The sequence below is a fragment of the Borrelia persica No12 genome (assembly GCF_000500045.1).
In the GTDB taxonomy this organism is placed as follows: Bacteria; Spirochaetota; Spirochaetia; order Borreliales; family Borreliaceae; genus Borrelia; species Borrelia persica.
In genome coordinates this window covers 57,672-115,342 of the sequence record NZ_AYOT01000225.1, presented here as the reverse complement: position 1 = coordinate 115,342, position 57,671 = coordinate 57,672, and the positions used below count along the sequence as shown (strand labels likewise).

The 57,671-nt window shown below is 28.7% G+C and carries 54 protein-coding genes (2 of these 54 cut by a window edge); 9 read left to right on the top strand and 45 right to left on the bottom strand.

Features of this window, described 5'->3' with window-relative positions; genetic code table 11:
• The 3 genes in view from U881_RS0109320 to murI are tightly spaced (each overlapping or abutting the next) and all read right to left on the bottom strand, a layout consistent with a single transcriptional unit that may run on beyond the window.
• Positions 1-688, bottom strand: the start of a protein-coding gene (locus U881_RS0109320; protein ID WP_038364252.1) for an endonuclease MutS2. Its footprint begins 1,643 nt before the window's first position; 688 of the gene's 2,331 nt are visible here — the first part of the coding sequence; the start codon lies at positions 686-688; its stop codon lies beyond the left edge, outside the window.
• Positions 654-1,601, bottom strand: a complete 948-nt coding sequence (rsgA, locus tag U881_RS0109315) for a ribosome small subunit-dependent GTPase A (RefSeq protein WP_024654156.1) — start codon at positions 1,599-1,601, stop codon at positions 654-656. The genes U881_RS0109320 and rsgA overlap by 35 nt, the downstream gene beginning before the upstream one ends.
• The gene (gene murI / locus U881_RS0109310; protein ID WP_024654155.1) at positions 1,598-2,362 is read right to left on the bottom strand and encodes a glutamate racemase; all 765 of its coding nucleotides are present in this window, start codon (positions 2,360-2,362) and stop codon (positions 1,598-1,600) included. The genes rsgA and murI overlap by 4 nt, the downstream gene beginning before the upstream one ends.
• Positions 2,363-2,487: 125 nt before the next feature.
• Here murI and asnS point away from each other — a divergent pair, with 125 nt between their 5' ends.
• Together asnS and U881_RS0109300 are read left to right on the top strand one after the other, a co-directional pair.
• Positions 2,488-3,873 carry an asparagine--tRNA ligase gene (gene asnS, locus U881_RS0109305; protein ID WP_024654154.1) on the top strand — a complete coding sequence of 462 codons (1,386 nt, stop codon included), beginning with the start codon at positions 2,488-2,490 and terminating at the stop codon, positions 3,871-3,873.
• A 23-nt stretch (positions 3,874-3,896) separates the two neighbouring features.
• Entirely contained in the window at positions 3,897-4,496 is a 600-nt protein-coding gene (locus U881_RS0109300; protein WP_024654153.1) for a hypothetical protein, read from the top strand.
• Here the strand turns inward: U881_RS0109300 and U881_RS0109295 are convergent.
• The 7 genes from U881_RS0109295 to U881_RS0109265 form a co-directional block, all read right to left on the bottom strand.
• Positions 4,493-5,083 carry a phosphoribosyltransferase gene (locus U881_RS0109295; protein ID WP_024654152.1) on the bottom strand — a complete coding sequence of 197 codons (591 nt, stop codon included), beginning with the start codon at positions 5,081-5,083 and terminating at the stop codon, positions 4,493-4,495. The genes U881_RS0109300 and U881_RS0109295 overlap by 4 nt on opposite strands.
• A 355-nt stretch (positions 5,084-5,438) precedes the next feature.
• Entirely contained in the window at positions 5,439-6,884 is a 1,446-nt protein-coding gene (locus tag U881_RS0109290) for a trypsin-like peptidase domain-containing protein (protein ID WP_024654151.1), read from the bottom strand.
• Between the two features lie 55 nt (positions 6,885-6,939).
• Entirely contained in the window at positions 6,940-7,692 is a 753-nt protein-coding gene (gene map / locus U881_RS0109285) for a type I methionyl aminopeptidase (protein WP_024654150.1), read from the bottom strand.
• Positions 7,693-7,696: 4 nt separating this feature from the next.
• Positions 7,697-9,352 (bottom strand): tetratricopeptide repeat protein, encoded by a 1,656-nt coding sequence (locus U881_RS0109280; protein ID WP_024654149.1) that lies wholly within the window; start codon positions 9,350-9,352, stop codon positions 7,697-7,699.
• Position 9,353: 1 nt separating this feature from the next.
• Entirely contained in the window at positions 9,354-9,773 is a 420-nt protein-coding gene (gene nusB / locus U881_RS0109275; protein ID WP_024654148.1) for a transcription antitermination factor NusB, read from the bottom strand.
• Positions 9,774-9,797: 24 nt separating this feature from the next.
• Entirely contained in the window at positions 9,798-10,808 is a 1,011-nt protein-coding gene (locus tag U881_RS0109270; protein WP_024654147.1) for a peptidylprolyl isomerase, read from the bottom strand.
• Between the two features lie 97 nt (positions 10,809-10,905).
• Positions 10,906-12,099, bottom strand: coding sequence for a thiolase family protein (locus U881_RS0109265; protein WP_024654146.1), 1,194 nt, complete (start codon positions 12,097-12,099; stop codon positions 10,906-10,908).
• Between the two features lie 198 nt (positions 12,100-12,297).
• Here U881_RS0109265 and U881_RS0109260 point away from each other — a divergent pair, with 198 nt between their 5' ends.
• Positions 12,298-13,653 (top strand): hypothetical protein, encoded by a 1,356-nt coding sequence (locus U881_RS0109260; RefSeq protein WP_024654145.1) that lies wholly within the window; start codon positions 12,298-12,300, stop codon positions 13,651-13,653.
• A gap of 76 nt (positions 13,654-13,729) precedes the next feature.
• On the opposite strand, the gene dnaB is transcribed toward U881_RS0109260, so the two are convergent.
• The 6 genes from dnaB to U881_RS0109225 form a co-directional block, all read right to left on the bottom strand.
• The gene (dnaB, locus tag U881_RS0109255; protein WP_024654144.1) at positions 13,730-15,136 is read right to left on the bottom strand and encodes a replicative DNA helicase; all 1,407 of its coding nucleotides are present in this window, start codon (positions 15,134-15,136) and stop codon (positions 13,730-13,732) included.
• Positions 15,137-15,152: 16 nt separating this feature from the next.
• Positions 15,153-15,647, bottom strand: a complete 495-nt coding sequence (gene rplI / locus U881_RS0109250; RefSeq protein WP_024654143.1) for a 50S ribosomal protein L9 — start codon at positions 15,645-15,647, stop codon at positions 15,153-15,155.
• Positions 15,648-15,660: 13 nt separating this feature from the next.
• On the bottom strand, positions 15,661-15,951 hold the full coding sequence (gene rpsR / locus U881_RS0109245) for a 30S ribosomal protein S18 (RefSeq protein ID WP_024654142.1): 291 nt from the start codon (positions 15,949-15,951) through the stop codon (positions 15,661-15,663).
• A 12-nt stretch (positions 15,952-15,963) separates the two neighbouring features.
• Positions 15,964-16,422 (bottom strand): single-stranded DNA-binding protein, encoded by a 459-nt coding sequence (gene ssb / locus U881_RS0109240; protein WP_024654141.1) that lies wholly within the window; start codon positions 16,420-16,422, stop codon positions 15,964-15,966.
• Between the two features lie 10 nt (positions 16,423-16,432).
• Entirely contained in the window at positions 16,433-16,843 is a 411-nt protein-coding gene (gene rpsF, locus U881_RS0109235; protein WP_024654140.1) for a 30S ribosomal protein S6, read from the bottom strand.
• A 578-nt stretch (positions 16,844-17,421) separates the two neighbouring features.
• The gene (locus tag U881_RS0109225; RefSeq protein WP_024654138.1) at positions 17,422-19,116 is read right to left on the bottom strand and encodes a PTS transporter subunit EIIC; all 1,695 of its coding nucleotides are present in this window, start codon (positions 19,114-19,116) and stop codon (positions 17,422-17,424) included.
• 225 nt (positions 19,117-19,341) lie between these two features.
• On the opposite strand from U881_RS0109225, the gene trhA reads away from it, so the two are divergent.
• Positions 19,342-20,028 carry a PAQR family membrane homeostasis protein TrhA gene (gene trhA, locus U881_RS0109220; protein ID WP_024654137.1) on the top strand — a complete coding sequence of 229 codons (687 nt, stop codon included), beginning with the start codon at positions 19,342-19,344 and terminating at the stop codon, positions 20,026-20,028.
• A 36-nt stretch (positions 20,029-20,064) separates the two neighbouring features.
• Here the strand turns inward: trhA and rseP are convergent, their stop codons facing one another.
• From rseP to U881_RS0109135, 17 genes are all read right to left on the bottom strand, one after another.
• A complete protein-coding gene (gene rseP / locus U881_RS0109215; protein ID WP_024654136.1) occupies positions 20,065-21,345 on the bottom strand; it encodes an RIP metalloprotease RseP in 1,281 nt (426 codons plus the stop codon).
• 16 nt (positions 21,346-21,361) lie between these two features.
• A complete protein-coding gene (locus U881_RS0109210) occupies positions 21,362-22,267 on the bottom strand; it encodes a phosphatidate cytidylyltransferase (protein ID WP_235048172.1) in 906 nt (301 codons plus the stop codon).
• Positions 22,215-22,907: a polyprenyl diphosphate synthase gene (gene uppS, locus U881_RS0109205; RefSeq protein ID WP_024654134.1), complete on the bottom strand. Its 693-nt coding sequence runs from the start codon at positions 22,905-22,907 to the stop codon at positions 22,215-22,217. The genes U881_RS0109210 and uppS overlap by 53 nt, the downstream gene beginning before the upstream one ends.
• A gap of 4 nt (positions 22,908-22,911) precedes the next feature.
• Positions 22,912-23,466, bottom strand: a complete 555-nt coding sequence (frr, locus tag U881_RS0109200) for a ribosome recycling factor (RefSeq protein WP_024654133.1) — start codon at positions 23,464-23,466, stop codon at positions 22,912-22,914.
• Positions 23,467-23,501: 35 nt separating this feature from the next.
• A complete protein-coding gene (gene tsf / locus U881_RS0109195) occupies positions 23,502-24,338 on the bottom strand; it encodes a translation elongation factor Ts (RefSeq protein ID WP_024654132.1) in 837 nt (278 codons plus the stop codon).
• 21 nt (positions 24,339-24,359) lie between these two features.
• Entirely contained in the window at positions 24,360-25,124 is a 765-nt protein-coding gene (rpsB, locus tag U881_RS0109190; protein WP_024654131.1) for a 30S ribosomal protein S2, read from the bottom strand.
• Positions 25,125-25,160: 36 nt separating this feature from the next.
• Positions 25,161-25,760: a Maf family protein gene (locus U881_RS0109185; RefSeq protein WP_024654130.1), complete on the bottom strand. Its 600-nt coding sequence runs from the start codon at positions 25,758-25,760 to the stop codon at positions 25,161-25,163.
• Positions 25,750-26,028 carry a hypothetical protein gene (locus tag U881_RS0109180; RefSeq protein ID WP_024654129.1) on the bottom strand — a complete coding sequence of 93 codons (279 nt, stop codon included), beginning with the start codon at positions 26,026-26,028 and terminating at the stop codon, positions 25,750-25,752. Before U881_RS0109180 ends, U881_RS0109185 begins: the two co-directional genes overlap by 11 nt.
• Before the next feature lie 13 nt (positions 26,029-26,041).
• Positions 26,042-26,770, bottom strand: coding sequence for a hypothetical protein (locus U881_RS0109175; protein WP_200861723.1), 729 nt, complete (start codon positions 26,768-26,770; stop codon positions 26,042-26,044).
• A 64-nt stretch (positions 26,771-26,834) separates the two neighbouring features.
• A complete protein-coding gene (locus U881_RS0109170) occupies positions 26,835-27,437 on the bottom strand; it encodes a tetratricopeptide repeat protein (RefSeq protein ID WP_024654127.1) in 603 nt (200 codons plus the stop codon).
• Entirely contained in the window at positions 27,430-29,091 is a 1,662-nt protein-coding gene (locus U881_RS0109165; RefSeq protein ID WP_024654126.1) for a 30S ribosomal protein S1, read from the bottom strand. The genes U881_RS0109170 and U881_RS0109165 overlap by 8 nt, the downstream gene beginning before the upstream one ends.
• A 13-nt stretch (positions 29,092-29,104) precedes the next feature.
• Positions 29,105-29,761 (bottom strand): (d)CMP kinase, encoded by a 657-nt coding sequence (cmk, locus tag U881_RS0109160; RefSeq protein ID WP_024654125.1) that lies wholly within the window; start codon positions 29,759-29,761, stop codon positions 29,105-29,107.
• Entirely contained in the window at positions 29,758-30,495 is a 738-nt protein-coding gene (locus U881_RS0109155; protein WP_407637314.1) for a pseudouridine synthase, read from the bottom strand. The genes cmk and U881_RS0109155 overlap by 4 nt, the downstream gene beginning before the upstream one ends.
• Entirely contained in the window at positions 30,476-31,240 is a 765-nt protein-coding gene (locus U881_RS0109150; RefSeq protein ID WP_024654123.1) for a hypothetical protein, read from the bottom strand. The genes U881_RS0109155 and U881_RS0109150 overlap by 20 nt, the downstream gene beginning before the upstream one ends.
• A 6-nt stretch (positions 31,241-31,246) precedes the next feature.
• Entirely contained in the window at positions 31,247-32,338 is a 1,092-nt protein-coding gene (gene recA / locus U881_RS0109145; protein WP_024654122.1) for a recombinase RecA, read from the bottom strand.
• Between the two features lie 10 nt (positions 32,339-32,348).
• Positions 32,349-35,051: a transcription elongation factor GreA gene (greA, locus tag U881_RS0109140; protein WP_024654121.1), complete on the bottom strand. Its 2,703-nt coding sequence runs from the start codon at positions 35,049-35,051 to the stop codon at positions 32,349-32,351.
• Between the two features lie 35 nt (positions 35,052-35,086).
• A complete protein-coding gene (locus tag U881_RS0109135) occupies positions 35,087-36,031 on the bottom strand; it encodes a tetratricopeptide repeat protein (protein WP_024654120.1) in 945 nt (314 codons plus the stop codon).
• A gap of 179 nt (positions 36,032-36,210) precedes the next feature.
• Here U881_RS0109135 and U881_RS0109130 point away from each other — a divergent pair, with 179 nt between their 5' ends.
• A complete protein-coding gene (locus tag U881_RS0109130) occupies positions 36,211-37,356 on the top strand; it encodes a tetratricopeptide repeat protein (RefSeq protein WP_038364222.1) in 1,146 nt (381 codons plus the stop codon).
• Positions 37,357-37,397: 41 nt separating this feature from the next.
• On the opposite strand, the gene hisS is transcribed toward U881_RS0109130, so the two are convergent.
• On the bottom strand, positions 37,398-38,768 hold the full coding sequence (gene hisS, locus U881_RS0109125) for a histidine--tRNA ligase (RefSeq protein ID WP_024654118.1): 1,371 nt from the start codon (positions 38,766-38,768) through the stop codon (positions 37,398-37,400).
• A 143-nt stretch (positions 38,769-38,911) separates the two neighbouring features.
• On the opposite strand from hisS, the gene U881_RS0109120 reads away from it, so the two are divergent.
• Entirely contained in the window at positions 38,912-40,789 is a 1,878-nt protein-coding gene (locus U881_RS0109120; RefSeq protein WP_024654117.1) for a penicillin-binding protein, read from the top strand.
• A 1-nt stretch (position 40,790) separates the two neighbouring features.
• Here the strand turns inward: U881_RS0109120 and U881_RS0109115 are convergent, their stop codons facing one another.
• The 5 genes from U881_RS0109115 to U881_RS0109095 all read right to left on the bottom strand — a co-directional run bounded on the left by U881_RS0109115 (position 40,791) and on the right by U881_RS0109095 (position 48,811).
• Positions 40,791-42,683 (bottom strand): AMP-binding protein, encoded by a 1,893-nt coding sequence (locus U881_RS0109115; protein WP_024654116.1) that lies wholly within the window; start codon positions 42,681-42,683, stop codon positions 40,791-40,793.
• Positions 42,684-42,897: 214 nt separating this feature from the next.
• A complete protein-coding gene (locus U881_RS0109110) occupies positions 42,898-43,203 on the bottom strand; it encodes a PG0541 family transporter-associated protein (protein WP_024654115.1) in 306 nt (101 codons plus the stop codon).
• An 8-nt stretch (positions 43,204-43,211) separates the two neighbouring features.
• A complete protein-coding gene (locus U881_RS0109105) occupies positions 43,212-46,481 on the bottom strand; it encodes an efflux RND transporter permease subunit (RefSeq protein WP_024654114.1) in 3,270 nt (1,089 codons plus the stop codon).
• Positions 46,482-46,496: 15 nt separating this feature from the next.
• Complete coding sequence (locus tag U881_RS0109100; protein WP_038364219.1) at positions 46,497-47,438, bottom strand: efflux RND transporter periplasmic adaptor subunit; 942 nt, start codon at positions 47,436-47,438, stop codon at positions 46,497-46,499.
• A 47-nt stretch (positions 47,439-47,485) separates the two neighbouring features.
• Positions 47,486-48,811, bottom strand: a complete 1,326-nt coding sequence (locus U881_RS0109095; RefSeq protein ID WP_235048171.1) for a TolC family protein — start codon at positions 48,809-48,811, stop codon at positions 47,486-47,488.
• Between the two features lie 25 nt (positions 48,812-48,836).
• On the opposite strand from U881_RS0109095, the gene yidD reads away from it, so the two are divergent.
• Complete coding sequence (gene yidD, locus U881_RS12040) at positions 48,837-49,139, top strand: membrane protein insertion efficiency factor YidD (RefSeq protein WP_084538473.1); 303 nt, start codon at positions 48,837-48,839, stop codon at positions 49,137-49,139.
• On the opposite strand, the gene U881_RS0109085 is transcribed toward yidD, so the two are convergent.
• The 5 genes from U881_RS0109085 to fliD form a co-directional block, all read right to left on the bottom strand.
• Positions 49,128-50,024 (bottom strand): glycine betaine ABC transporter substrate-binding protein, encoded by an 897-nt coding sequence (locus U881_RS0109085; protein ID WP_024654111.1) that lies wholly within the window; start codon positions 50,022-50,024, stop codon positions 49,128-49,130. The two genes, yidD and U881_RS0109085, sit on opposite strands and share 12 nt — an antisense overlap.
• Before the next feature lie 38 nt (positions 50,025-50,062).
• Complete coding sequence (locus U881_RS0109080; protein ID WP_024654110.1) at positions 50,063-50,962, bottom strand: ABC transporter permease; 900 nt, start codon at positions 50,960-50,962, stop codon at positions 50,063-50,065.
• A gap of 6 nt (positions 50,963-50,968) precedes the next feature.
• Entirely contained in the window at positions 50,969-52,087 is a 1,119-nt protein-coding gene (locus U881_RS0109075) for an ATP-binding cassette domain-containing protein (protein WP_024654109.1), read from the bottom strand.
• A gap of 119 nt (positions 52,088-52,206) precedes the next feature.
• The gene (locus U881_RS0109070) at positions 52,207-53,187 is read right to left on the bottom strand and encodes a flagellin N-terminal helical domain-containing protein (RefSeq protein ID WP_024654108.1); all 981 of its coding nucleotides are present in this window, start codon (positions 53,185-53,187) and stop codon (positions 52,207-52,209) included.
• 125 nt (positions 53,188-53,312) lie between these two features.
• Positions 53,313-55,313 carry a flagellar filament capping protein FliD gene (fliD, locus tag U881_RS0109065; protein ID WP_024654107.1) on the bottom strand — a complete coding sequence of 667 codons (2,001 nt, stop codon included), beginning with the start codon at positions 55,311-55,313 and terminating at the stop codon, positions 53,313-53,315.
• Between the two features lie 177 nt (positions 55,314-55,490).
• On the opposite strand from fliD, the gene nagA reads away from it, so the two are divergent.
• Together nagA and nagB are read left to right on the top strand one after the other, a co-directional pair.
• Complete coding sequence (gene nagA, locus U881_RS0109060; protein WP_024654106.1) at positions 55,491-56,696, top strand: N-acetylglucosamine-6-phosphate deacetylase; 1,206 nt, start codon at positions 55,491-55,493, stop codon at positions 56,694-56,696.
• Between the two features lie 32 nt (positions 56,697-56,728).
• Entirely contained in the window at positions 56,729-57,532 is an 804-nt protein-coding gene (gene nagB, locus U881_RS0109055) for a glucosamine-6-phosphate deaminase (protein WP_024654105.1), read from the top strand.
• A gap of 132 nt (positions 57,533-57,664) precedes the next feature.
• On the opposite strand, the gene U881_RS0109050 is transcribed toward nagB, so the two are convergent.
• A protein-coding gene (locus U881_RS0109050) for a superoxide dismutase (protein WP_024654104.1) crosses the window boundary here: on the bottom strand, positions 57,665-57,671 show its 3' portion. The gene runs 605 nt beyond the window's last position; 7 of the gene's 612 nt are visible here — the last part of the coding sequence; the start codon falls outside the window, past its right edge — the gene reads right to left on this strand; its stop codon occupies positions 57,665-57,667.

The window sequence follows — 57,671 nt, the reverse complement described above, 5'->3', positions numbered from 1 at the left end:
CATTTGGTTCAACATACAATGTTTCACCCGATGAGGAAATAGATATAATATTACCTTTAATTTTTTTCTTAAAACTTGATTTAAGAGCAATGGTACATTTACCCGATTTATAATAAACAAGAGTAGAGGTTAAGTAATTTGAATGTAAACCTATTATCTGTTTAATTTGCTTTTCAATTTTTTTATTCAAGTTACCAATCTCAAAATTAATCTCATCATATTTTTTATCAACACCATGCTTTATTGTAAGTTCATCAATATCAACATATTTGCACAAAATCTCTAATAAAGACTTTAAATTTGGATCTACAAATAATAAATTTTTCAAAACTTCAATTTCACTCTGAGTTTTAAGTTCATTTTTTTCTAAAAAAAGCATTATCTTTAAAATTTCTTTTAGAAAAAGAATAATATTTTTAACCTCTTCAATAGAAATTCTAGAATTACTTTTAAGAAGCATAACAATAGAATCATTTATACTCTCAAGATAAGAATTTGGATATTCCTCATAAACCTCAATAAGATTTTTAATTATCTTAACAAAAGAACATATTTGATTAACTTCTCTCTCGGTTTTCAATATTTGTTGCTCACTTAAAAGCTTAAGCGTATCCGAAGTAGTTACATAAGATGCAACTGAAGATAATATTTGATCAAAATCGATTTTTTCCAAATATTTCTCTTGCATAATTTTTATATCTCTTAAGTTCATCTGTAATTTTTAAATAACTATTATACCTAGCTACTGAAATTTTAGCTCCAATTTGACTTATTACAAAACAATTTGGCTCATTTATGTGCAAGCAAGAATTAAATTTACATAAATCATTTAAATCTTGAAATTCTCTAAAATAATATTTAAGATCAAAATATTCTAAACTTTCAATACCAAATTCCTTTATTCCAGGAGTATCAATGACAATCTCACTATCAGAACGAAAAGCCACAGCATAAACCGTAGTATGTCTGCCTCGTGCATATTTATAAGATATCTCATTTATAGCCTGAGCTGCATTTGAATCTATCAAATTTATAAGTGAAGATTTTCCAACTCCAGACTGTCCAATAAAAGAAGTTTTCGAATTTTTAATAATATTTTTTACTTCATCAATACCCTGTAAAGTAACAACAGAAGTCTTAATAACTTTATAACCTAAATTTTCATAAATCTTAATAAAAGAATCAACTCTAAGGCTTATGCCCTTATCAACCTTATTTACCAAAATAATAGGAGTAATTCCCTGTTCCTCAGCAACTACCAATGCCCTATCAACAAATGAATTTTTAAATTCGGGAAGATTAGCAGAACTCACAATCAAAACATTATCAATATTTGAAACAATAACTTGTTTTAAAGCAACCTTTTTATTGTAACGCCAAAGAACATTCTTACGTTCCATTCTCTCTTGAATATACACCTTACTTTCATCATAAATATCACCGCAAACAAAATCACCTGGAACTAAAGGACTATATTCTCTCTCCCGAGTATGCAAAACTTTCCCCTTAATAACACCCTCATAAACCACATTAGTGTCAACTGAAACAATAGAATAAATATTATTAACACCCCATAAAACTTCAAATTTATGACTATTCAATCAATTATCCCTTTAAAATATAAATCATATCGCTTAAAAAAATTTTTATAAAAGCATAAATCTTTATATTGTGTTAAATAAAAATAATGCTTAAAACAATAATCACTATTGTCAATATTTTTGAATAATTTACTAACCTCATTAGTAACAAGTTGACGATTATCATAAACAGGAATTTCTAAAAAATTCTCTATTATATCTTTAATATGTAAGTAATGCGTGCAACCCAAAAAAACCACATCTCTCTTAGTAGCTTTGACCTCAAATTTTAAAGATTTTAAATACTCAAACGCATCCTCTTTAAATCTATCTCCATATTCAACAAACTTTACAAGCTCACATGCAGATTTCAAAATCAAATCTGCATGATTATCTTGCTCTCCTTTAACAAATTCACTATTAATAGTAGTACTTGTTGCAATTAACATCACTCTTTTAAACATAAGTTCTTCTACTAAACTGACTGAAGGTAAAGTATATATTATAGGAAAATTAAAATTTAATTTATTATAAACACTAATAGAAGCCGTATTACAAGCAATAACCATTGAAACAATATTATACATCTGTTTCAATTTTAAAACCAATTTTAAAATTTCATTTAAAAGGAATTCTGAACTCTTATCACCATAAGGAAAATTTTTATTATCCGCAATATAAATATAATTTTTATTAAACAATTTTTTAGTTATATACTCCAAATAAGAAAGCCCACCAATACCCGAATCAAAAATCACTATAACATCTTTTAATTTGCTCATAAACCTTACTTAAATTTAAGTATAAAAATTAATTTATCCTCTTGCAATAACTATTATGAGATATAATCAAATAACAAGGGCTTAAACTATAGTTATAATAAAAGCAAATTATGGAAGGAGCAAATATGTACAAAAGTATCAAAGAAATATTAAACAATCCTATACCAGATAGTACAATCACAGTAAAAGGATGGATTAGAACAAAACGCAGTAATGGTAAAATTTCATTTTTAGAAATTAACGACGGATCAAATATTAAAGGAATTCAAGCTGTTATTGATGAAGATAATCCTCAATTTAAAAAAAAAGAATTTAAAAAACTTACAACAGGCACCAGTATATCTTTAACTGGAACTTTAATTTTAAGCCCTGCAAAAGGACAGACTTATGAAATTAAAACAACAAGTTTCAATGTCATTGGAGAATCAGACCAAGAAACATATCTATTACAAAAAAAAAGGCACTCTTTTGAATTCTTAAGAGAGATTCCTCATCTAAGAATTCGTACTAATACATTTGGAGCTGTTGCCAGAATTAGAAACCACGTTTCTTATAAAATTCATGAATATTTTCAAAAAAATGGATTTTTGTATGTCAATACCCCAATCATTACATCAAATGACGGAGAAGGAGCTGGTGAGATATTTCGTGTCTCTACCCTAAACTTTAATGAACTTGCAAACAAAAAAGAAATTGATTTTAAAAATGATTTTTTTGGCAAACAAGCATTTCTTACGGTAACTGGTCAATTACACGGAGAAGCTTATGCAATGGCTTTATCAAAAATATATACATTTGGTCCTACATTTAGAGCAGAAAACTCAAATACAACACGCCATGCTTCAGAATTTTGGATGATTGAACCTGAAATGGCATTCTTTACTCTTGAAGACAATATCAATTTAGCAGAAGATTTTTTAAAATACATCTTAAAAGAAACCTTAAATCACTGTTATGAAGACATGGAATTCTTTGACAATTTCATTGAAAAGGGAGTAATAAAAAAAATTGAAGATGTAATAAACTCTAAATTTGAAGTTATCACCTATACTCAAGCCATTAAAAAACTTGAAAATGCAACAAAAACATTTGAAATAAAACCTTATTGGGGCATGGATTTACAAACAGAACATGAGAGATATTTAACAGAAGAAATTATTAAAAAACCTACTACGGTTATTGATTATCCAAAAGATTTTAAAGCCTTTTATATGAAAATGAATCAAGATAATAAAACTGTCAAAGGAATGGATATTTTAGTTCCACGCATTGGAGAAATCATTGGTGGAAGTGAAAGAGAAGATAATTTAGATAAATTGAATAATAGAATAAAAGAGTTAAACTTAGAAATAGAAACTCTCAATTGGTATTTAGACTTAAGGAGATTTGGATCAACTCCCCATTCTGGATTTGGACTTGGACTTGAAAGATTGTTACAATATACAACAGGAATGGCTAATATCAGAGATGTTATTCCATTTCCAAGAACTCCTAAAACTCTTTATTTTTGAGAGTTTTAGAAAGGAGAAAAGCATTGCAAATTAGAATCTTATGTAAAATATTATTATTAATATCATCAATATTAATGACATTTGCAAATGAAAAACCAAAAAATAATTTTAAGATATTTTCAAATATAGAAGAAGAAATCACAAAGAAAAATTTAAACAATCAACACGACAAAGAAAAACTTAAGATAAACAAATCAAAAAAAATACATTATCCAAACAAAAAAAGAAATTATAATTATGAGATTACAAGGCAAACAAGAGAAGAAGACACAAATTTTGATATTTATAAAACCAATACAAAGAAAAATATAAATAGACAAACAAATGGTAATGTTAAAATAAAAAAATCAAACAAAGTATATTATCCTAAAGACAAAACTGACACAATCAAAATACAAGAATCAAATTCAGAAAAAGATATATGGTATAATATTAAAGTCTATCCAACCCATGCAAAAGATAGATTTAAAAAAATCAAATCACTAAATAAAATAAACACAAAAATAAAAAAAGATTTTGCTTTAATTGGCCCAATTTTAGAAGATAACCTAGGAGAAATAACAAAAGCATTAAACATAAGAGGATATAAAGAACTAGAATATATCAAGATCGAACAAAATTAAAGTTTTCTTGATAAAAACCTTAAAATATTTCTTAACTCGTCATCTAAATTAACAAAATTTAATTTATACTCATCTTCTGATAATCCAATTAATTCATGATTGCTGTAATGTATCCAAGTAGCCAAATCATTCTCATCGGAATACCTATTAACATAATAATCAGGTTTATAATCTACATGTCCACGCTCTTTATAATCATAAACAGCTATCTTAACATTTTGACTATCTATTCCTCTCTTTAAAACTTCATCTCTTAAATGAATAATTGTACGTCCAGTATCAAAAATATCATCAACTAATAAAACATTATCTCCTGCTCTTAAATATTTCGGATCATATGTCCATCCATCTATCATTATCTTTTTTTGCGTATTTGAAATATCATACGATCTTGCAACAACAGCAGCATAAAGAAGAGGCTTTTCTACCTTAATAAACTTAAAAAACTCACTAATAATATTGCCAAGATAAGCACCACCCCTTAAAGAGACATACATAATGTCAGGAATAAATCCATCTTTATAAATCTTATAAGCAAGTTTAAGACCATTTATTCTAATATCTTCATAAGAAATGAATTTTTTCATTTATATAACACCTCAAAGCACATAAAAATTAATACATGACTCAAAGAAATTGATTACTTGAATCAAAATCTAATTAACACTCACATATTTGCTATTTTTTAACTCCAAAAAAATAATTAATAATCTGAATTTACTTAAAAAACTCATGCAAATAAACAATATTATTTATACTAACATATTTAATATTAAATATTTCTATAAAGATTATATTATATCTTTTAAACTTATAACTGAAAAATATAAAATTTGTACAACTAGATTAAAAATTATAACATAAGACAAAATACCAACTTCAATCTCAAAAGGCTTAAAGAATTAACATCTTTAAGCCTTACACAAAACATAAAATTTATCATTAAAAAGACATTTTTAAAGTCTGTCCATTTCTTAAAATACTATAATTATTTTTTCCATGTTGAAGAGCATCATAAAAATCTCTCAAGGTCTTAATATTTTTTGAATTAACAATCATAATAATATCCCCTGTTGCAATTTGAGAATTAGCAGCTAAAGTTTGATCAACATGATCAACAACAACTCCATTAATCCAATTCCTCAAACCAAGTTGTATTCTAACTTCTTTGGTTAAAGGATAAACAGTAAATCCTGGTATCAATTTTAAATTTACAACATTTACTTTCTCCTTATCGCTACTAATAGGCATAACACCAAGCTCTACGTCAAAAGTCTTTGTCTCTTGTCCTCTTAAAACTTCAACTTTAATTTTTTCCTTAGCATAAAAATCATTAATATACTGCTTAACATCAACAAAAAGATTCATAGTAACACCATTGATCTTGTTAATCACATCTCCTGCTCTAAACCCTGCTTTCAAAGCTGGAGAACCATCATAAATACCTGCAACAATTGCCAATGACATAGACTCATCCTCATAACCTAAACTTTTAAGAAACTCTGTATCCTTAGATTTCAAACGATGAAATGCAACTCCCATCCAAGCTGATTCACTCTTTTGCCCACTCATTAATGCGTCAAAGACACTCTTAGCATTATTAATAGGAATAGCAAAACCAAGCCCAATACTGCCTCCAGAAGTAGTAGAAATCCAAGAATTTATCCCAACAACTTCTCCATGAATATTAACAAGAGGCCCTCCAGAATTACCACGATTAATAGCTGCATCTGTCTGAATAAATAAATTTCGTGCTTTTAAATTAGGATTAAAAGAACGATGAAGACCACTTATAATACCTGCTGTAACTGAAAAACTATAATTATAAGGACTTCCAACAGCTATAACCCAATCTCCTACTTCAAGTTTATCACTATCACCAAGCTCAGCCACTCCAATATCTGCATCAGCAGCTTCAAAACTAACTAGTGCAATATCTTTTTTGTCATCCTTACCCACTAATTGAGCTTTATAACTCTTGTTATTATAAGTGCCAACTTCAAATTCACTAGCATTCTCTAAAATATGACTATTTGTTAAAACATAAAATAAATTTGTTTTCTTTGAATCTTTTCCAATAACAACTCCAGAACCACCCCATTGCGCTTTTTTTTCTAAATTAAGACCTGGAATATCAAAGAAAAAGAAAAATGGCGGCACAGCATCTCGAGTTTTAATTGTTCCAGTAGCATAAATTTCCACAGTTGATGGTAAAACTTTCCTAGATACTTTTCTAAAAGAATCTTGAAGAGAGTGTACAGCATCTCCTTTTTCCTGCGCAAAAACAATAGTATTCTTATTAGACTGCAAATAACCTATTCCAACAAAAAACCCAATAGCCAAAGCTAAAAAACTAGCAACAAACACGGAAATAAAATTTTTATTCATTTTATACACCTCCATAATATAAAACTAAACCTTTTAAATATTTACTTAAGTATGATCAAATCTTGCTTAAAATTAAAGGCAAACCATCCACAACAGCAACAGTATGTTCAAAATGAGCAGAATAACTAAAATCAGATGCAAATACTGTCCAACCATCGTCCTTAAGAGAAACCTTACAACTTCCCAAATTCACCATAGGTTCAATTGCCAAAACCATACCTTCCTGAATCCTAATATTTTTAAAAAAAGGCTCATAATAATTTGGAATATTTGGTTCTTCATGCAATGCAAAACCAACGCCATGCCCCGTATATTCCCTAACAATCCCAAATCCAAATGGTTTAATATAATTTTCTATAGCCCTTGAAATATCTAAAATTCGATTACCAATCTTAATCTCAGCAATTCCTTTATAAAGAGAAGCCTCTGTAACTTCTAATAATTGACTAATCTTAGAGTTTACTTTTCCCACTTTAAAAGTTTTAGCCATATCACTATAAAATCCATCTAAAACAACACCACAATCAATACTAATAATATCTCCATCCTCAAGTACCCTATTCCCAGGAATCCCATGTATCACTTCCTCATTTATAGAAGCACAAATAGTTCCTTTAAATCCATTATATCCCTTAAAAGCAGATTTGCCCCCATTTTTAATAATAAAATTATTAGCAATTAAGTCAAGTGTTTTAGTGTTAATTCCAGGAGCAATATTCTTTTCTATTTCCAAAAGAGTTCGAACTAAAAGCCTAGCAGATTCTTTAATCTTTTCAATCTCTTCCCTAGATTTTAATCTTAATTTCAAATATTTAAGTCCTCTCTTTAAGTATCTCTATCATATTCATACAAAGCTTCCCCTCATTAGTTTCATAAAAAGAATTAGAGATTGAAATGGCTTCTCGTCCCTTTTCAAATTCACCCAAATAAAGATAATTAATCCCTCTCTTTAAATATACTTTAGCCATATCCTCACGCTCGCTTAAAGTAATGTTACTCTTATCATCAAGAGTAAAAGGTAAAAGAGAAACCGCATTACTAAAATATTCTTCTGACTCTTTATAATTTTTTTGATAAAATTTCAAAACTCCAAGATTATAATAAATACCATACAGATATTTACCCGTTTGATCACTTAAGATTACCTTTTCTGCAACAGCTAAGTCCTTTTTAAGAAATAGATAATAAAATTTATAAAAATAATACCAATCTTGCATTTTATCAACAGGATTATAAATATTAAAGAACAAATCTAAATCGTTTAAATCAGAATAAAGAAGTAAATTCCAAGCCAAAAATTGTGCAATATCATTACTATAATCTGATCTATAAAACAAGCGCCATAAAAAAGACTTTTTGGTTTCATATTTTAAATTTGAATAATTTAAAATAAAATAAAGTTTAAAAAACAAAGGATGATCTTTATATTTTTTTGCAATCTCATTTGCATTAAGATAATCATTAACTTCAAAATACATACTAGCCAAATAATAATTCATCATTTCATTTTCTTTAAATTTCTCACTAGCCTTATTTAAATAAGCAATAGCACGCTTTAGATCATTTTCCTTTTTTGCAATAAATGCCAAACCAAGATACACCATCATACTATAATCAGGAAACTCCGTATAAAGTTTTAAATATTCACTCTTAGCATTATGAATATCTCCCTTCTTTAAATAAGCATCTGCTAACAAAAACATCAAACTTGGTTCACTATTGTCATTAAGAAGTTTAAGATTGGCAATAGTAAAATCCAAATTATCAAGACCATAAGAAATATAGGCAAGTTCCTTTGCAAAATCCTTATCTTCCCCTATTTTTAAAAGTATTCTCCTAGCAGAATCTAAGTCTTTTTTCTCTATATATAAAAGCATTGCATTAATTAAAAATGCATTATTTTGAAGATTGAAACCTATAGTCTCAAAAGTAAGAGCATCTCTCTCACTCTCCATTTTAACTAAAAAACTTTTTATATCTTTTACATCATGACTTAAAGTCAAACTTTTAATAAAAGCCTCATCATATAAATACTTATACTCTTTATATCCCAATAAATATTGCTTTGCAACATCATAAGCTTCTAAAACAGCTCCTACCTTAAGTTTTGAATATACCTCAAGTGCTCTAAGCTTTAAATTTCCTGGCAAACTTTTAACGCTCAAGTCCAAAATATTTCTCATCAACACATAATGATTAATCTTATCAGAATAAAGTTTTGCTCTCTTAACAAGAGAAATCCATTTATATTCAGTATCAGCATAATAAGAATAAAATTTGATTGCCTTCTCAGCACCATCTAAATTACCACTTGACAGATAACCATCAATTTCTATAATAATCTCATTAAAATCCCGCTCACCCTTTAACATATACAAAATATATGGGTTTAGACTTAAATAAACAAAAACTGATATAAAAAAGACCAAAAACAAAATTAAAAACAATAAAAATTTATTTGTTTTCAAATTAACTCTCCATATCTTTTAACAAAGCATCCAGTATTCCATTAACAAATTTATAAGAATTTTTGCTACCGTATTTTCTAGCAATTAAAACAGCTTCATCTATTATAACCCTTTTAGGAATATCTAAATTCTGAAATTTAAGTGAATATACACTCATTCTTAATATAGCAAGATCAACTTTATCCATACGATCCAAACACCAATTAAGTGAAATATCACTAATTAATTTGTCGATAGAATCTAAATTATCACAAGTACCATTAACCAAAACAGAATAAAACAATTTGAGGTCTTCTTCTAGATCTATTCCATGCTCTTCAAAACTAAAAATATCAAAAATATTATCCTTTGCCTTACAATTAATATCAATACTATAAATCTTTTGAAAAGCTAAAACCCTAGCCTTATGTTTCAAGTTCATAACCAATATATAAATATATTCTCTTTATTTTAGACTAGAATCCAAAATTTGTATACTAGCAGACTTATTGAGCTTATCATAAATTTCTTGTTGTATTTTAGCAACAATTTGTTGTTGATGAACATTAACCATATTATTTTTAATAGCATCTTTTACAGTCATATTAACATTAGGAGATATCTTATCGTTTAGACCTAAAAATTTTTGAGAATACATCTCAGTAACTTTAACTATATGAAAACCTTCTTTTGATGATATTGGCTTAGAAATATCGCCCTTCTTAAGCATAAAAACATCTTTAATAAAGTCTATTCCAAGAACATTTTGAGCAGTCTGATCACCTCTTGCCAAAAATCCAAGATCACCATTTTTAAACTTAGAACCCTCATCATTTGAATATTTTCTTACAGCCTCTTCAAAGGTAATCTTACTAGATTTTATTTGCTTTGCAATATCTTTTGCTTGATCAAAAACCTCCGATCTTTTTCTATCTTTTGACGAGAAGAAGACATGACTAATCCTTGCTATATCAGGATTCACAAATTTAGTTTTATTAGCCTCATAATATTCAACTACTTCTTTCTCGCTTGGAGCTTTTATTTCTGAAAATTTAGGCTGAGCAGTCTTTAAAATCAATTTTTGAGAAGAAAGAGATCTCTTCATTGAAGTTAAAAGTTCATTCCAATTTGTACCCTGACTTTCTACCATCTGCTTAATTTCTTCATCTGTAAGACCTGTAAGTCTAAACTGAGATCTAACTGTCTGCATAACTTCATCATCTGCAACCTTAATTCCTTGTTTTAAAGCCTCCTGACCAAAAAGAACATCAGCTATTAAAACCTGTAAAACTTGTTTTCTCTCAATATCACTTAAATCTCTACCCTGTGTTTTTTTCAATGTATTCACCTTAGATTCGAATTCTGTTTTAGTAATAATTTCACTACTATGTAAATTAATAATCGCAACAGGGGTATTTTGAGCAAAAGAAGTCATCCCTACAACAAAAAATAACAGAAAACAAAAAAAATTACCCATAAATAATTACCCTTATATCAATCAAACTAAATCTCTTAATAAAATTTTAACAAAACATTAAATTTAAATCTAGTTTAAAATAAAATAAGAATATCACCTACCTATATAAAAAGGCCGCTATACCTTGACCCCCTCCAATACAAAGAGATGCAATTCCTTTTGATTTATTATTAATACTCATAAGACGTGCAAGCGTCAATAAAATCCTTGAACCACTAACTGAAAATGGATGACCTAATGCAATAGCCCCTCCATTAACATTAATAATATCATCCTCAATACCATATTTTTGACGTAAAGCTTTTAAAACACTTAAAGCTTGTGCTGCAAAAGCTTCATTTGTTTCAATAAAATCAATTTCACCTGGATTTAAATCAAATTTTTCTATAATTCCCTCAATAGAAAGAAAAGCTCCAAATCCCATATGCAAAGGATTCAATCCCACACTTTTAAAACCACCAATATAAGCTAAAGGATTGATGCCCATTTTATGAACAAAATTTTCACTTGCCAATATTAAAAAGCAAGCTCCATCATCCAAACTAGAAGAATTTCCAGCAGTAATAGTACCTTCCTTCTTAAAGACAGGTTTCAAAGAGGCAAGTTTTTCTAAACTTAAATTATCACGTATTTCCTCATCACTAGATATCACATTTTCAAGTTTTGTCTTTTTATCAAAAACTGATAAAGGATGTATTTCATCATTAAAATATCCACTATCTCTTGCTATTTTTGCTTTAACATGAGAATTATATGCAAACTGATCCTGCATTTCCCTTGTAATTCCATACATTTCCGCCAAATTTTCTGCAGTAATACCCATCACAGTAGTACTTAGGGTATCAACTAAAGCATCTCTATATATTGAATCCTCTATTTTAAAATCTCCAAACTTTAAACCATCAAATCTTACATTCCTTGGCAACAAATAAGGCGCATTACTCAAATCTTCTACACCACCTGCCAAAACAATCTCACTCTCACCAAGAGATATAGAATTAAATGCAAGTTCCAAAGATTTAAGTCCTGAACCACACACTTTATTTACACTAAAAGCAGGAATATCTTCTCCCAAACCAGCTTTCAAAGCAATCTGCCTGGCAATATTTTGACCAAGTCCTGCTGAAATTACATTCCCAATAATAACTTCATCAAATCCATCAATATTATTCCTTTTAAGCAATGCCTTAACAATATCTGCAGACACATCAACAATATTTATTCCCTTCAATGCTCCCCCAAACTTAGTAATAGGAGACCTAAGCCCATCAATAATTGCTATTTTTTTCATAAAAAACCCCATACAAAAATGATAATTAATTATTAGCAAATAAAATAAAATTTCAAAAAATACAATGTAATGTACAAAACTATTATAAATGATTTAATAAAAATTATCATTAGAAATATTGAACTATCAAATATAGCTTAATTTACTTAAAAATAAAATGATAAATTTATCTAAAAACATGTTAATATTAATGCAGAAATGTACTTAGCAAAAGTTAAACTGAAAACAATAATTATAATGTTAGCAATTAATTCACACGCTTATAATTATTCAATAAAATATCAAAATGATGGAATCAATAAATATCATTTTAAAAACCTAAATGATAGCCTTGGGTTTTCTCTAAATGATTTTTTTGATGATCTAAGAAGCGGTTCTCTAATATTTATCCATGAATCAAAATACAATTTCACAATAAATGCAGAAGCACACATGTTAACCTTTAGAGGAGATAAAGAGAGCCCCGAACACCTGAGAACAAGAGTCGATCTCTTAGAGCTTAGCTTTATGTATTATTTACCATTTTTACTTAAAACAAAAACTCAATATTTTGGAAATATTAATATTGGTATTGGAATTAAAAACCTACTCTATGGAAACTGGGGCGGTTCTTTAATACAAAAAGTAATTCATTTTACTCTAAGACAATTAAGACCCATTCCTACAAACTATGAAGATTACAATTATAGAGGTTTCATAAGTTCAGCAATAAATTACTCTTATATGGGCTTTTTCTATCTTGAAAATTACATAGATTTATCTTATCTTTTAGATTATTTTTTCAAAACAAGCATTTCAATGGATTTTAGGAATCAATTTATAGGCATTGAAACTCAACTATTTTATCAAATTCAAAACAAAATTAAAGATATAAAAACATATGCAAAAGTACAAGAAGCAGAAAATGGCATTGGCATTCAATATAGATTGCATTCCAAAAACTTCTTCTCAATAAATAATCTTTATTTAACAAATTTTTCAAACAAAGAAAAATTTTTCAGCGTAGGAGGATTTGGAATAGTTTTTACTGAAGAATATGATAACACTTTCGAAAACAACTTATACCTTATAAACAAAAATTTTTCTATAGGATATGATATTATGATCCCATTTCAGATTAGAAATATAATATATTACAACATAATACCCAAATTAAACTATTACTTTGCAATCTCAACAAATTATGATATTAACTCTAATAAAATGAATAGCCATACAAATCGATTTTCATCTGGAATGACATATGAATTTTTTAAAAAAAATTTACTAATCTTATATATATCTTCTGGACTATTTTTATCTTATAACAAAGACAAAAAAGACATAAAATCCATTTATAGACCATTAAAAATAAGAGATACATTACAAACAGGATTTGAAATTGAACCTGGAATATGCATAAATGCATTTACATATAACAAAACAAAATATAACGTAAAAATCTTTACAAAAATGAATTATTCCCCACTTGTTTATAACACAAACAATCATACTTTAGAAAAACATCAATTTATTTTCAATTATCTTGGAATTGGTATTAAAATTAACATTTAAATACTAATGCAACCTTGATAAAACAACAATTAAGTTAAAATTAACAAATTAAAAATATTAATCTAAAGAACATATATTATGAATAATAGGCGGCCCCCCCACCATTCTCATTTTGCTTTCCAACAAACTTAACAATATGTGGCAAAAACAATATATCGGCTCTTCCTGTAGGACCATTTCTATGTTTGGCAACAATAACTTTAGTCTCAACAGCATTTGTAAGTATTCCATCATCATCAGCATTGTTCTTAAAATCCTTATCTCTATGAAGCAAAATCACAATATCTGCATCTTGCTCTAATGCACCTGATTCTCTCAAACTAGCAAGGCTAGGTTCACGTCCCTCAGTATCTCTTGTAAGCTGTGAAAGGGCAACAATTGGTATTTTAAGTTCTCTTGCAAGCTCTTTAAGAGATTTACTTATTGAGGCTACCTGTTCATGCCTTGGTACATTTCTGCTTTCAAGAGAAATAAGACTAATATAATCAACAAACAGTATATCTATACCTGCAAATCTCTTAAGTTTTCTAGCCTGAGTTGCAAGCGTTAATAAACTAATATTAGAAGTATCTTCAATATAAAATTCAGAATTACTAATATCATTTATAACATCATTGATTGCCTTAATTTCATGACCTGACAAAATACTATTTTGAATTTTAAAACCATCAATATTAGCCTCAGATGCTATTATTCTTTTAATTAAAGCATCAGAAGTCATTTCAAGCGAAAAGAATCCTACTTTCCATTTTTTTTCATTCTTCAAAGCTATACTTGATGCAATATTCAATGCAAATGCTGTCTTTCCAACACTAGGACGAGCACCAATAATGATAAAATCACTTTCCCTAAACCCACCAATAAGATTATCTAACTTTTTAAAACCACTTGGAATGCCAAAATCCACTTCCCGTTTTTCAACACTCCTCTCATATATTTCAGCATGAACCCTTTCAGCAATCACTTTTGCATGATTAAGATTTTTATTAGAACAATCTAATTCAATTGAAAGAACCTGCCTTTGTGCTTCTTCCACAAATTGTTCAACTTTTTTTGTAGAATCATTAGCCAAATCATTCAGTTCTCTAGAAATTTTAGAAATATCTCTTCTAATACGATGTTCTCTAACAATTTTTGCATAAATGTTTATAGTCTTATCAGTTGGAAGATAACCTGAGAGAAAACTTAAATAATCTTGCAATCCCGTTAAAGCTTTAAAATTATTCAAAAGTTGTGATTTGGGAGTTATAGCAGACACTTCTTCAAATACAGTTATCGGATCGATATTTTCTCTTTTTTCATAAAGAGAAACCATAGCTTTAAAAATCATCTCATGATTATGATTATAAAAATCGTCTGGCTTTAAATATAATAATGCCTCTTCTACTTTTCCCGGATTATAAAATATACTTGAAATAACTGCCTTTTCTGCACCTTCGTTAAAAAGAAGCGTAGAGGCCGTGCTTATCGAAGTAAAAGCCACAAGCTATACCTCTTCCCTAAGCTTCCTTTTCAACACTCTTAGACTTTTTAAGCAAGCTTTTCTTCTCTTCCCTTTTTATTGTAACTTTAATTACAGCACTAATTCCCTCATAAAGTTTAATAGTAATATTATAAGTCCCAAAGGCCTTTAATGCACCATGATGCATATCTATTTTTCTTCTCTCAATCTCAAACCCAAGCTTCAAAAGCTCATCTGCAATATTTAAGCTATTAATACTATGAAATAATTTTCCACTATCATTAGATTTCATTAAAAACTCTAAATTCACTTTATCAAGCTTATCTTTAAGTTCAATTGCTATCTTTTTTCTTGCTTCCTGTCTCTTAAGTATTGCTCTCTTTTTTTGAGCAAAAATATCAATATTATGTTTATTTGAAAAAACAGCAAAACCTTTTGGCAACAAATAATTTCTAGCAAAACCATCCTTTACATCAACAATATCACCTTCTTTACCAAGATTAATAAAATCTTCTCTTAAAATAACTTTCATAACCTCTCCTTAATTATTTTTTTACAAAAGGAAGTAAAGCCATATATCTAGCCTTTTTAATCTCAAGTGCAAGACGCCTCTGATGTTTAGCAGAAGTGCCTGTAATTCTTCTAGGCAATATTTTTCCTTGTTCTGTAATAAATTTCTTAAGGAAATCAAAGTCTTTATAATCAGGAACTCTGTCCATGTCACAAAATTTACATGTCTTTTTTTTAAAAAATCTAAAATTAGGGTTCTTTTTAAAACCATCTTGATGTCCATCAGTTCTTGAATCTCTTTGATGAGAATCTATATCTTTATACATAAATCAAAACTCCTAAAAAGGTATATCTTCATTAAAACCAGTATTAGTATCAGTACTAATATCAATATCAATAGTTGTCAATGAATCTGGCTTCTTATAATTTTCAAAACCAACATTATTTGTCCCTTGAGCAACAGTAGAGGATGATCCAAACATCTGAATTTCATCTACCAAAACACTGCACTTACTTTTCTTATCACCAGTATTTTTATCTTGCCAACTCTCATATTTTAAGGAACCACTAACTACAACTTGTTTTCCCTTCTTAAGAAAGACACTAAGACTTTCAGCTCTTTTGGCAAAAATGACACAATCAAAAAATTGAGCATAATCAACCCATTCATCAAGCTTTTTTATCCTTCTATTATTAGCCAAACCAAATTTAAGAACAGCAATACCTGCTTCACTATAAATAAGTTCAGAATCCCTAGTAAGCCTACCAGACAATACTAAAGAATTAATGTCGGCCATTTAAACCTCCTCAATTTACCTTTACATCATCATCAACACTAGACTCTGATGGTTCTTTTTCCCTATTATCTCTATATTCTCTATTATCTTTATATTCTCTAAAGCTTCTTCTCTTAACTTTTTTGACGCTAACTTTTTTGTTAATTTTAACTAAGATCATATATCTCAGCAAATTTTTAATAAGTTTCAGTTGAATCTCAAGTTCTTTTAAATTATTGCTATCCATTTTAAATTCTATTATTTCATACCTACCACGTAACTGTTTTTTAATAGGATATTCTAGTGCTCTCTCTCCAAGAGAATTTGCAACAAAATCAACTACATTAAAAGCTGTTAACTGCTTTTTTACTTCTTCCAAAGTACTCTTGTATTCAAGCTCTTCACTCCTAAACAAAAAACAAGCTTCATACTTTTTTATCATTCTAACTCCTTATGGTCTTAATTGCACCATAAACATTCTCAATTTATGGCAAAGGTTGTTAATACTATAATAGATTATTGAATATAGTATATAAAAACGCTTATTTTTTTTCAATATTGAGCAAAAATCTTTTCAAAATACTTCTCATAAATAACTGAAATTCCAATCTAGTATTATTAGAAAGCACTCTACCCCCAAGAATCATAAAGATAATACTCGGAAATTTCATGCAGAAACTTACAAAATTAGGATCAACTCTAAATTTAAAATTTAGAGCAAATAAATAACAAATTACAGCATTATCAAAATTAATTTCAAATAAAAAATAAACCTTCAATGAATTATCAACAATAATTTACCACTAAAAATTTATCAATATCATCAAAAAAACATCCCTTTATAAAGGAAATCATAATAAGCTTATCTTCAAAAAAATTTTTATCTTAAATATCTTTTTTTAAAATTCACATTCCAACATATTTCAACCAAAAACTTTAATGCCTAAAGGATATTTTAAATAAACCATAAAAAAACTTATCTAACACAAAGCCATATTTTGACATATTGCCCAAATAAATTTAACTATCTTCATCATCTTTATTAAGTACATAAAGTTTTCCTACTGATCCTTGTTTTTCACGCTTATCATCTTCTTTCATTTCAATGTATGCTTTAATTCCCTGCTTTACATTATCAGATGCAACAATAACACTAGCTTTAAAAAGCCTTTCAGGAGAATAATTTTTCATAGCCTGTTTTATATAATAAACATTTGCTCCATAATCAATTTTAATTGTATTACCAATCATAACAATATTTAGTGCACCTGTTTTTTTAAGAATATCTTCCGACACAAGCTCTGGACTAAAAATTATAAAGTTTAAATTTGTTGATACAATATCAAATTCCTGAATATTATCAAGACCTCCAAGCCCTTGAGCTACCAAATGTGCAATTCCCATTCCTTCAAGCTCACCTTCACTTCCAGCAAAAAACGGCTCACCAACGCCAAGAATCTGAAAATCGAAATAATTATAAACCCATTTAAAGGTAAAATAATACAAAGCAAAGAATATCAATCCTAATGGCAACAAATAGAACCAATTAGTCTTATCATGTCCCTGTAATATCCCAAACATAACAAAATCAAAAAACCCAGAAGAAAAAGTCACGCCAACTGAAATATCTAATATATTCGCAATTAATAATGCAAATCCAGTATAAATAGCATGAATAAAATAAAGTAAAGGAGCTGTAAAGACAAATAAAAACTCCAAAGGCTCTGTAATTCCAGTAAAAAAAGCTGCAAAAGCCCCTGAAAATAATAATGATAAAATTTTACGTTTATCATCATGAACAATTCCTTTATAAACCCCAAATGCCGCCCCAGGAAGTCCAAACATAATAGTAAGATAAAACCCACTATTGAACCTAGCAATACTTGAAGAAAATTTTGTAAGAGAGGGATCTGCTAATTGAGCATAAAATATATTTTTAATACCTCCAACAACCTGATCATTAATAATTTCAGTTCCTCCCACAGAAGTAAAATTAAAAGGAAATGTCAAAATAGAATGAAGTCCAAAAGGAATAAGTATTCTGTTTAAAAATCCATAAAGAAAACTACCATAATAGTTGAACTTGGCAATAAAAAGTCCAAGAGAAGTAATAAATGCATTAAGATAAGGCCAAACTAAAACAAATATTATTCCCAATAAAATACAAAATGGAAAAATTACTATAGGAACAAATCTAAAACCAGAAAAAAAATCAAAAGGTCTAGGTAATTCAATGTTATAAAATCTATTGTGTAAATACCCAACTAAAAGTCCAACAGATAAAGCACCCAAAATACCTGTGTTTAAAGTTTGGATTCCCAAAATCTTAACTTGACCAACAGAAGACATTAGCTCAGGTTCAGCAAGCACTGAAAATATACCAAGAAAATAATTCTCAGTAACACTAAAAATCAAATATCCAATAAGACCTGAAAGCGCAGCAGGACCCTTTTGAACTCTTGCAACTCCAACAGCAATACCTACAACAAAAAGCAATGGAATATTTAAAATAATAATATTACTTGTATCTTTAATAAGACCTAAAATCAATTTAAAAAAAACACTATCAATATAAAATAAATTAGAAGGATTTAAAAATGCTGCTCCTATTCCAAGCATTAAAGAAAAAATCGTAATAACAGAAATTGGCAATCGCACTGCACTAGAAAATTTTTGCAAATTAGCAAATCCAAGAACTTTAAAAAAATTTATCACTCCAAGCCTCTCCACCTAAAAATTAAGACAATTCAACATTATATTGCTTTTTTTATAAAAAGTTAGGTTTTAATATCAAAATTCAACAATAAAATTAATTTAACATTCAATTTTATATTAAATTATCTCCGACTACTTGATTTATGTATTTTTTTTTCATTAATATATTCAAAATAAATAAAAACACATATTATTAGAATAAAAATATATAAAAAAGAGTAAACTATGATTAAAGAAAATAAAAACACATCATATAATGACATAATACCTCAAAATGAACTATTTAGTTCACTATCTCATTTATTTGGCACTGTCCTATCAATTATAGGAACAACTATTATTGTTACACTATCAATAAATTCAAAAAAATATCTTCATACAGTGCTATTTTTAGTTTATGGTCTATCAATGATATTATTATATACAATGAGTACCCTATATCATATATTTACAAAGGGAAGCAAAATAAAACAACTGTTTAGAAAATTTGACCATATTTCAATATTTATCCTGATAGCAGGAACATACACCCCACCATGTTTAATTCTCATACCCAATATTTATGGAAAAATGATTCTCACAACCGTTTGGGTATTTGCAATTTTAGGAATCATTTTTAAATCAATATACGTCAATAGCCCTGGATGGATTAATGGATGCATATTTATACTTATGGGATGGAGTATTGTATTTGGAATTAAACTCATCTATAACATACTCCCTACACAAGGATTTATATGGCTAGTTATTGGAGGTATCCTTTATACAATAGGAGGAATAGTATACTCAATAAGTAAAAAATTAAGTCCAATGGCAAATATGAGAATGCATGACTTTTTTCATATTTTAATCCTACTTGCATCATTTGCCCACTATTGGTTTATGTTTAAGTATATACTTCCTATTAACTAAACTTTTATACTATCTTTAAAGTAGCTTTGTACTACTTTAAAGATTACCCAAATCATTTAAAAATCCCAATATAAAAAGACTTACCATCATCAAAACACCGACAAGATAAAAATAGTAAATAACCTTTGCTCTAAATCTCTTTCCACGCAAAAATTCAATTAAAGTAATCAAAATTTGACCACCATCAAGCATTGGAATTACAACAAAAAATAAATTCATACCAGCAACAATTAAATTAAAAAAAGCAAAAGTATCAAGCCAATACAATACCCCAAAAGAAAAAGACTCTGCAAAAAAATTAATCATACCAACAGGACCTGCTATCTTTCTAGAATTGTTTATAAAATTAGTCAACAACTCAAAAATAGAATAAAGAATACGACCTAAAATATCTAAGACTTTACTAAAAGAATTTTTAAAAGCAACTCCTAAATTAGATGCTCTAACCAATCGTTCTAAATCGGGCAACAAATAAATCCCTAAACTTTTATTAGTATCTTGGAATACTAATTTTGAAGTCAAAATTTCTCCATCTCTTTCATATTGAATATCTACAACATTAACATCAAGTTTATTTATTACATCGTCCAATGCCCCATTATTACTTACAGCTATATCATTAATGCTTACTATTTTATCATTAGGTTTAAGGCCAGCAACTTCAGCTGAAGAATTTTTCTTAACTTTAGCAACAAAAAGATTTATCCAAGGATTAATTTCTTTTAAAAGCTTATCGAAACTTGTATTATCTTCAAAAGTAACATTAGCACCATCTCTTAAAACAGTAAAAGCTACTCGGGAATCTTTTACAGGAACAACTCTCTTTAAATCAGAAAAATACTGTATATTACTATCATTAACGCTCAATATAACATCACCATCTCTAAACTTACTTGAACCATCTTTATTAATAACAATTATCTTACTAGAAGAATCAGGATAAACAATTCCTATCATTTCGATTGCAACAAAAACAATTAATGCCAAAATCAAATTAAAAAGAGGGCCTGCAAAATATATTAACATTCTCTTAAAATGAGAAACACCAAAAATAGAATCCTTATCTGCCTCAAGTTCTTTATTTAATCTAAGCTCGTTTTCAAGATGTTCAGATCCTTTAAGCTTACAATATCCCCCTAAAAAAATAGGAGAAAACCTATACTCAGTATCTTTTATTTTAAATTTAAAAAGACTAGGTCCTATTCCTATAGAAAAAATTTCAACCTTAACTTTAAAAAGCTTTGCAAAAAGCAAATGTCCCAATTCATGAACAAATATTATAAAGGTAAAAGCTAAAATACTAAAAAAGATATACATTAATAACTCCCAAAAACTACGACAAATATAAATAAAATATAGGACCTGTCAAAAGATATGAATCAATTGAGTCAAGGGCACCACCCCTACCAGGAATAATCTTACCAGAATCTTTCACTCCTGCACTACGTTTAAGTCCAGATTCAAACAAATCACCAATAATAGTAAAAAATCCTATTAAAACACCAAAAACCATAGCTTCTCCATAAGTTAAATTTATCAATCCCAAACTCACCACAATAATTACAACAACAACAGAAAATAATATACCACCCAAAAATCCCATTATCGTCTTATTGGGGCTAATAATCGTGGGCTTATAACTATTTTTACCAAAAAAATATCCAACAAGATAGGCAAAAGTATCATTACCACTAACCATAGAAAAAAGTATTAATAAAAGGATAGGTGCTTTTGGAAGAGTAGTAATAGCAACAACAAATGACATTAAAATACCTGGATATATAAGTATAAAAATTATAGAGGTTGCCTGTGACAAAAAATTAACAATTTCATTTTCTTTAATAAAAACCAAATTAACAATCCAATTACTAAAAACCAAAGTTATAACCAGATAAAACACTATATTAATACCCAAATCTAAAATATTAAAATGAACATATGTCAAAATTGGAGGAAATATTCCTAAAAAGAAAGATAAGGTACTAGAAATAGAAGCAGATTTAATTCTGAGCAAATCATTAACCTCTGTAGCAGCAACTCCACTAAACATAAAAATTAAAATATTAATTAACAAATAACTCTTAAATTCTAAAAATATTAAAAATAAAACTAAAGGAACAAAAAACAAAAATGTTCCAAGTCGTGCAATAAACGTTAACTTTTTAGATTTAATACTAAATAAACTTTTATCTCCCAAAATTTCTCTTCCTATTCTTAAAACATTCCAAATCTCTATCATAATGAAGAACAGAATACTCTGGCCATAAAAGACTTGAAAAAACAAATTCACAATAAGCAAGTCTCCATAACATAAAATTACTTATTCTAATATCTCCACCTGTACGAATTAAGAAATCAAGATCACCAATTTCTTGATTATCTAAAAATTTGGCAAATTCAACTTCATTTAAAGTCTCAAACGGTAATCCTTTCTCTAAAATCTTCTTAGTAGCTCTCACTATTTCATTTCTACCGCCATAATTAATGGCCAAATTTAATATAAGTCCATCAAAATTTTTTGTATAATGAACAGCATCTTCAATTGACTTTTTTACTTTATGATCCAAAGCCTCAATATCCCCTGAAACCACTATCCTTATATTGTTTTCACTATAAAATTCAAATTCAGAATTCAAATAATCAGTAATTAAAAGCATAAGATATGCTACTTCAGAATTTGTTCTATTCCAATTTTCTGTAGAAAAAATATAAAGAGATAAATATTTTATACCCAATTCACAAGAACGTTTAACTATTTCTTTAACTTTCTTTAAACCTTCTTTATGCCCTTCAAAAACCGGCAAACCTTTTTTTAGTGCCCATCTTCTATTTCCATCCATAATAATACCAACATGAATTGGAAGGGAATTATTATTCATAAATTTAAACTTCCATTATCTCTTTTGTTTTTAAATCAAAAATCTCATCTATTTTTTTGATATAAGAATTAGTATCCCTTTGAATATCATCTAAAATTCGTCGCAAATCATCCTCAGTAATCTGAGAATCTTTTTCTTCCTTTTTAGCCTTACTATTCAATTCTTGCCTTATATTGCGAGCTGCAACTTTATGATCCTCAGCTATTTTTTTTGCCTGTTTTACTATTTCTCTACGTCTCTCAACAGTCAATACAGGCACCTTAATCCTAAGAACTGATCCATCACTTGAAGGATTCATTGAGAGATCGGAATTAAGTATAGCCTGTTCTATTTTAGATAATAAACTTTTATCCCAAGGCTGGATTACAATAAGTCTTGCTTCAGGAATACTAATATTAGCAACCCTAGCTAATGGAGTTTTCTCTCCATAATAATCAACTGATACTCTGTCAAACAAAGAACTACTTATTCTACCCGTTCTTAAAGACTTATATTCACTCTCAAGAGACAAAACAACCTTTCTCATCTTTTCATCTAGTAAAGCCTTGTATTCCTCCATTCAAACCTCCTTAAAATCAAAAGGATTACAAATGATTATCCAACACTCAAATATCTAAACTCTACTATCTCTATCTTACTTAAAATCAACTTAGAAATTTCTTCTATTTTTTCTTTAACAGTAAGTTTATCATCCTTTACAAATCCCTGTTCTAAGAGAGCAATTTCTCCCAAATGTTTTTTAAGCTTTCCAGATATTATTCCTTTAACTACATTTTCAGGTTTTCCACTAGATTCCATTTGTTTCATAAAAATTTCTTCCTGTTCCTTAATATAATCAAGACAAACATCATCAACACTCAAATAAAGAGGAGAAAAAGCTGCCACATGCAAAGCCAAATCCATTGCAAAACTGCTTAATTTTTCATCTTGCATTTTTAAAGCATCATCTATCTTTAATTTAACAAACACTCCTATCTTAGACTGCTCACCATGAAGATAATTTTTAACAAACTCATTAGATGCAATACTAGAAATATAGATTTTACTTACATGAATATTTTCTTTAATTGTAGCTGCTAAATTTTTAATTTCAAGTTCCTGATGCTCATCCAAAGAATCTCTGCCACTCTCAACTAACTGTTTTATCAAAGAATTTCCAAAAGTCACAAAATCACTATTCATGGCAACAAAATCTGTCTCGCATGCAATAAGTAAAAGACCCACTCTCTCTTTATTCATATAAGAAAAAACTCGTCCTTCCTTAGCATCTCTATCACTTCGCTTATCAGCAGATGCAATACCCATTTCTCTAAGTTTTTTTTTAGCCAGTTCAAAATCACCACCAGCAACATCCAATGCCTTTTTACAATCACCAAATCCAGCACCAGTTACATCTCTGAGTTTTTTTACTTCTTGCGGACTAATACCCATATTACTCTCCCTATATAAATTTTATGATTCTTTATTTTCTTTTTTAACTTCAATTTCACTCATTAAGTCTTCTTCATTCAAATTTTCAACTATTTGAATGCCAACCTCTTTATCACTCTCCAAGATAGCATCAGATATTATCTTGGTAAATAAAGCAACAGAACGAATTGCATCATCATTTCCAGGAATTGGACAGTCAATTACATCTGGATTACAATTTGTATCAACAACCGCAATAATAGGAATACCAAGCTTCCTAGCTTCATTAATAACTATTTGCTCCCTTTTAGGATCAATTATAAAAATAGCACCAGGAAGCTCTTCCATATCTTTAATACCCATCAAATTCTTAGCTAATTTTAATTTTTCACGATTAATTTGAGAAACTTCCTTTTTACTAATCATCTCAAAAGTCCCATCAATTTCCATTTTTTCCAATTTTTTTAATTTTTGAACTGATTTCTTAATAGTATTAAAATTCGAAAGCATTCCCCCAAGCCACCTATTATTAACGTATGGCATATCACTTCTTTTAGCTTCCTGTTCAATTATTTCACTTGCCTGTTTTTTAGTACCAACAAATAAAACTTTTTTACCACTCTTTATAACACCCTGAACAAGTTCATAAGAATCTTTAATTCCTTGCAAAGTTTTTTGTAAATCCAAAATATGGATTTCATTTCTCTCAGAAAAGATAAATCTTTTCATTCTTGGATCAAGTCTTTTTACCTGATGGCCAAAATGAACTCCGGCCTCTAAAAGGCTTTTCATAGTAATTACTGCCAAAATAACCTCCTAAAATCCCTCGCTATTACTCACTAATTATATAGCGGAAATTATGTTTTCTTTAATAAGAATATCATAAAACAAACCAATTGGTAAGCCTATGATATTTGAATAACTACCATTAATATATTCAATTAATATATCTGCAACACCATTTTTAAGACTAATACCCCCAGATTTGTCTTTCCAATATCCAAGAGAAATATAATGATAAACGACATCTGGAGTTAATTCTCTAAATTTAATAAACGAAACTTCACAAGCCTTCACTATTTCTTCTTTTCCTGGAATAAAAATACAAAAACTAGTTTCAACCTCAACAAGCTTATGACTATATTCCATTATTTTAGCAAAAGCTTCTTTTTCATCTTTTATTTTGCCAATATAAATAGAATCATTTTTTATTAAAGTATCAACAGTAATTAAACATTTATCTTTACCATACTTTTCAATAGCACTAGTAAGTTTAACAAGCGCTATCTTTTTTGTAACTTCCGTATCACCAGATTTTATAACTAAATCTTCATCAATATCAACGCTAAGAGACACAAAATTAATTTTTAAAGCATTTAAAAAGTCAATTCTTGCAAGAGAATTTGATACGAGTGCAATTTGAAAATTCTCCTTATAAATCATTCTTACCCCTCTCAGAAAACCTCAATACAGATATTAAAACCACTGAACCAATACCAGGCAACAAATAAAACAAAATATCTACCTGTCTATTATAATAATCGGAATAAAAAAGAGGAATAAAAAATAAAAATAAAACACTTCCCAAAAAACTTATAAAATAAATAAGTAAAAATTTAAATCGCAATATGCCAAAAAAAACAACAAAAAAACTTACTATAAAAGAAATAATAATATTGGTTAAGACCAAATGAAAAAAAAATGCTAACATAGCTTACCTTCTATTAATTTGACAACCCAAAACTATCTAAACTCCCTAAATTAACAATAACACTATACAAATCACCTTCAATAGCATTACCTGCTGCCATAACAAAAATTACCAAATTATACTTAGGAGAAACATCTTTTGTAAAAAAGCTATCACTAATATGCTTAAGATCAAATGGCCTAGTTTTGCTATCTGATACTTTTGATTTTTTCAAAGCATCAAAAAATTCACTATAAAAACCATCAACAACATGAGATCTGTACATATTCCTAACCTCTCTAAGAAGGGGCGCTGAAGAATTATCACCTTTTCTTACAGTAATAAATGCTGAACCAGGAATATTTTTTCTTAAATTTTCAAAATTTAATTCAATATATAAGGGAAATTTGCCCTGAATCCAACTTCTATCCAACTTTAAGGTAGGCTTTCCTGAAAAACGATCACGATCCAAATTTACCTTATAAAACCCTCTTAAATGAAACGCATTAACATTATTGAAAACACTCTTTAATGCATTAAAATCCCTTTGAACACTTTTTGCAAAACCACTAAGATTGTGATTCGTGCCTTCTGGATAAAATTTATAATATATATCAAAACCTCTCACCTTAGAATTACTACCCTTATCAAAATATCCATAAGGTAATTTAAAAGCAAGAACATCTCTAGAAGCTCTACTATCAATTACAGAAGGAGAATCAACTAAAACAATATCTTCAATGCCACAACCCAATAAAAACAAAAATATACTTAAAAATATAATATAACCAACTCCTCTTTGCATAGTTAAAATAAAACAAACCAAACTACCTAAGCTGAAAAAGCTTATTTTTGGCAAAATTAACATATAAATTATTTTCATAAGAGAAATTAGCAATTCTTTCATATATATCAACAGCCAGTTTTTTATCTTGTAATTCAACTAACACTGCTTTCCCAAGCAAAGCCCTAATTTTAATAAAATCTAATTTAGCTTGATTAATTACATTATCATACATCAACAAAGCGTCTTCTACTTGTCCCATCTTTTCATAAATCACAGCCTTATTAATATAGGCCAAATCCCTCTCAATCCATTTGGATTTCACAACAATATCTAAATCTTCAAGGGCTTCTTTATACAAACCTTTACTCTGAGAATAAGTAGACTTTGCAAGATAAAATCGTGGAAGAAATTCATAAGCAACATCGCCTCTCTTATCTAAAGCTTTCTCTATTTCAGACGCCAAACTTTGTTTTTCTTCAACATTTTTTGTTCTCAAATAAAGATTTAAATTTCTCTCAAGATTTTCTACTATTTCTCCTCCCTCTTTAACATAATCCATATCCGAAAAGTCATAAAAATAGATAATAATACCTACAAAAATAATGACTGCAAGAATACCCATAAAAAATTTACTTTTAAACATCAACATTCCTCTTTAACAGATTTGCAAATGGCTTATAAGATTCCTCATCATCTTCCTTAAATAGATAAGAAGAAATTTCCTCACTAGATTTTTGTTCCTTATATGCCCTATAAGAAAGTAAAACTAACTTATTCTTAAAGTCAATATTAGTAATTATAACCTTAATTTTATCCCCAATATTTAAATTCTCAAAAGTCTCTAAACTAGACTCTTTCGTATCTCCAAGTTGAATTTTACTAATGAAACCCATAATCTTATTATAAACTCTTACTTGAACTCCCTTTGATTTCTTTTCAACAATTTCAACTTCAAGAGTATCACCCTTCTTATAACTCTTAGAAAAATCATCCCAAGGATTTTCTTCTAATTGTTTAATTCCCAACTTAATGTTTTGCCTTTTTGCATCAAATTCTATAACTTTCCCACTAATCGAGCTACCCAATTCAAAATATTTTTCAGGATTAACTTCCTCAACCCAAGAAATGTCAAATTTACTAATATATGCGTCTATACCCTCTTCAATGCTTACAAAAGCACCTGTTTTTGTAATATTCTTAACAGTACCCTGAACAATCTTTCCAACACCACACCTATCAGCCAAATTATCCCATGGATTCCCATTGACTTGCTTAATACCTAAAGATATTTTTTGATTTTCCTTATCTATTTCTAAAATCTTAACTTCAACAATTTGTCCAACCTTAACTAATTCTTGAGGACTTTTAATAGATCTTACCCAAGAAAAATTACTGATATGAAGAAATCCCGATATTTCACTATCAAGCTCTACAACAGCACCAAAAGGCAATATCTTGACAATCTTTCCCTTCACAATACTCTCAACATTATATTTAGATTCAATACAATCCCAAGGATTTACCTTTAAAGCCTTAAGAGATAATTCAATCTTCCCTGTATTTGGACTTAATTTAATAATTTTTAACCTTAACTTATCACCGACACGAATAAAATCTTCAACATTTTCAACACGATTAAACGCAATATTTCTTTTATGTAAAACTCCCAAGACAAAATTCTTGATCTTTATAATAGCACCATAATCTGCAATCTTTTCAACAATACCGTCAACCACATCTCCTTCACTATAAGAGCTAACAAGTTCTTTCCTCTTCAAAAATTCTCGTTCTCTCTCCAAAGTTCGTCTATCAAGAATAAGTCTAAGACCATCAGACTTATCTGCCTGAACAATATAAAATTCAACTATAGAACCTCTTTTTAATTTCTCATCCCTAAATTGAGAACTCAAATAAAATGGCATAAACCCATTAACATTGTCATTAATTTGGACTTTATACCCACTTGAAAGCTCAACTAAAATCTTGCCTTTAAGTACTTTTTTATTTGCAATATATTCATCGATTTTATCTTGTAAATTGAGAGAATCAAGTTTTGAAACACTAAGAACCAAACCCAATTCTCCTCCTACTTTTGTAACTATTGCATCAAGCTTATCTCCAACATTTGGAATGGTTTCAAATTCATCAATTTTAATAAAACCTTCAGACTTATAACCAATATCTACAAGTACATAATCTTTCATAATATTTATAACAACACCAGAAACACTACTACCCAGTTCTACCTTCTCAAGAACCTTCAGATAATTTTCTTGTAAATCTTCTTGATTTTCCATTCTCACCTCTCTATCACTTTTTTTTCAAATTAAACGTCTTTATGATAATATCACATACATCATCTAAGCATTTATAGCTTGTATCAATGTAAAAAACTTCTCTACTCAACTTCAACTTACCATACTCTTTATTTTGATCAATTTCATCTCTCCTCTCCAGTGCCTTTTCTAGTTCAATCAAAGCAATATCATCATCTCTTTGATTATATCGCCTTAAAGCCCGCACTTTAACAGAAGCATCAAGATATATTTTAATCTTGGCTTCTGGAAAGACTACAGTAGTAATATCTCTACCCTCTATTATATAATCATCATCCTTGAATTTAACTATTTCTCTTAATTTTTTATTCACTATCTTCCTAACACCTATATAAGAAGAATAAAGAGAAACTTGCAAATCTATTTTTTCATTCAAAATGTGATTTATAACATCAACACCATTTAAAAGAAAAGCACTACCATCATATTTGATATCATTTTGTGATATAAGTTCTATAATTTTGCTCTCACTAAGTAAATCATATTCATTTAAAGTAAAATTCTGAGCAATTAAGGTCACTATTCTATATAAATAACCAGAACTAACAAATTTAAAACCTAATCTCATACTCAATGCTTGTGCAACAGAACTTTTTCCTGAAGCTGAAGGCCCATCAATTGCTATTATCACATCAATGCCTCCAAAAGCTGAGTTTTTAATTTGTTAACTTTAACTAAAGGTAAAACTCTAATCCGCCCTTCTTGCAAATTATTCAATGTAATATTACCTATTCTAATTCTATGCACTTTTTTTAAAAAAATATTCTTACTTAAAAAAACTTTTCGAATCTCTCTATTTTTACCTTCTGTCAAAATCAACTTAGCTGCATTATTACCTAACATAACATAAGACTTTAATTTAAAAAATTCATTATCAATTTTGATCCCATTTTTAAATTTTATAAGCAAATCTTCACTAACAACTCTTTTTGACTCAATAATATATTCCTTTTCAATTTCACTATTTGGATGAACAATACTATTTGCAAACTGACCATCATTAGTAAATAGCAAAAGACCAGAACTCTTAAAATCAAGCCTACCAATTGAAAATAAACGTTCCTTAAACAAAGGCTGAACTAAAGATATTGCTAATTTTCTTCCCCTTGGATCAAAATTAGAACACAGATAATTTGCAGGTTTATTGAGAGCTATATAAATTTTATTTCCAATTTTAGAATTTTGAAAAATAAACACTTGCCTTTTATACTCCACTCTATCACCCAAGAAAACTTTATCTCCAAGCTTTGAAGGAGTGCCATTTACTTTAACAAGATTTTTTCTTATAAGCTCTTCACAAAACCTCCTAGAACCTACACCTTTTTCTGCTAAAAAAACATGTACTCTAAGCCCTTTGCTGTTTATATTCGTCAACACCTCTTCCCTTTATTAAAATTAACTCATCATTGATATAAACCAGATCTATAATATTTGACATTTTATATTCAAGAACAATTAAAAAATAACAAAATCTTTCAAAGAAGTAAAATTTATCACTCACATCCAATAAAAACTCAAAACAAAACTTTTCTTCTTTATCCAAAAGAGCCATAATTTTAGCCTTTTTATCTGAAATCCTAGCATCATACGTACCTAAAATAATATTCAATTTAAATTTATTAGGTAAAATATCATCTCGCTTTCTACTTAACCTAGTTGTTCTAATCCTACTCTTAACTTCATTAATATTAGTCACATAAGCATCATCTACATTTTCTAAAAAGATATCATTCTCCTTCAGAAAAAAAGACTTGGACATACTTAAACATACCTCATCTTTTTGAACAATCTTTTTAGTTTCTACACATTTATCACTAAATTTTATCAATTTTCTTACTATTTCTCTTTCAACAGATTTTCGATCTTTTAACTTAACTGGATAGAGTATCTGCGTCTTTAAATAAAGCAAACTAGTTGTAAAAGAATAAAATTTAATCAATTCTCTAACATCCATTTCAATACTCTCAGAAAACGTTAAAAAATCTTCTATTATTCTATTTAAATTAAAAGTTTTAAGGATTTCTCTCTTATTTCTTATATAATCAAAAAAAATTCCTATTTCCCCTTTAAAATCATTACAAACAATCAAATAATCATCTAAACTTACCATTTTTCTCTATTCTTTATCTTCCTCACTTTTATGAGTATCAACTTCAAGAGAATCCTTACTGGGAGTTTCAAATATTATCTTTTTAAGTTTATTTTCAAGCTCATTTGCAAGTTTTTTTTCTTTACAAAGATAATCAATAACATTTTCTCTACCTTGGCCCAAATTATCATCTCCCATAGCATACCAAGAACCTGATTTTTGAACCAAATCATACTTAATAGCAGCATCTAATATGCTAGCCTCCCTAGAAATACCTTTTCCAAAATAAACTATAAGTTCCGCTTTACGAAAAGGAGGTGCTACTTTATTTTTTACAACCTTAACTCTTATCTTATTACCAATGACATTATCTGAAGAAGTTCCTATTACTTGCTCAACCTTTCTTACCTCAAGACGAAGAGAAGAATAAAATTTTAAAGCATTTCCTCCAGTAGTAGTCTCCGGACTACCAAATACCAAACCAATTTTCATTCTTATTTGATTAATAAACATAATACAAGTATTCGATTTTGACAGTATGGCCGTAATTTTCCTTAAAGCCTTACTCATAAGTCTTGCTTGAAGTCCAATCTGAGTATCACCCATCTCTCCATCAATTTCTGCCTGTGGTGTTAAAGCTGCAACAGAATCAACAACAATCAAATCAACTCCACCACTTCTAATTAAATACTCAGCAATATCAAGAGCCTGTTCTCCTGTATCAGGCTGGCTAAGCCAAAGCTCATTAATATTTACACCCAAAGCCTTTGCATAAACAGGATCAAGAGCATGTTCCGCATCAATAAAAGCTGCAATTCCACCCTTTTTTTGAACCTCAGCAATTGCTTGAAGAGTTAGAGTAGTCTTGCCAGAAGATTCGGGACCAAAAATTTCTATTACTCTTCCTCTTGGATACCCACCAATACCAATTGCCTCATCAAGCAAAATAGCACCACTAGGTATACTCTCCACATTTTTACCTACAGGAGATTCTCCCATTTTAATAAGGCTTCCTTTACCAAAATCCTTCTCTATTTGAACTCGAGCAAGTTCAATGGCCTTTTCTTTATTTAATTTATTTTGCATAGCACTATCAATCGTATCTTTTAGTTTAGACATTTTATCTCTCTTAATTAATCTTCGCAGGCTCTATCTTCTTAACATAATATTGAAAATGAGTATCATTTATAACAAAATCCAGATTGTCACCTTCTCTAGCATCCAACAAATTTTCTCCAAAAGGCGATTTATAAGATATAATACCCTCATCAGGATTTGATTCCCAAGGTCCAAATATTAAATAAGACTCTTCTTTTTCTGTATCCTTATTAACCATAGTAACTTTTGTCCCAAATCCAACAACAGAACTTTGAAGTTCTTTAATATCAATAACTTTTGCAACATCTATTTCAGACATAAGAGAATTTAATCTCTTTGTTAAAAATTGTTGTCTCTCCTTAGCAGAATGATATTCTGCATTTTCTTTCAAATCACCAAGTTCACGTGCCTTGCCAATTTCCTTAGAATTTTCTGGTATTTCCACATCTTTTAAATATTGCAATTCTTTTTGCTTTTTACTAAGAGAACTTAAAATAGTTAAAAACCCTATCTCAACCTTATCTCCCGAAACTTGCATCTTTTCATCTTCAAACTCAATATCATCAAATACAGTTCTTATTGCCGTCTTAATATGTATGAGATCTTTTGGAGGAAAATCTCTTATGTAAAAACAAGTCATATATATTCTCTTAGCAAGTTCCTCATCTATAACCTTACCCAAAACAACACTAAGATATTTATCTTTAATTAAAAGATTGATTACCATTTTATATATTCTCTTATTAGCAACAGAATTATTTTTATTATTAATTTTAACAACACTATCTGTTAAAATCTTAATCAAATTTACCAACAACTCTGCATCAGAATAATCTAAATTAAGAGAATAAGAAGTATAATGTTTTAAAATCCAAATATAAGCATCTTTATAGATTTTATAATTCTTTGTAATATAGTTAAAAAGCTGCTCAGTTTCTTTTATATCTTCTTTATAAAGAGAATCTATCAATTTTTTATTAACATAACAAGGAAAAAGCTGCTTATAATAAGCAACCCAATCAGACAATTCTTCTTTAATTAAAGAGATCAATTCTTTTTTAATATCTGCATTCAAAATAGCTTCAAAAAGATCAATTATACTCTTAGAATATTCCTTTAAGAGAACTTCCAAATTAATATCTCTCTCAAAATTAACTTTTAAAGCAACTCTATTATCAGAATTTTTCAAAGATTTAAGTATTACATAAGAACTTATAACATAATGATCAACTTTTGCAAAATTATTAACATAAATTAAAAAATAATTAAGCATTTCTTCTTCAATATGCAAATCCTTTACAACACCACCAGCAGTATAATAATGCATAAAGATCTCATATCTTTTATAAAAGTCTTTTTCTACCTTAAATTTATCATAAATTTTTTCATTAAAATTAGAAGCTCTCTCATTATATATATAACAGTCAGCTTTTCCAGATGCCATAACGAAATGGGGATTATCTTTTAGAATTTGCTTAGCCTTAACACTCCATAAATTCCAAGCATTTTGAGTCATCAAACTTGGAACAAGTTCTCTTTTAATCCCCTTAAGATCAATTGACTTATAACTTTTAATAATTATTTTCAATGCCCATTCAATATCTCTCTTTATATGCTCAACAAGCTCTTCTTTTGGTTTAATAGCCTTTAAAACTCGAATATCTTCCCTATCAAGGGGGGAGAGAGCAGACATAGCCATATCAAAACTAATAAAATGTCCACGTTTAGACACAAAATCAACTAAAATACCCTGATCATTTACATCCTTAACTATCCCAACAAACCAAGTTTGATGATAAACAAAATTGCCCTTGGCAAAAAACAAATATTTTTCAAAATCAGAATAAACATCAACAAAATTTTTATCTAAATTTTCAATATCAGATTTTTCAAGATATTCTTCTATATTCTTAACATCTTTATACTTTTCCCTTAAAAAAATAACCAAATTTTCTCTTGCTTTTTGATTTTTATTATCAAGCTTCAAAATTCCTCTTAAAATTTCTATTGTCTCATCAATATTGCCACTAACAGAATAATGTTCATATAAATCTTCATAAAGAACCACGACCTTTTTAAAACCAAGTTCTTTTTCAACCTTTTGAAGTATCAACAAAAAGGAATCAAAATCATCAGAGACATATTTAATCAACTTAGACCATATTTCCCTAATGCCTGACATTTGTTTTTTATCTATAAAACGATAAATAGCCTTTCTAAAAAAATATATTGATTTTTGCAAATCAATATTCTCATAATGAGCAGCAAGTTGCCTTACAAAAACAGTATCATCAACATCCGCTTCAACAATACGCATCCAAATATTTGGCAGCTTATCATTTTCATTATTTTGTGAATATATCTTTGCAAGTGTATAGAGTGCATGCTTATTTTCAGAGGTCAAAAGCATCTTGTGACATATATGTTCAACAAGAGACCATTTTAAGTTTTGAGAAAACAAATCTACAACTGTAAGCAAACTCATATCATTAAGTGGTCTTCTACTGTATATAAGCATTCCTGAAATATAAAGACCAGCAATACTCTTTTTGACATCTTTTAAATGTTTACCACAAATATCCAAAGCTTCTTCCGTTAAATTTTCAGAAATTATATTATCTATTAACTCATCCAATTCCTTTATCTTAGCAAGAGAATAATTGTTAACAACTGTTCTTGTCCATTTATCCTCTTGCAAGATATTATCTAATCTTTCTATAGTAATATTAGACATTCAACTCTCCTAATATCAATTTTATTAAAACCAACCTAATTGACATATTGCTGATATATTCCTATATCTATTTCTTTAATATAAGATAAAATTTCATCAATGCGAACACGATCTTCTTTTATCCTTACATAATGATCAATAAGCCAAAAATATTTATTAATAAGCCTTGGAAGCAATATACTCTCATTTATTGACCTATAAGACTTTTCCTTAAGTTCATTACGCAAACTATAAACAGACTGTTTTAAATGACCAAGCTCAATAGGTCTTAATTCTCTTTTTATATTAAAAACACCATTAAGTGCTCCATAAACAGGTATCCACTCCTTAATAAGAGTGTCAGAAATATTTCTATCATTCTTAATAGCTTCTATCAGTTTCAGTATCATCTCAGATTCAAGTGCATCTATATCTATCTTTTGCGGATTAATAAAAAAAGCCTCTCTAAATAATACCTTGGCTTCTTTAATTTCATCAATAAGAGCATAAGAATCAGCAAGTTCAGCAACAACATCTGCATTATCCTTTGCATCTCCCAATATTTGCAAAAAAACAATTATAGCTTTCTCATAATTACCCATTCCTTTATAAGACTTAGCAATCTTTATCAAAATGTCCAAATTTTCTGGTTGTAACTTATATATATTTTTATACATATCTAAGCATAACTGAAATATAAAATACTTAATTGAGTTACGCCCTTGAATAAAATCAAAATTCATTTTTTTTAAATATCTTCTAGCAAAATTATTCCACTCTCTTATTAAAAACTCAGCCTTCTCATAATCTTTATCTATTCTATCAAGACTTTCAATTTGCCCATTCCAATACACAGAACTCTTAAGAGCCGTTAAAATTTCAATATTGTCAAAATCAAGAGAATGTGCTTCTTCCGATTTCATCAAAGCTGTTTTAAAATCACCTTTCCTGAAGCTTAAATAAATATCCTTGATTAATTCCGCGATCTTTTCTGATGACACATTCCTACCACTTTACAATATGTATAAATCCCAAATGACTTACATAATTATAACATTAATAAATTTTTAGTCAAACTGACCCATTGAAAACACAAAACAATATTTTATTTATCATTCTTTTAAGATAATATTTATATATAAAATACTAAAAATAATATCATGAGGGTAAGCTTAAATTTATGGAAATAGCATCTAGAAAACTTATTAACAAATCTATTAGTTACTATAACTCTCATAGATACGCAGATGCAATAAAACTTATAGAAAAAGAAATTTTTTTTTACAAGAATTACTACATTTATCATTATATACTGGGAATGTCTTATCTTAGAATGGGAAATTTAGGCAATGCTCAAACATACCTAAAAAAAGCATATACTCTAAATCCAACAGAACCAGATATTAAACAATCAATAGCAATATTATTAGCAGCTCAAGGCAAAGAAGACAAGGCCATACAAATATGGCTTAAAATGATAGAAGAAAATCAAGAAACAAAACGTTCAGAATTATCATTAGAAATCATAAGAAAACATCCTATTCAAGGAACATTATTTCTCAATAAAAACAAAATATACGATAAGTTATTCCCAGAAATCAAAATAAATAAAGGAGAAAATCTATCCAAATTAATAAAAATACTACTAGCAACAGCTGGAATTTCATTTTTATTAATAGCAATATTCTTATTTACAGATTTTAAATCAAATATCAAATTAATATCAAACGACTCTCAAACAAAAATAAAAAAAGCTATCACAAATATAGCAACATATATTGATGATATAAAAATAAATGACAAAGAAAAGATAAAGAACCATGAAGGACAATTTGTATTCATACTCACTGAAACTGAAATTAAAAATTCATTTCAAAAAATAAAAACTCATTTAAAAAAAGGCAAAGACAATTTTGCAAGAATCGAAATAAATAAGATATTAAATTCAAATGCATCAGAATCAATCAAACTTAAAGCCAAAAATCTTGCAAGCTTTATATCAAGACCAGATTTTATCACATTTAACGATTATTTAGTTCTAAAGGAAATTAAAAAAAATCCATTAATTTATTCAAATGTATATGTTAAATGGGAAGGACTTGTCAATAATATTGAAAAACAAAATAACATAACATATTTTGACTTTTATGTAGGATACAACAAAAATATCCTTGAGGGAATAATAACAACAAAAACAACCTTTGACATTAAAATCAATTCCAAAGATTGCGTCGAAATACTAGGACAAATAGAATATGACTACAATACAAACACATTGACTTTGCATACAATCACAATTCGAAAAATAAAAGAACAAAAAAGCTAAACTTAATTAAAGTAAAGTCATAAAAAATTAAGCCTCTTTAATCAAAAAGGTGTGCACAAAAACTTATCATTACCCTTAATAAATTTAATAGCCTCATCAAAAGACAACAACAATTCTTCATTTTTAGTTAAATCTCTCACCCTTAACTTATTCTCTTTATATTCTTCCTGGCCTACAAAAATTAAAAATCTTATACACTTGGCAATAGCATAATCCTTTTGCACCTTAATATTTTTACCATCTTTGTTTTTAGGATATACCTCACAAGCAATATTATTTATCTTAGAATAATCATGCCCTCTAAATTTATCTGCAAGCCCATAATAATAATCCTGCAAATCATCGTCCAAATTAACAATCAATACTCTAGAACTGGCCTTAACTACAAATACCTTAATATAATGAAATTTTTCAATTGTAATTATATCTTGGATCCTATCAATACCAAAAGATCCTCCAACTGCTGAAAATTTCTGCAAAGACCCAGAAAATAAAGGTAATAAATTACTGTATCTCCCACCACTACAAATACTACCCATATTAACACATGGCATCTCAGCCTCAAATACAAGTCCAGTATAATAATCAAGCCCACGAACTATCTTCAAATTAAAATTAAAGGCATCTTGAATTTTTAATACACTCAAATGTACAAAAATATCTTCAATTCTCTTAACAGCATCATTATCTACTAAAATACCTTTTAATCTCTTTAATTTATCAGAAAAAGTTCCATCTAAATTCACAAATTCTAATATTAAATCGACATGCTCTTCACTTAATTGTACAAGCAAATTTTCTCGTACAGTCTCAATCCCCATTTTATCCAACTTATCTATATTTCTTAAAATAAAAGCGGCATTATCTTCAAGTCCCAATTTCTCAAGATAAGCATGCAATATTCCAATATGGGAAAAATGAATAACAAATTTTCTCTCAAAATCTTTAATAAAATTTAAAAAGATATCTCTAAGTCCGTAATAAACAATAGATAAAATTTCAGCATCACTACGAAAAGTATCCTCACCCACTATATCAAAATCAAATTGCATGAACTCTCTATATCTACCCTTTTGAGTATTTTCACCTCTAAATACTTTTCCTATCTGAGACCTTCTGAAAGGAAATTTAATCTTACATTTATTAGTAGCCATAAATCTTGCAAAAGGAACCGTCAAATCAAAACGCATAGAAACATCTCTGCCTCCATTATCCTTAAACCGATAAATTTGCTTTTCTACTTCATCCCCACCCTTTTTCAAAAGAAATTCAGAATACTCAAGAATAGGAGTATCTATTAAATCAAAATTATACGAAACAAGCACACTATATATTTGTTTTATAATATGAGTACGAATTAACGCATCTTGTGGTAAGGAATCCCTGAAACCCTTTAAAGTTCTAACATCCACTATATTTAAACCTCTATTAATTTCAAATTTACTCTTTTCATAATATAATATTATAAATATGAGAAAAAATTAATCAAACATTCATAATAAAATCCTTAAGTGTTATAACATTTACTCAAACACAAGGAGTATCTAAATACTTGATGAATAAAAATTTTATCAACAGCTTAAGATTAAACATCATATTAGTAATTTTTCTCATAATAACATTGTTAACAATTTATAAATATTGTATACTAATGTCTTCAAAAGAAATACAATATTTCCCTCAAAAAAGAAACCAAATTTCAAGAAGAGGTAATATCTATGACAGGAATGGCAAAATACTAGCTTTCTCTTCAAAATCATATTCATTAGGAACAGATCCAAGTAAAATAAAAAATATTGTAAACACATCAGAAACCCTTGGTGCAATACTTAAAATTGATCCTCAAACAATAAAACAAAAACTATCATCAAAAAAAGGATTTATGTATATCAAACGAAAAATAACAAGAGAAGAATCAGAACTAATTGAAAGAATTCAATCAGAAGGTAGATTAAAAGACATCATACTTTATCCAGACTACAAAAGAATTTACCCATTTAAAGAATTGACAAGCAATATTACAGGATTTGTAGGTACTGATAATATTGGACTTACAGGAATTGAATTCTCGCTAAACTCAATATTAAATGAAGATCTTACAAAACAACAATCCATAAATGAAAAACCAAGTATAAACAACATATATCTAACAATAGACATAGATCTCCAAAAAAGCATAAATCAAATAGCAAAAAAATATTTCAAAGAAAATAAACCGGAAAATATGATTACCATGGTAATGGATGCTAAGAATGGAGAAATTTTATCAATGCTTCAATTTCCACAATATGATGCCAATTATTATTCACAATATTCTAAAGAAATATGGAACAATTTTTCAACATCATTAACATATGAACCTGGAAGCATAAATAAAATATTTACAGTAGCTATCCTATTAGACAGTGGACTTTTAAAACCAAACGAAAAATTTTTAGATAACGGTATATACCAAAAAAAATTCAAATCAGGAGAAATAATTACAATCAAAACATTAAACCCTCCTTATGATTATATTGACCTTAGTGGAATTTTAATCTATTCATCAAATGTAGGAATAGCTCATATTACAGATAAAGTAAGTAACGAATATTTTTATAACAAATTAATAGACTTTGGTTTTGGAACAAGAGTTGGATTTCCTTTCCCTGGAGAAACAAAAGGTCTCTTAAGCCATCATTCAAAATGGTCAGGACGAAGTAAAGTTACAATTGGATTTGGACAAGAAATAGGAGTTTCTGCCATTCAAATATTACAAGCAGCTAGTGTACTTAGTAATAACGGAATTATGCTAAAACCAAAAATCATAAAAAAAATAAGCAATGAAATGGAAGATACAGTTCAAGAATTTCACAAAGAAGAAATTAAAAAAGTAATATCCAAGTATACAGCAAAAGAAGTTTTAAGAATGATGAAAGAAGTCGTAAACAAAGGAGGTATACCAAAACTTAAGACAAAAAACATAAATATTTCAGCAAAAAGTGGAACTTCTCAAGTAACAGATCAAAATACAGGTAAATATTCAGATGAAGATTATACATCTTCAATACTAGTAATATATCCTACAGAAGATCCAAAATATATTATATACGTCGTATATAGATATCCTAAAAAAATAATATATGGAACAAGAATTGCTGCACCAATGGCTAGAGAAATAATAAATTTAATTGAACAGAAAGACAACACAAGCGAATACAATAAAATTCAAATTTCTTCAAAAATCAGCATACCAAAACCTATAATCGAGCATAAAATAAAAGAAACTTTGCCAAATCTTAAAGGACTCTCTAAAAGAGATTTAATGAAAATCTTAAAAAACTACACAGATATAAAGATAAATATTAAAGGAAATGGATTTGTATATCAACAATCCCACCCACCCAATACAAAATTAAAAGACATAAAAGAACTTGAAATAATACTACAATAAATTAAGAAAATAAATTTTTTATCTCATTGCGATAAAAATTTGCAATATAATTACGCTTAATATCCATTTTAATAGACATTTCTTTACCTACTTCAAATGGTTTTTCTAAAAGGACAAATCTTAATATTTGTTCAAAAGGTTTAAATCCATTGGCCCTATTAATAAGCTTTTTTATCTCATCTCCAATAACTTTAAGAACAATATTATTTTCAATAATTTGTTGTTTATTATTAGTATCACAAATTTCTTGGCCCATGCTCTCTAAATACTTATTTATCTCCTCAAAATTAGGAAGAATTAATGCACCTAAAAATTTTTGATCTTGTCCCACAACAACAGCTTTCTCAATAAGTAAAGATTCTTCAAGCTTAATTTCAATTGGCGCAGGCTCAATATTTTCTCCATTATTTAAAACAATAGTATCTTTATCTCTTCCTATAATCTTAACAACATCATTTTTTGACAACTTAACAATATCACCCGTATTTAAGAACCCATCACAACCAATAATTTGCCTTGTAGCCTCTGCATCCTGATAATACCCAAGCATAACTTGAGGACCTTTAATGAATAAAATGCCTTTACCAGGTTTTTTAAGCTTCATGCCATTCTCATCTCTAATCTCAGCAATAGTTCCAGGCAATATCTTTCCACTAGTACCAATAATTATTTTACCATGCTCATTTGATGCAACCCCAGGAGATGCCTCTGTTAAGCCATAGGCATTAGCAAGTTCAATTCCAATTGAATTAAAAAACCTAACAATATATAAAGGTATGCTGCCACCCCCAGTAATGCCAACAATAAAATTCTTGCCTAAAATTTTCTTTATTTTTTTAAAAATAAGTAAATTTCCCAAAATTTTAAAAGGAAATAAAACAATTAATCCCAAAAGACCTAAAAATTTTTTTATGGGCATCAATAGATCCAATCCATTATCAGGATACAATCCTAAAACTACTCTATAGCAAATATCATTAATACATGCAGACTTAACAAAAAGTTGAAATAACAATCTTATACATAATGCCTTTTTTGAAATCTCTTTAACAATATTTTGTCTTATTGCAATCCAAAGTCTAGGAACAGCTGCAATGTAATGAGGATTAATATTCTTAATGTCATCAAGCATATTTCTTGGAACAATATTTGAGAATAAACAAGTCATACCTTTAAGAAAAATATTATAAGAAAACGATCTTTGAAATGAATGCCAAATCGGCAAAATACACATAAATATTTGCCCTTCACTAACACTAATCATCCTACTAAAACTAGACACCTGATAAAGGAAATTAGCATGAGAAAGCATCACTCCCTTAGGATTTCCTGTAGTACCAGAAGTATATATTATTGTAGCCATATCATCAGGATTGATATTATTTACAGTCCTAATAATCTCTTCATCCTGCCTTGCATTTTCTCCAATTAAAATACACTCCTTATAAGTATAAACTTCAAAATCACTAAAGCGTAATTTATCTTCTTCCCATAAATCATCAATAATAACAATAATAGGCCTTACATTAAATTTAAGCTTAACAATCAAGTTGAGAAGATCCACATTTTCCACTATTATCATATTAGGAGCAATATTATTAATAATTATTTCAGCCTCAAAAAGAGTAATATCAACTCCCTTTGGAACATCTACAGCACCTAGAGATAAAATTGCAAAATCAATAACACTCCACTCAATTCTATTCTCAGAACAAATAAATACCTTATCCTGATATCCCAAATTCATTTTCTTCAAAAAAGCAGCAAACTTTAAAACATTATTTTTCAAATCAGAATAAGTAACTCTAAAATAGTCTTTATTATTCTTATATATTTGTGCAATTCCACAACCATGCTTACTAGCAATTTCAAAAAAAGTTTTTACTATTGACATATGATACTACTACACACTCACTACAACGAATATTATTAATAATTATAACATCTTAAATAATAAAATCATAATTCAACATTATTTGATCGTATATTAAATTAATAAAACACATTATAGCTCTTTTACATTAATTTAATAAATTTGCTAAATGATAAATTTATTAATAAACAATTTAAAAATACAAATTGAATAAAGGTACAAAAAACCAACAATCTCAATTACCTATAACAAAAAACCTAATTCCTTCAGTAGGATATTCTTTATCTAAAATCTCAATAGCATTTTTTAATTTTTCTACAACAACTAAACTATCAGTATAAACTATAAGAATAAAATTTTCTTCAGGCCATATTGAATTACACTGTTTTTCACCCTTTATCCCTTTTCCTCTAACATTATATATCTTAGAATAATATATAATTTCACCCAAATCATCTTCTATCTTACTTATATATTCATGAAGATCAACTTCCAAAGACAAATTAGAAATTACTTCAACTCTATACAAATCCCCCCCCATATCAAATCTTAATCTTCGTCAATAAAAACATCATCAAAAATATCATCAACTTTAACATTACCATTAGCATCAATTTTAGAAATATTGTCATTATTTTTATTCTTATTTAACAAATTGACATTTTTCCTTTTGCCATTTATTTTGCAAACAAAAAACAACAATTTCACCAGAATAAAATTTTTTATCGAAAAATTAGAAAAAGCTTCAAAAAGCATAGGAATAAAAAGCAAAGCCAAAAATGTACTAGCAATCATCCCACCAATAAAGGTAAAAGCAATGGGCTTTAAAAGACTACTATTATTTGAATCTGAAAATGCAAGTGGGAAGAGTCCTACTATTGAGGTTAGAGAGGACATCACAATTGGTCTAAATCTAGAACGACCTGCTTCAATTACTGCTTCTCTTAAAGCAAATCCTCTCTTAAGCAACAAGTTAATATAATCCACCAATACAATACCCGTATTAACAACAACACCCACAAGCATAAGCATGCCAAAAGCAGTCAAAACATAAATTTTTTCTCTTGATATAAAATAAACAAGTATAACACCTATTAAAGTCAATGGAATTGTAAATAGAATAATAAAAGGCTTGAGCAGAGATTCAAATTGTGCTGCCATTACTCCAAATACAAGTAAAATAGCCATTAAAATTATCAACTTAAATTGCTTCATAATCTTTTTAAATTCATCGTATTCTCCTTCAAATTTAACGAATATGCCATCCTTTTGGGGAACCTTATTAGTTACAAAATCTACTAAATCTCTCGTAACTGAAGCCAAACTTTCATTTGGAGCAATACCTGCTGTAAGCTTAACTACCAAGGATTGATTTTCTCTAAAAAGCCTTTTAACTCCATTTATTTTTTTAAAATTAGAAATTAAAGACAGGGGAACTTTAACGCCAAATTTATTTATAACAAATATATCATCCAAACCTTTCAGATCAACAATATCACCTTTATCAAGCTTAAGTAAAATATCATAACTAACTCCATCTTCAACATATTTTCCTGATGAAATTCCATGAATGCTGGCTTTAACTTCCCTTGCAATAGTTTCTATACTAATTCCATAAGAATAAGCCTTTTCCCTATCTATATCTATGTCAATTTGCAGATCTTCCTCTATATTAAGTCTAGGATTTACAATACTTGAAAAATTTTTCTCTAAAAGACCAACTAACAATTTCCCATATTCCTTTGCAGATTCAAAATTAGAAGCCATAATTTTAATCTCAATAGTAGGACCACCGAAAGAACTGCTTGATGAGAAAATATTATTAGGATCTAAAATAGGACAAACCCTCTTAACATGCTGAGAGATTCTATATTGAATTTCTTCCTCATTATAAATATCACCATCAACTTCCTTTTTTGAAGGCAATAAGACCTTAAATATAAAACCTTTTGAATATACCTCAGAAATAATCCCTTTATAAGTTTTAATTTCACTTTTCAAAATTTCTAAAACTTTATCTGAATAAAACTTTGAAACATCTAAACTTGTTTCTTTGGGAAAACCAAAAGAAAAATTAATAACAGGAGAATATTCCTTAGGCATAAAAGACACATCTAAAAAAGGAAATAAAAGTAAACTTACAATAAAACTACATGTAACAAACAATAAAAAAACTAGCTTACGATTTAAAACCCAATTTAACAAAATAACATAAGATTTCTCTCCAAAAGCAGAAATCTTATATAAGACACTATCAATTCTTTCGATTAATTTATTTTTAATGGGCTTTTGAAAAACAGTATAAAGCCCAATATAATAACTTGAAAGCACAGGAACTAAAAAAATAGCAACAAACAAAGAAACCGTTAAAGATATAACGATAGTAAAGGCAAAATCCTTGATCAAATCACCAATAATACCCAACTCTGACTTAAAAATAAGCAAAGGAGCAAACACACAAATTGACGTCACAGTAGCAGCAATGATTGGAAGCATCATTTCTTGTGTTCCCAAAATGGCAGAAGAGATAAGTTTTGCACCTTTTTGTCTATATCTATATATATTTTCTATTACAACAATAGAACAATCCACAAGCATACCAACACTTAAAGCAAGTCCCGAGAGACTCATAATATTTAATGAAATATTTGCAAAATACATTAAACAAAAAGTAATAATAATAGCCAATGGTATTGCAATGCCAATAATAACAGTCGCTCGAAAGCTTCTTAAAAAGAAGAAAATAATACATAATGCAAGAAATGCTCCCGAATAAGCTGAATTAGAGACAGAAGAAATAGCCTCTCTAATATATTCAGCATTATCCGCAAAAATATCTAGAGATATATCCTTAGGAAGGATAAGTTTAATTTTTTTTAATTCTTCATTAACCGCATCTGAAACGGTAACAAAATTTGCATCATTTTGTTTTTCTATAGATACCTCAATAGAAGGCCTATTATCATTATGCCTATCATTATAATATACATACCTCTTTTTCTCAGAAATAGCCTTAATAGTTGCAATATCTCTCAATCTAACCTGAACAAAAGAATTATCTTTCAAAGAATAAGGCTTATAAGCAATAACCACATCTTCCAAATCATTAATCGAATTAAAATTGCCAGATACTTGTACTGGATATTTCAAATCATCGTCAAAAACATCACCAACAGACAATTCAACATTTTGAGAAGAAATAAACGGAACAATATCCGATAAATTAAGCCCATATGCCTCCAACCTATTTTGAGACACTTCAACTAAAATATGTTTACTCCCACCTCCACTAACATGTACAACTCCAACTCCATCAAGTCTCTCCAATCTAGGCTTTAAAATTTCATCTGCATACCTCTTAAGGTCTACAATAGATCTATTTGCATATATCAAAAATGATATTACCGATACTCCCTCATCTGGACGAAATCCTCTAGAAACCCTTGGAAAACTTGCATCTTTTGGCAATGAACCTTTTGAGAGCTCAAGCGTGTCTCTTACTTCATTTAAAGCCAAGTCTAAATTCGTTCCATGATAAAACTTAAGAATAATGTCACTATATCCCTTATAAGAACTGCTGGTCATTGTTTCTATATTTTTTACTAAAGATAAATTGCCTTCTAAAATGCGTGTAACTTTCTCTTCCACCTCTTTTGCAGAACTTCCTGCATAATCAGTAGAAATACGAAGACTTGTTGATTTAAACTCAGGAAACAAATCTATATTTAGTCGTGAAAAAGTATAAATACTAAGAATAATTAATAAAGAAAACAATATTAACATTGTTATTGGCTTATTAACAACTTTCTTTACTAACATAAGTAACCTCAAAAATTAAATATTGTCTTCAACACCAAGCCCATCATGAATATCTACCACATCCACAAAAGCTCCATCTGATAGCAAAGAAACACCCTCAGTTACGATCAAATCATTCTCAGCAATACTATCTTTAATAGATACAACATTATCCACTTCAAACTCTACTAAAGGAAACACTCTCTCAACTGTTTCTGTATCGACATTTACCCTAAATAAACAGAGTCTACCCTCTTGTTCGATCAAAGCACGTTTTGGTATTTTAATCACATTTTTTGCATGCTTAGTGACAAGTTTAATTTTAACAAACATGCCAACAACCATTTTATTTATGATATTTTCTATAGGATCAAGATATACTTCAGCAGCACGACTCTTAAAATCTACAATAGGCGACATCTCTGAAACCTTTGCCTTAAACTTTTCACCAGGATAAGATTCAAGCTCAATAATTGCATTATTTCCAATCTTAATATCCAAAAAATATTTTTCAGGAACATAAGTTTTAATTTGCAAAAAATCCATTTTGCCTATCAACGCAACACTAGTTTGAGGAGTAATCGTTTCTCCAATTTTACAATTAACAGACAAAACGTATCCAGAAATCGGGGCTCTTACTGCACTCTTCAAATAAAGAAAACCTGGCTTTGAAGGATCAAGAGTTGCAATAATTTGTCCCTTATTTACATAAGTTCCAAGCTTTATATCAAGAGATATTATTTTACCTGCAACATCCGGAAATACTGCTAATTTAACTTTTGTATCAACATCACCATTCAAAGAAATATAACTACTTAAATCTCCTCGTATAGCCTTCATAACAATAACTGGAAATTTATAAGGCGTATCAGTAACATCACCGGCAATACCATCCCCAGCAACATCATCTTGAATCTCTCCCTCTTTATTACATGAGAAAGCAAATAATAAAACTAAAAGCAAGCAATAATACTTCATATAAACCTCCTCTCATGTAACAAATCAGATTCATAAATATTACTCCATTAATCCAATTTATTTATCAACCCCTTATATTCAAGTACTAAATTAGCATAATTCAGTTTATCTTTTATCAATTGTAAATCGCTCTGCTTATAGGAAAGCTCAATATCATTTAATTTCACAAGATCTATAGTGCCTGCATTAAAGGCATCAAAAGCTATCTGATAATTCTTTTTAGACATCTCCAAAGCCATTTTTGAATTATCCAAAATAGATCTATACAATCTTATGCCTTTACGTTTTTGAATAACATCAGATTTAAATTCACGCATCTTATTATAAATTTGATCTTTTAATATCTTTAACCTATAATCTTGTTCCCATATTCCTGTAAAACTTTTTGAAAAAGGCAACACTTCAGTAAAATCATAAGTCAATCCAAAAGAAACAGATAATCCCTGTCTTGACGAACCAGCAAGATCGCCACCAAAAGAAATACTTCCAGGAGTATAAGACATTGAAAAAGAAAATTTTGGCAAAAAAGCATCTAACCAAAGACTATCAAGAGTAGCCTGCATAATTTTAACGGAATTATTCAATTCCTTTATTTCCAAATGCTCATTAACATCTACAACCTCATTAAAAAATGAAACATCCAATACTTCATCTGACAACTCACCTGTAATTTCAAAATCTTGTAAAACATCTAATCCTATTAACAATCTAAATTTTGATTTCGCATCCTCAAATTTAATGACTTGTTCATTTAAATCAGACTGAAGCCTATTATATTTAAGCTTAGCATCAAGATAATCTATCTCAGAAATAAGACCATTACGATAAGCAATACTCACTTGCTCAAATTTAAGCTTCCCTTTTTCAAGCTGCTGCTCCTTTAAAACTTCTAAAATATTTTTAAAAGCTAGAAGCTCATTATACATTTTAAGAACTTTCAACTTAATATCTCTATTAACTTTTTCTCCGTCTATAACAGCATTGTCATAATTGAAATTATCAAGTCTCATTTTATTAACAACAGATGGCGATATTGAAAGTCCAACAGAAACACCTAAATCTAAATTCCAATGCTCTCCTCTTATAATTGGATTTTGTCTCGAAATATTTGAAAAAAAACCCAAATTTGGCATAAAAACATTCCAAGAATTGTTTTTATGCAATCTCTTTATCTCTTCTTGATGCCTAGCACTTTTAGTCGCCAAACTATTTTTTAAAGCCATATTAACGGCATCAGTAACAGATAATTTTATAATTTCTTCTGCATAAGAAGGAACTGATAAAAGAAAAACTAATATGAAACACTTGATATTAGCAATATTTATAATTAAATAAAGTAAAATATTTTTATTAATATTCAATATATTTATCATTGTCCTTATATAATAACATGATATTATGATATGCATTAAAATACTAAAAAAATTTTTTATGATAGCAAATTTAGCATTTATCTTATTAATCAAGATATACCAAAAAACTTTTTCTCAAATAGTAGGTTTTCATTGTATATATCAACCTAGTTGCTCAAACTATGCACTCAGTTGTCTAAAAAAATACAATATCATAACTGCATCTATTTTAATTATATTAAGACTCATTAGATGCAATGCACTATTTAAAGGAGGTTGCGAACCATTGCCAACTAAAAATCCAATATTAAACTCACTAAAAAAATTTAAAAAAAGATTAATCAAATAAATTTTTATATTTATCTGGCACCCAATTCTTTACGTAATCTTTATGAGTATCAACAAATTCAATAGCATTCTTATATTCTTGTCCTGGCTCCTTATAATTTTTTTCTATCAAAGGCAATAACAAGTCATCACCCCAATAAAAATTATCAAATAAATAATAAGCATCAGGATCACTCTCTTCAAGCCCCAACTTAACAAGAGAATGAATACTCTCAGGACCACCCATTGACAATAATGGATCATCTAAAAACTTAATATCATATTTCACAAATGCCCAATGAGGTTTCCACAAAGGCACTAAAATCCATTCTTGTTTATTAATGGCAGATTCTAAACTCGCAAGCATTACACTCTCACTTGAAGAGATAAGTTCATATTCTTTATCCAACTCATAAAGCTTTAAAGTTTCTTCCACAGAAAGCTGAGTACCTGCTCCTGCATCTATTCCTATCATTTTATTTTGAAATTCAGAACCCCTACCCTTAAGTTCCGAAATATTTGAAATTGTAACATAACTTGGAACCACAAATCCCTGTAATGTCCCCTCATAATTAGGACCAAGATCAACAAACTTATCCTTAAATTTTTCATAATAAAATTTATCTGCCGTAGGAACCCACGCAGATACCATACCATCTACCCGTCCAGACGCCACATACTGATACATTATAGACGCAGTAACAGGTAATATCTCCACATTATATCCTATTCTTTCAAAAACAACTCTTATAATATTGGTAGCAACTGTTTCACCTATCCAATTAACATAAGCAATTTTAACCGATTTGACACTTTGAGAATTATTATTCTCAGAATTATCATTCTTATTACAAGACATAAAAACTAAAACCAAACTCATAAGAACAGATATCAAAACACCTCTCATAAATCAATTCCCCCTATTTAGCAAATAAAATCAAAGTATTATTTATTACACATTTCCAAAAACCTTTTGAATTTATTTTCTTTTTTAACTCCATAATTATCAGTATTTAAATAACTAAATTTAATAAAAATAGCTTGCATAATTCTATCTAAAATAATAGCTATTATCACAACAGCCAATCCGGATATTAAACCTTCAGCAAAATGCAATCTTTCAACAGAATATATCACAGTCCTACCAAGCCCCGATGAACCAACCATCGCCGCAATCACTATCATAGATATTGCCATCATAATTGATTGATTAATCCCTTCTATTGTACTCCGAAGAGCCAATGGTAATTGAATTTGAAAAAGAATACGAGCACGACTGCTTCCAAAAGACTTTGCAGCTTCAATAACCTCACTTGGAACCTGAATAATTCCCAATCTTGTATATCTAATAACTGGAGGCATTGCAAAAATTATTGTAGCAAAAATTGCTGAAGACGTACCCGTATCAAAAAAAGATATAGCTGGTATTAAATAAACAAATGGAGGCATCGCCTGCATCAAATCGAGCAATGGTTTTAAAAACACATAAAATTTTGAATAATACCCACCTAAAATACCTATTAAAATTCCCCAAAGTACAGAAAAAAACACAGATACAAAAATAAGCGATATTGTATCCATTGACACTTCCCAAAGATTGAAATATAAAATAAAACAAAAACCTAACATAATCAAAAGTGCCAATCTTTTTTTCAAAAACAAAAAACTCAAAACACAAATTATTAAAATAAACAAAACAGGATTAATGACTAAAATTAACCTTTTCAAATTTTCGTAAAAAAAATCTACAAACTTAGCAAAACCAATACCATTAGAGTTTGAAAAATTATCAACCAAAAAATCAAACGCCTTATCTATGCTAGCAACTATAAAATTTCTATCCATAAATAACTATCTTGCCAACAAATCAGCAATTTCTCCTAAATCAATGTATCCAATAATATCATGCTCTTCTTTTGTCACAATCAAATAATCCAACTTATTCAAATATTTAACGATACTTTTTATTTCATCATCTAAATTCAAATTTAAAGAAATAACATTACTATACTTTTTATTAACAGAAACATTATACAAACTCAAACTATCATTTTCTTTTTCAATAATAACATTAAATTTACCACCACATCCATAATGATCAAAATCTACTTTAATAATATCTTTAATTTTTAAAATATTCAAAACAGGAAGATTCTTAATAAAATTGGCAATAAACTCTGTCCTAGGCTCCCTTAATATTTTTAATGGCCTGCCCACCTGAATGATTTCTCCATCTTTCATAAAAGCAATTCGATTACCTAATTTAAAAGCCTCAATTAAATCATGAGTAATAAATACAACTGTTTTTTTTAATTTGTCTACCAATCTTAAAAGTTCACATTGCATCTCTCCCCTAATTAAAGGATCAAGAGCTGAAAAAGCTTCATCCATTAAAAGTATATCGGGATTAACAACTAAAGCTCGTGCTATACCCACTCTTTGTTTCATACCACCTGAAAGTTCATTGATATATTTATACTTGTAATCTTCAAGTCCAACAAGTTTTAAAATATCAATAGCTCTTTGAATCCTAATTTTTTTAGGAACATTTTTAACTTCAAGTCCATAAGTCACATTCCTTAAAACGTTCATATGCGGAAAGAGACCAAAATTTTGAAAAACCATGGCAAATTTATCTTTTCTTAAAGCAGAGAGATCCTTTTGATTAATATCATTCATCTCAATATTATCTACCAAAATAGACCCAGAATCTATTTTATGTATACCATTTAAACATCTAACAAAAGTAGACTTTCCACAACCTGACATACCCATAATGACTAAAATTTCATTCTCATAAACATCAAGGCTAATGTTTGCATTTGCAATAAAAACAGAAGATTCTCTATAAATATCAGCTCTATCTTTACCATTCTTATAATTATTTATAGCTTGAAATATTTGCTTTTTATTTTTAGTATAAGAAAATGTTTTATAAAGGTCCCTGACTTTAACGATAGCTTTATACAAAGCAAACTCCTAGTGTAAAAACATAATTTTTATAAATCAATTATACTAAAATATCAAAAATTTTGACTGACACAAATAAAAATAAGGGTCTTGTACAGACCCTTATTAAAAGATTAGATTTACCTAAGCAAGGACAATACGTATTGAGGAACTTGATTCGCTTGAGAAATCATAGCCATTGCAGATTGTGTCAAAATACTATTAGTTGTAGACGCTACAATTTCATCTGTCATTTGTGCATCTTTAATTTGAGCATAAGAAGATTTTAAGTTTTCAATAGCATATTCTGTGCTAGACTTAATAGACTCAAGTCTATTTTGGAAAGCTCCAAGATTTGCTCTTTGATCAGTTACCATTCTAATAGCATCTTCTATTTTTGTAAGTGAAACATTGGCATCAACAGCAGTTGTAACATTAACTGGAGAATTAATTCCACCTTGAGTTGGAGCTGCTGCTGGTTGTACTCCTTCCTGATTTTGAGTTGCTTGTTGAGCACCCTCACCTGAGAAAAGATTTGCAACATTAGCTGCATAAATATTAATAGCAATTGCTTCATCTTGATTTGCACCCACATGTACTCTTAATGTCCATGAAGCTTGTGACCCAGTTAATGAAGTTGGTGTATTAATTTTTGCAGGTTGCATTCCAAGTTCTTCAGCTGTCTTTACATTATCAGCAGCTGATTTATTAGATAACATACGCATTTGGTTATATTGCGCCTGATCAGCAATTCTATTAATTTCATCTGTAAGTTGCTCAATTTCAATTTGAATAGAACCTCTATCTGCATCTGAATATGTACCATTACCAGATTGAACAGCAAGTTCTTTCATTCTTACTAGTACTTGTTCTACTTCATTTAAATTCCCTTCTGTTGTTTGAATAAAATTTATAGCCTTTGAAGTATTTCGAGAAGCCTGAGATAATCCCCTAATTTGAGCATTAATTTTCCCAGCAACACCCATACCAGCAGCATCATCAGATGCACGATTAATTCTATACCCACTAGAAAGTTTTTCTTGAGTTTTGCTAAGATTAGCAACATTAATAGCATTATTTCTTGAAGCATTTATAGCTGACGTATTATGATTTATGATCATATATCATTTCCTCCGTGATAAATTAATATAATTTTTGATGTTTTAGACAAATCCATTTGTCTTTCTAAAAGGATATCACAAAACCAAGAAAAAAATAAATACAATATTCATTTAAATTAAATTTGTTATCTGTTTTGCCTATGCAAATTCAAAGATTTAAGAATTTCTTCCTGTTCTTTCATTCGTTTTACAGTAAAATCTAAAGTATTAAGTTCTCCTTCAACCTTTCTTTCTCTATCTTCATATTTCTTTTTATAATCTTCAACTACATTTTTTTGATTGGGAATTCTTAGATCATAACTTTTTATCTTATTATAAATAAATCCCCCAGTACCTATTAAAAGAGACAAATAATCACCAAGCACCTTAGCAAGCCCATCATCATAAATTCTATCATCATTAAAATCAAATGCAAAAAGCTCCTTCACTAAACCAATATTACTTTGTAACACTTCATTAAATTTTTTCTCATCAAGTTTTAAATAACGTGAAAGACCTCCTGCCGATGACATAGAACTAGTAAATACTCCTATCTGATTAATAATTGAAAAATTGGGATCATTTGTTCTATAAGCATTAAACATGATTGATTCTAATCTAGATTTAAAATTTTTAAGTGTAAACTCAGATTTAAGAATCCCCAAATTTTTATAAGCCTCTTCCTTTTCATCTTCACTTAAATAAGACCATTCCTCCAATACATCCAATCTTCTTCCCTCTTCACCATTTTCATTTAAACTTACAATATTAATTCCAGCCAAAACTTCATTATAAGCAAGTAAAAAATCTAATAAAAGCCTCTTAATTCCTTCATAATCAGGTTCAACTTGCACAACAACAGTATCATCTGATGCCTGTTTTAAATTAAGTGTAACATTTGGAATTAAATCATTAATGGTATTTGAATCACGTTCAACATCAACACCATCAAACTTCACTTTTGCATTCTCTGCAAAGCTTTTAGCATTAATTGGCAAATGTCCATCCCTATTTTTAGGATCAAATATCTCAATATTTCGAATAACAAAAGTCTTATTATTAACCCTATTTTCAATATTGATCTCTTTTAAATCTAAAAGAGAACCAACTTCAACTTCAACTTTTTCAAAATCACTTGCAACATTTATTGGAGGCAACTCTAAAGAATCTTTACTACTGCGAATCTTAATCATATTCATCTGAATATATTTCTTTTCTTTCAAAAAAGGCTTATGGTCAGAATCAAGATTAATGATACTATCCTCAGCTTCAACCTTAGCACCCTCAAATGTAGCTTCACCAGGATTAAAAATGATTTCACTTAAAATACCCGTATCATCAATATCATAATATTTAATTTCAAATTTAATCTTACTTCTATTACTAATCTTAATATTTTCTGGAATACTTATTCCAATCTCTGATAAAGGCTCCAAGACAATATTATCTTCATCAAGAAAAATTTTATTACTACTATTTTGTTGGCTATTAACAATTTCGCTTATATTTGGACTAAAATTTGTCGTAAGCTCACTTAAAATACCTATACGTCTAGCAAAATTTAAAGCCTCATCTTTCATAATAAGTCTATTATCTTCACCTTCCTTTAAAGACTGCAAAATTAATCTACTATTTCCAGCACTATCACTCTTGACAATCTTAGCAGATAAAAATCCCTTACCCTTCTTATTAATATCTCTAACAAGAGATTCAATATCTCCATTATTTCTAACCTTAATCTCTTTATCCCCAATCAAGAACGTATATTCTCCTGCAGGAATATCAATCTCTTTTTGTTTAAAATTCGCAGATAAAAAAATATCAGAACTTGCCACTTGATTAACATCAATTTTATAATTTTCATTTTTAGCGCCATAACGTGCAGACACAGAAAGAACATCATCATTACTAGAATTACCCGACATGTAATTAAAAGGACTACTAAGAGATGTGATTTGCTTTGCAAGAGAATTTAAAATAGAAACTTTTTTATTAATTATTTGCCAAGCACGCTTTTCTTGTTCTAAATTTTCAAGCTTTTCCACGGATGAGTCTACTTTAGCCTTATCGGGCTTAAGCATTGATTCACGGATTTCTTTGGTATTATATTTATTATCCACACCAGGAACAAAAAATCCAGAAGACATCACAACACCTCTTAAATAGAAAGTGTAACATAAAAATGTATAGATATCACATAGAAAACAATATTATAATTTAAAGTTAATAACAAAAATTTCATTAACAATATACATAAAAAAATAAGTATATTTTAAAAAAAGATATTTATTTATAGTAAAATTTAACTTAATAGGAGAGTAGATATGCCAAATTTTTGTTTATTTAATGCAAAATCTGTACTTACCGGAAACGATAAAATAGACAATTCGGCCGTTCTGATTAAAGACAATAAAATTTTTGATATCGTAACATCAGATAGACTTGAAAAACTTGAACTACAAGAATATAAAATGATTGATGTTAAAGGTAACTATATCACACCCGGTCTTTACGATAACCACATACATGGATTTTATGGATATGGAACTGATCAATGTTCAACAGACTCTATAATTAAAATGTCAGAACACTTGGCAGAATACGGAGTAGTAGGCTTCTTGCCAACACTCTACCCACGTCCAACTGAAGAAATGATTGCAACAATTAAAGCATGCACCCAAGCAATAGGAAAAGAGAAGGGAGCAAAAATCTTAGGACTCCACCTTGAAGGGCCATTCTTCTCTCCGGAAAAAAAAGGTGCTCATCCCACATCTTACCTTCAAAAACCAAGCATTGAAACCATGAAAAAATTCATAGAAGCAGCAGGGGGCACTTTTACAGATTCTTTTGGAAGAAGAAGAACACATATTGCAACAATGACAGTTGCACCTGAACTTAAAGGTATGAGAGAACTTGCAATATTTTGCATGGAAAACAATATTACACTTCAAGCAGGACATACAAATGCAAGATACGAAAATATGATAGAAGGTTTTCAAGTAGGCATACTTCACACAACTCACTTTTTTAATGCAATGTCTAAACTTGATCACAGAAATCCACATGCAATAGGAGCTGTCTTAATTCATGGAGATGTCTCTTGTGAAATTATTGCTGATGGACATCATGTCCACCCAAAACTTGTCTTAATGCTCAGAAAACTTAAAGACATAAGCAAATTGGTACTTGTAACTGATGGATTAACTCCAACACTACAACCGTCTGGAAAATTAATAGCTAATGGTGAAGAAGTATATCTTAAAGATAACAGACTATTTCATACTGTAAAGAATGACACAATAGCTGGATCTGCGCTTACAATGATACAAGGAATTAAAAATTTAGTAGAATTTGGATACAGTTTAAGCGACGCCGTTCAAGCAAGTTCATATAATCCAATCAGAATAATTAATCTTGAGAAAAAAGGATTAATATGTCATGGATATGATGCAAATATAAATGTTCTTGACAAAGATTTGAATTTGAAATTAACAATGATAGAATCAAAGATAATTTGCAACAAGCTTTAGTTTCATTAATTCAAAAACACAAGGAGAAATAAATGAGATTAATTATTAGATCTAATTATAACGAAATGTCAAAATGGGCTGCCAATCATATAGCCATGAGAATAAAAGAATGGGTACCTACAAAAGAAAAACCATTCATTTTAGGACTTCCAACAGGTAGCTCACCAATTGGAATGTACCAAAATTTAATTGAACTCAATAAACTAAAAAAAATATCATTTGAAAATGTAGTCACATTTAACATGGATGAATACATAGGTCTCGATAAAAATCATCCTGAAAGCTACCATTCATTTATGTGGAACAATTTTTTTTCACATATAGATATTAAAAAAGAAAATGTACATATACTCAATGGTAATGCTACTAACCTTATCAATGAATGCGAAGAATACGAGAAAAAAATCAAATCTTATGGTGGAATTATGCTTTTTGTGGGAGGAATTGGACCTGATGGCCATATTGCCTTTAATGAACCTGGTTCATCTCTTAAATCAAGAACAAGAATTAAAACACTAACGCAAGACACGATTATAGCAAATTCAAGATTTTTTGAAAATGATATCAATAAAGTTCCCAAAAGTGCTTTAACAGTAGGTGTGGGAACAATTATGGATTCAAATGAAGTAATGATTATAACAAATGGACACAACAAAGCAAGAGCACTTAAACATGCTATTGAGAAAGGCGTAAATCACATGTGGCCAATTAGTGTTTTACAGCTACACAGAAATGCAATTATAGTGTCAGACGAAACTGCAACATATGAACTTAAAGTTGGAACTGTAAAATATTTTAATGATATTGAAAAATATAACTATAACAATGAAATATAAATACACAAATGATTACACATCATCATAATTTATTAAAGTAATACATAAAATCAATAAACTAGGCAAACAATATATAAACATATTTAAAAGCCTAGTTCATGAAACAAATAAAACATCAATGATTATACATCACTACTCT

Excerpts from the sequence above, each read along its gene's own strand:
- murI (WP_024654155.1), bottom strand. The coding sequence starts at position 2,362 with ATGAGCAAATTAAAAGATGTTATAGTGATTTTTGATTCGGGTATTGGT.
- asnS (WP_024654154.1), top strand. The coding sequence starts at position 2,488 with ATGTACAAAAGTATCAAAGAAATATTAAACAATCCTATACCAGATAGT.
- U881_RS0109295 (WP_024654152.1), bottom strand. The coding sequence starts at position 5,083 with ATGAAAAAATTCATTTCTTATGAAGATATTAGAATAAATGGTCTTAAA.
- U881_RS0109290 (WP_024654151.1), bottom strand. The coding sequence starts at position 6,884 with ATGAATAAAAATTTTATTTCCGTGTTTGTTGCTAGTTTTTTAGCTTTG.
- nusB (WP_024654148.1), bottom strand. The coding sequence starts at position 9,773 with ATGAACTTGAAACATAAGGCTAGGGTTTTAGCTTTTCAAAAGATTTAT.
- U881_RS0109270 (WP_024654147.1), bottom strand. The coding sequence starts at position 10,808 with ATGGGTAATTTTTTTTGTTTTCTGTTATTTTTTGTTGTAGGGATGACT.
- U881_RS0109265 (WP_024654146.1), bottom strand. The coding sequence starts at position 12,099 with ATGAAAAAAATAGCAATTATTGATGGGCTTAGGTCTCCTATTACTAAG.
- U881_RS0109260 (WP_024654145.1), top strand. The coding sequence starts at position 12,298 with ATGTACTTAGCAAAAGTTAAACTGAAAACAATAATTATAATGTTAGCA.
- rplI (WP_024654143.1), bottom strand. The coding sequence starts at position 15,647 with ATGAAAGTTATTTTAAGAGAAGATTTTATTAATCTTGGTAAAGAAGGT.
- rpsR (WP_024654142.1), bottom strand. The coding sequence starts at position 15,951 with ATGTATAAAGATATAGATTCTCATCAAAGAGATTCAAGAACTGATGGA.
- ssb (WP_024654141.1), bottom strand. The coding sequence starts at position 16,422 with ATGGCCGACATTAATTCTTTAGTATTGTCTGGTAGGCTTACTAGGGAT.
- rpsF (WP_024654140.1), bottom strand. The coding sequence starts at position 16,843 with ATGATAAAAAAGTATGAAGCTTGTTTTTTGTTTAGGAGTGAAGAGCTT.
- trhA (WP_024654137.1), top strand. The coding sequence starts at position 19,342 with ATGATTAAAGAAAATAAAAACACATCATATAATGACATAATACCTCAA.
- rseP (WP_024654136.1), bottom strand. The coding sequence starts at position 21,345 with ATGTATATCTTTTTTAGTATTTTAGCTTTTACCTTTATAATATTTGTT.
- U881_RS0109210 (WP_235048172.1), bottom strand. The coding sequence starts at position 22,267 with ATGATAGAGATTTGGAATGTTTTAAGAATAGGAAGAGAAATTTTGGGA.
- uppS (WP_024654134.1), bottom strand. The coding sequence starts at position 22,907 with ATGAATAATAATTCCCTTCCAATTCATGTTGGTATTATTATGGATGGA.
- frr (WP_024654133.1), bottom strand. The coding sequence starts at position 23,466 with ATGGAGGAATACAAGGCTTTACTAGATGAAAAGATGAGAAAGGTTGTT.
- tsf (WP_024654132.1), bottom strand. The coding sequence starts at position 24,338 with ATGGGTATTAGTCCGCAAGAAGTAAAAAAACTCAGAGATGTAACTGGT.
- U881_RS0109185 (WP_024654130.1), bottom strand. The coding sequence starts at position 25,760 with ATGATTTATAAGGAGAATTTTCAAATTGCACTCGTATCAAATTCTCTT.
- U881_RS0109180 (WP_024654129.1), bottom strand. The coding sequence starts at position 26,028 with ATGTTAGCATTTTTTTTTCATTTGGTCTTAACCAATATTATTATTTCT.
- U881_RS0109170 (WP_024654127.1), bottom strand. The coding sequence starts at position 27,437 with ATGTTTAAAAGTAAATTTTTTATGGGTATTCTTGCAGTCATTATTTTT.
- U881_RS0109165 (WP_024654126.1), bottom strand. The coding sequence starts at position 29,091 with ATGGAAAATCAAGAAGATTTACAAGAAAATTATCTGAAGGTTCTTGAG.
- U881_RS0109150 (WP_024654123.1), bottom strand. The coding sequence starts at position 31,240 with ATGGTAAGTTTAGATGATTATTTGATTGTTTGTAATGATTTTAAAGGG.
- recA (WP_024654122.1), bottom strand. The coding sequence starts at position 32,338 with ATGTCTAAACTAAAAGATACGATTGATAGTGCTATGCAAAATAAATTA.
- greA (WP_024654121.1), bottom strand. The coding sequence starts at position 35,051 with ATGTCTAATATTACTATAGAAAGATTAGATAATATCTTGCAAGAGGAT.
- U881_RS0109130 (WP_038364222.1), top strand. The coding sequence starts at position 36,211 with ATGGAAATAGCATCTAGAAAACTTATTAACAAATCTATTAGTTACTAT.
- U881_RS0109120 (WP_024654117.1), top strand. The coding sequence starts at position 38,912 with ATGAATAAAAATTTTATCAACAGCTTAAGATTAAACATCATATTAGTA.
- U881_RS0109115 (WP_024654116.1), bottom strand. The coding sequence starts at position 42,683 with ATGTCAATAGTAAAAACTTTTTTTGAAATTGCTAGTAAGCATGGTTGT.
- U881_RS0109110 (WP_024654115.1), bottom strand. The coding sequence starts at position 43,203 with ATGGGGGGGGATTTGTATAGAGTTGAAGTAATTTCTAATTTGTCTTTG.
- U881_RS0109105 (WP_024654114.1), bottom strand. The coding sequence starts at position 46,481 with ATGTTAGTAAAGAAAGTTGTTAATAAGCCAATAACAATGTTAATATTG.
- U881_RS0109100 (WP_038364219.1), bottom strand. The coding sequence starts at position 47,438 with ATGAAGTATTATTGCTTGCTTTTAGTTTTATTATTTGCTTTCTCATGT.
- U881_RS0109095 (WP_235048171.1), bottom strand. The coding sequence starts at position 48,811 with ATGATAAATATATTGAATATTAATAAAAATATTTTACTTTATTTAATT.
- yidD (WP_084538473.1), top strand. The coding sequence starts at position 48,837 with ATGATATGCATTAAAATACTAAAAAAATTTTTTATGATAGCAAATTTA.
- U881_RS0109085 (WP_024654111.1), bottom strand. The coding sequence starts at position 50,024 with ATGAGAGGTGTTTTGATATCTGTTCTTATGAGTTTGGTTTTAGTTTTT.
- U881_RS0109080 (WP_024654110.1), bottom strand. The coding sequence starts at position 50,962 with ATGGATAGAAATTTTATAGTTGCTAGCATAGATAAGGCGTTTGATTTT.
- U881_RS0109070 (WP_024654108.1), bottom strand. The coding sequence starts at position 53,187 with ATGATCATAAATCATAATACGTCAGCTATAAATGCTTCAAGAAATAAT.
- fliD (WP_024654107.1), bottom strand. The coding sequence starts at position 55,313 with ATGTCTTCTGGATTTTTTGTTCCTGGTGTGGATAATAAATATAATACC.
- nagA (WP_024654106.1), top strand. The coding sequence starts at position 55,491 with ATGCCAAATTTTTGTTTATTTAATGCAAAATCTGTACTTACCGGAAAC.
- nagB (WP_024654105.1), top strand. The coding sequence starts at position 56,729 with ATGAGATTAATTATTAGATCTAATTATAACGAAATGTCAAAATGGGCT.